Annotated in this window: 54 protein-coding genes (2 of these 54 cut by a window edge); 15 read left to right on the top strand and 39 right to left on the bottom strand. The window is 69.3% G+C overall.

Going from position 1 to position 55,624, the window contains the following annotated elements:
* The 3 genes from ACQ4L4_RS23885 to ACQ4L4_RS23875 form a co-directional block, all read right to left on the bottom strand.
* Positions 1-1,868, bottom strand: partial view of an alpha/beta fold hydrolase gene (locus ACQ4L4_RS23885; RefSeq protein WP_431101333.1) — the 5' end (the start) only. It extends 2,302 nt beyond the left edge of the window; the window shows 1,868 of its 4,170 coding nt (coding positions 1-1,868); the start codon lies at positions 1,866-1,868; the stop codon falls past the left edge of the window.
* Positions 1,828-3,630 (bottom strand): ATP-binding response regulator, encoded by a 1,803-nt coding sequence (locus ACQ4L4_RS23880; protein WP_431101332.1) that lies wholly within the window; start codon positions 3,628-3,630, stop codon positions 1,828-1,830. Before ACQ4L4_RS23880 ends, ACQ4L4_RS23885 begins: the two co-directional genes overlap by 41 nt.
* A 327-nt stretch (positions 3,631-3,957) precedes the next feature.
* On the bottom strand, positions 3,958-4,536 hold the full coding sequence (locus ACQ4L4_RS23875) for an HD domain-containing protein (RefSeq protein ID WP_431101331.1): 579 nt from the start codon (positions 4,534-4,536) through the stop codon (positions 3,958-3,960).
* Between the two features lie 336 nt (positions 4,537-4,872).
* On the opposite strand from ACQ4L4_RS23875, the gene ACQ4L4_RS23870 reads away from it, so the two are divergent.
* From ACQ4L4_RS23870 to ACQ4L4_RS23845, 6 genes are all read left to right on the top strand, one after another.
* Complete coding sequence (locus ACQ4L4_RS23870; RefSeq protein ID WP_431105007.1) at positions 4,873-5,436, top strand: cytochrome b; 564 nt, start codon at positions 4,873-4,875, stop codon at positions 5,434-5,436.
* A 169-nt stretch (positions 5,437-5,605) separates the two neighbouring features.
* Entirely contained in the window at positions 5,606-6,166 is a 561-nt protein-coding gene (locus tag ACQ4L4_RS23865; protein WP_431105006.1) for a YceI family protein, read from the top strand.
* A gap of 140 nt (positions 6,167-6,306) precedes the next feature.
* A complete protein-coding gene (locus ACQ4L4_RS23860; RefSeq protein WP_431105005.1) occupies positions 6,307-6,876 on the top strand; it encodes a YceI family protein in 570 nt (189 codons plus the stop codon).
* Between the two features lie 226 nt (positions 6,877-7,102).
* On the top strand, positions 7,103-8,635 hold the full coding sequence (locus tag ACQ4L4_RS23855) for a sensor histidine kinase (RefSeq protein ID WP_431101330.1): 1,533 nt from the start codon (positions 7,103-7,105) through the stop codon (positions 8,633-8,635).
* On the top strand, positions 8,632-9,087 hold the full coding sequence (locus tag ACQ4L4_RS23850; RefSeq protein WP_431101329.1) for a hypothetical protein: 456 nt from the start codon (positions 8,632-8,634) through the stop codon (positions 9,085-9,087). The genes ACQ4L4_RS23855 and ACQ4L4_RS23850 overlap by 4 nt, the downstream gene beginning before the upstream one ends.
* A 55-nt stretch (positions 9,088-9,142) precedes the next feature.
* Positions 9,143-9,979 (top strand): LytR/AlgR family response regulator transcription factor, encoded by an 837-nt coding sequence (locus ACQ4L4_RS23845; protein WP_377158257.1) that lies wholly within the window; start codon positions 9,143-9,145, stop codon positions 9,977-9,979.
* Positions 9,980-10,005: 26 nt separating this feature from the next.
* Here ACQ4L4_RS23845 and ACQ4L4_RS23840 read toward each other — a convergent pair whose 3' ends face one another.
* The 4 genes from ACQ4L4_RS23840 to ACQ4L4_RS23825 form a co-directional block, all read right to left on the bottom strand.
* On the bottom strand, positions 10,006-12,669 hold the full coding sequence (locus ACQ4L4_RS23840; protein WP_431101328.1) for a hypothetical protein: 2,664 nt from the start codon (positions 12,667-12,669) through the stop codon (positions 10,006-10,008).
* Positions 12,666-13,364, bottom strand: a complete 699-nt coding sequence (locus ACQ4L4_RS23835) for a lysoplasmalogenase (protein ID WP_431101327.1) — start codon at positions 13,362-13,364, stop codon at positions 12,666-12,668. The genes ACQ4L4_RS23840 and ACQ4L4_RS23835 overlap by 4 nt, the downstream gene beginning before the upstream one ends.
* Before the next feature lie 171 nt (positions 13,365-13,535).
* Entirely contained in the window at positions 13,536-14,099 is a 564-nt protein-coding gene (locus ACQ4L4_RS23830) for an ImmA/IrrE family metallo-endopeptidase (protein ID WP_431101326.1), read from the bottom strand.
* 270 nt (positions 14,100-14,369) lie between these two features.
* A complete protein-coding gene (locus ACQ4L4_RS23825; RefSeq protein WP_431101325.1) occupies positions 14,370-16,436 on the bottom strand; it encodes an ATP-dependent helicase in 2,067 nt (688 codons plus the stop codon).
* Between the two features lie 64 nt (positions 16,437-16,500).
* Here ACQ4L4_RS23825 and ACQ4L4_RS23820 point away from each other — a divergent pair, with 64 nt between their 5' ends.
* Positions 16,501-16,869 (top strand): DUF1304 domain-containing protein, encoded by a 369-nt coding sequence (locus tag ACQ4L4_RS23820; protein WP_431101324.1) that lies wholly within the window; start codon positions 16,501-16,503, stop codon positions 16,867-16,869.
* Positions 16,870-16,954: 85 nt separating this feature from the next.
* On the opposite strand, the gene ACQ4L4_RS23815 is transcribed toward ACQ4L4_RS23820, so the two are convergent.
* The 3 genes from ACQ4L4_RS23815 to ACQ4L4_RS23805 form a co-directional block, all read right to left on the bottom strand.
* The gene (locus ACQ4L4_RS23815) at positions 16,955-17,785 is read right to left on the bottom strand and encodes a substrate-binding periplasmic protein (RefSeq protein WP_431101323.1); all 831 of its coding nucleotides are present in this window, start codon (positions 17,783-17,785) and stop codon (positions 16,955-16,957) included.
* Positions 17,786-17,841: 56 nt separating this feature from the next.
* On the bottom strand, positions 17,842-18,321 hold the full coding sequence (locus tag ACQ4L4_RS23810; RefSeq protein ID WP_431101322.1) for a hypothetical protein: 480 nt from the start codon (positions 18,319-18,321) through the stop codon (positions 17,842-17,844).
* 253 nt (positions 18,322-18,574) lie between these two features.
* Positions 18,575-19,678: a hypothetical protein gene (locus ACQ4L4_RS23805; RefSeq protein ID WP_431101321.1), complete on the bottom strand. Its 1,104-nt coding sequence runs from the start codon at positions 19,676-19,678 to the stop codon at positions 18,575-18,577.
* A gap of 134 nt (positions 19,679-19,812) precedes the next feature.
* On the opposite strand from ACQ4L4_RS23805, the gene ACQ4L4_RS23800 reads away from it, so the two are divergent.
* Positions 19,813-22,224, top strand: a complete 2,412-nt coding sequence (locus ACQ4L4_RS23800; protein ID WP_431101320.1) for an alpha/beta hydrolase family protein — start codon at positions 19,813-19,815, stop codon at positions 22,222-22,224.
* A 166-nt stretch (positions 22,225-22,390) separates the two neighbouring features.
* On the opposite strand, the gene ypfJ is transcribed toward ACQ4L4_RS23800, so the two are convergent.
* The 3 genes from ypfJ to ACQ4L4_RS23785 form a co-directional block, all read right to left on the bottom strand.
* Complete coding sequence (gene ypfJ / locus ACQ4L4_RS23795) at positions 22,391-23,284, bottom strand: KPN_02809 family neutral zinc metallopeptidase (protein ID WP_431101319.1); 894 nt, start codon at positions 23,282-23,284, stop codon at positions 22,391-22,393.
* A 127-nt stretch (positions 23,285-23,411) separates the two neighbouring features.
* Complete coding sequence (locus tag ACQ4L4_RS23790) at positions 23,412-25,592, bottom strand: sensor histidine kinase (RefSeq protein WP_431101318.1); 2,181 nt, start codon at positions 25,590-25,592, stop codon at positions 23,412-23,414.
* A gap of 15 nt (positions 25,593-25,607) precedes the next feature.
* The gene (locus ACQ4L4_RS23785) at positions 25,608-26,465 is read right to left on the bottom strand and encodes a substrate-binding periplasmic protein (protein ID WP_431101317.1); all 858 of its coding nucleotides are present in this window, start codon (positions 26,463-26,465) and stop codon (positions 25,608-25,610) included.
* Positions 26,466-26,622: 157 nt separating this feature from the next.
* Between ACQ4L4_RS23785 and ACQ4L4_RS23780 the strand changes: the two genes are divergently transcribed.
* The gene (locus ACQ4L4_RS23780) at positions 26,623-27,270 is read left to right on the top strand and encodes a helix-turn-helix domain-containing protein (RefSeq protein ID WP_431101316.1); all 648 of its coding nucleotides are present in this window, start codon (positions 26,623-26,625) and stop codon (positions 27,268-27,270) included.
* 28 nt (positions 27,271-27,298) lie between these two features.
* Positions 27,299-28,018: a response regulator gene (locus tag ACQ4L4_RS23775; protein ID WP_377158286.1), complete on the top strand. Its 720-nt coding sequence runs from the start codon at positions 27,299-27,301 to the stop codon at positions 28,016-28,018.
* Positions 28,019-28,039: 21 nt separating this feature from the next.
* Here ACQ4L4_RS23775 and ACQ4L4_RS23770 read toward each other — a convergent pair whose 3' ends face one another.
* Both ACQ4L4_RS23770 and hemE read right to left on the bottom strand, forming a co-directional pair.
* On the bottom strand, positions 28,040-30,154 hold the full coding sequence (locus tag ACQ4L4_RS23770) for a primosomal protein N' (RefSeq protein ID WP_431101315.1): 2,115 nt from the start codon (positions 30,152-30,154) through the stop codon (positions 28,040-28,042).
* Between the two features lie 318 nt (positions 30,155-30,472).
* Positions 30,473-31,567 (bottom strand): uroporphyrinogen decarboxylase, encoded by a 1,095-nt coding sequence (gene hemE / locus ACQ4L4_RS23765; RefSeq protein ID WP_431101314.1) that lies wholly within the window; start codon positions 31,565-31,567, stop codon positions 30,473-30,475.
* Between the two features lie 85 nt (positions 31,568-31,652).
* Here hemE and ACQ4L4_RS23760 point away from each other — a divergent pair, with 85 nt between their 5' ends.
* The 3 genes from ACQ4L4_RS23760 (at position 31,653) to ACQ4L4_RS23750 (ending at position 33,950) form a co-directional block, all read left to right on the top strand.
* Positions 31,653-32,363, top strand: coding sequence for a LemA family protein (locus ACQ4L4_RS23760; protein WP_431101313.1), 711 nt, complete (start codon positions 31,653-31,655; stop codon positions 32,361-32,363).
* Positions 32,364-32,433: 70 nt separating this feature from the next.
* Complete coding sequence (locus tag ACQ4L4_RS23755; protein ID WP_431101312.1) at positions 32,434-33,402, top strand: TPM domain-containing protein; 969 nt, start codon at positions 32,434-32,436, stop codon at positions 33,400-33,402.
* On the top strand, positions 33,402-33,950 hold the full coding sequence (locus tag ACQ4L4_RS23750; RefSeq protein WP_431101311.1) for a TPM domain-containing protein: 549 nt from the start codon (positions 33,402-33,404) through the stop codon (positions 33,948-33,950). The genes ACQ4L4_RS23755 and ACQ4L4_RS23750 overlap by 1 nt, the downstream gene beginning before the upstream one ends.
* A gap of 194 nt (positions 33,951-34,144) precedes the next feature.
* Here the strand turns inward: ACQ4L4_RS23750 and ppk2 are convergent, their stop codons facing one another.
* The 21 genes from ppk2 to ACQ4L4_RS23645 all read right to left on the bottom strand — a co-directional run bounded on the left by ppk2 (position 34,145) and on the right by ACQ4L4_RS23645 (position 51,556).
* Positions 34,145-35,035, bottom strand: coding sequence for a polyphosphate kinase 2 (ppk2, locus tag ACQ4L4_RS23745; RefSeq protein ID WP_431101310.1), 891 nt, complete (start codon positions 35,033-35,035; stop codon positions 34,145-34,147).
* A 107-nt stretch (positions 35,036-35,142) separates the two neighbouring features.
* Positions 35,143-35,988, bottom strand: a complete 846-nt coding sequence (locus ACQ4L4_RS23740) for a D-hexose-6-phosphate mutarotase (RefSeq protein WP_431101309.1) — start codon at positions 35,986-35,988, stop codon at positions 35,143-35,145.
* Between the two features lie 93 nt (positions 35,989-36,081).
* The gene (locus ACQ4L4_RS23735) at positions 36,082-36,729 is read right to left on the bottom strand and encodes a DUF799 domain-containing protein (protein ID WP_431101308.1); all 648 of its coding nucleotides are present in this window, start codon (positions 36,727-36,729) and stop codon (positions 36,082-36,084) included.
* Between the two features lie 20 nt (positions 36,730-36,749).
* Entirely contained in the window at positions 36,750-37,166 is a 417-nt protein-coding gene (locus ACQ4L4_RS23730) for a DUF4810 domain-containing protein (RefSeq protein WP_431101307.1), read from the bottom strand.
* A gap of 14 nt (positions 37,167-37,180) precedes the next feature.
* The gene (locus ACQ4L4_RS23725; RefSeq protein WP_431101306.1) at positions 37,181-37,870 is read right to left on the bottom strand and encodes a CsgG/HfaB family protein; all 690 of its coding nucleotides are present in this window, start codon (positions 37,868-37,870) and stop codon (positions 37,181-37,183) included.
* 210 nt (positions 37,871-38,080) lie between these two features.
* Positions 38,081-38,497, bottom strand: coding sequence for a F0F1 ATP synthase subunit epsilon (locus ACQ4L4_RS23720; RefSeq protein WP_088405913.1), 417 nt, complete (start codon positions 38,495-38,497; stop codon positions 38,081-38,083).
* A gap of 81 nt (positions 38,498-38,578) precedes the next feature.
* Positions 38,579-39,991: a F0F1 ATP synthase subunit beta gene (gene atpD / locus ACQ4L4_RS23715; protein ID WP_377158329.1), complete on the bottom strand. Its 1,413-nt coding sequence runs from the start codon at positions 39,989-39,991 to the stop codon at positions 38,579-38,581.
* Between the two features lie 48 nt (positions 39,992-40,039).
* Positions 40,040-40,915 (bottom strand): F0F1 ATP synthase subunit gamma, encoded by an 876-nt coding sequence (gene atpG, locus ACQ4L4_RS23710; protein WP_297530792.1) that lies wholly within the window; start codon positions 40,913-40,915, stop codon positions 40,040-40,042.
* A gap of 59 nt (positions 40,916-40,974) precedes the next feature.
* Entirely contained in the window at positions 40,975-42,528 is a 1,554-nt protein-coding gene (atpA, locus tag ACQ4L4_RS23705) for a F0F1 ATP synthase subunit alpha (protein ID WP_431101305.1), read from the bottom strand.
* Between the two features lie 91 nt (positions 42,529-42,619).
* A complete protein-coding gene (locus ACQ4L4_RS23700; RefSeq protein ID WP_431101304.1) occupies positions 42,620-43,153 on the bottom strand; it encodes a F0F1 ATP synthase subunit delta in 534 nt (177 codons plus the stop codon).
* Between the two features lie 2 nt (positions 43,154-43,155).
* Positions 43,156-43,626: a F0F1 ATP synthase subunit B gene (locus ACQ4L4_RS23695; RefSeq protein WP_431101303.1), complete on the bottom strand. Its 471-nt coding sequence runs from the start codon at positions 43,624-43,626 to the stop codon at positions 43,156-43,158.
* 38 nt (positions 43,627-43,664) lie between these two features.
* The gene (gene atpE / locus ACQ4L4_RS23690) at positions 43,665-43,934 is read right to left on the bottom strand and encodes a F0F1 ATP synthase subunit C (RefSeq protein WP_067066400.1); all 270 of its coding nucleotides are present in this window, start codon (positions 43,932-43,934) and stop codon (positions 43,665-43,667) included.
* Positions 43,935-44,014: 80 nt separating this feature from the next.
* A complete protein-coding gene (atpB, locus tag ACQ4L4_RS23685; protein WP_431101302.1) occupies positions 44,015-44,893 on the bottom strand; it encodes a F0F1 ATP synthase subunit A in 879 nt (292 codons plus the stop codon).
* 16 nt (positions 44,894-44,909) lie between these two features.
* Positions 44,910-45,272, bottom strand: a complete 363-nt coding sequence (locus ACQ4L4_RS23680) for an ATP synthase subunit I (RefSeq protein ID WP_431101301.1) — start codon at positions 45,270-45,272, stop codon at positions 44,910-44,912.
* Positions 45,273-45,706: 434 nt separating this feature from the next.
* Positions 45,707-46,651 (bottom strand): SMP-30/gluconolactonase/LRE family protein, encoded by a 945-nt coding sequence (locus ACQ4L4_RS23675; protein WP_431101299.1) that lies wholly within the window; start codon positions 46,649-46,651, stop codon positions 45,707-45,709.
* A gap of 81 nt (positions 46,652-46,732) precedes the next feature.
* A complete protein-coding gene (locus ACQ4L4_RS23670) occupies positions 46,733-47,224 on the bottom strand; it encodes a GNAT family N-acetyltransferase (protein ID WP_431101298.1) in 492 nt (163 codons plus the stop codon).
* Between the two features lie 58 nt (positions 47,225-47,282).
* Positions 47,283-47,957 (bottom strand): glutathione S-transferase C-terminal domain-containing protein, encoded by a 675-nt coding sequence (locus tag ACQ4L4_RS23665; RefSeq protein WP_431101296.1) that lies wholly within the window; start codon positions 47,955-47,957, stop codon positions 47,283-47,285.
* Positions 47,954-48,706: an alanyl-tRNA editing protein gene (locus ACQ4L4_RS23660; RefSeq protein WP_431101295.1), complete on the bottom strand. Its 753-nt coding sequence runs from the start codon at positions 48,704-48,706 to the stop codon at positions 47,954-47,956. The genes ACQ4L4_RS23665 and ACQ4L4_RS23660 overlap by 4 nt, the downstream gene beginning before the upstream one ends.
* 40 nt (positions 48,707-48,746) lie before the next feature.
* Positions 48,747-49,382, bottom strand: coding sequence for a VOC family protein (locus ACQ4L4_RS23655; protein ID WP_431101294.1), 636 nt, complete (start codon positions 49,380-49,382; stop codon positions 48,747-48,749).
* Between the two features lie 4 nt (positions 49,383-49,386).
* Positions 49,387-50,226 carry a PhzF family phenazine biosynthesis protein gene (locus ACQ4L4_RS23650; RefSeq protein ID WP_431101292.1) on the bottom strand — a complete coding sequence of 280 codons (840 nt, stop codon included), beginning with the start codon at positions 50,224-50,226 and terminating at the stop codon, positions 49,387-49,389.
* Positions 50,227-50,341: 115 nt separating this feature from the next.
* Positions 50,342-51,556 (bottom strand): PLP-dependent aminotransferase family protein, encoded by a 1,215-nt coding sequence (locus ACQ4L4_RS23645; protein ID WP_431101290.1) that lies wholly within the window; start codon positions 51,554-51,556, stop codon positions 50,342-50,344.
* Between the two features lie 119 nt (positions 51,557-51,675).
* On the opposite strand from ACQ4L4_RS23645, the gene ACQ4L4_RS23640 reads away from it, so the two are divergent.
* Positions 51,676-53,118, top strand: a complete 1,443-nt coding sequence (locus ACQ4L4_RS23640) for a PLP-dependent aminotransferase family protein (protein WP_431105004.1) — start codon at positions 51,676-51,678, stop codon at positions 53,116-53,118.
* Positions 53,119-53,180: 62 nt separating this feature from the next.
* Here the strand turns inward: ACQ4L4_RS23640 and ACQ4L4_RS23635 are convergent, their stop codons facing one another.
* On the bottom strand, positions 53,181-53,645 hold the full coding sequence (locus ACQ4L4_RS23635) for an energy transducer TonB (protein WP_431101289.1): 465 nt from the start codon (positions 53,643-53,645) through the stop codon (positions 53,181-53,183).
* A 95-nt stretch (positions 53,646-53,740) separates the two neighbouring features.
* Here ACQ4L4_RS23635 and ACQ4L4_RS23630 point away from each other — a divergent pair, with 95 nt between their 5' ends.
* Complete coding sequence (locus ACQ4L4_RS23630; protein WP_431101287.1) at positions 53,741-54,526, top strand: fumarylacetoacetate hydrolase family protein; 786 nt, start codon at positions 53,741-53,743, stop codon at positions 54,524-54,526.
* A 153-nt stretch (positions 54,527-54,679) separates the two neighbouring features.
* Here ACQ4L4_RS23630 and ACQ4L4_RS23625 read toward each other — a convergent pair whose 3' ends face one another.
* Entirely contained in the window at positions 54,680-55,435 is a 756-nt protein-coding gene (locus ACQ4L4_RS23625; protein ID WP_431101285.1) for a hypothetical protein, read from the bottom strand.
* 72 nt (positions 55,436-55,507) lie between these two features.
* Positions 55,508-55,624 carry the final stretch of an ATP-binding cassette domain-containing protein gene (locus ACQ4L4_RS23620; RefSeq protein WP_431101284.1) on the bottom strand. It continues 1,761 nt past the right edge of the window, so 117 of the gene's 1,878 nt are visible here — the last part of the coding sequence; its start codon lies beyond the right edge, outside the window; the stop codon is at positions 55,508-55,510.

Genomic DNA, 55,624 nt, shown 5'->3' with positions numbered 1-55,624 from the left:
TCCAGCGCTCGCTGCGCGAGCGCGCTGATCGTCAGCGCCGGATTGATCGCGATCGAGCCCGGCACGATCGCGCCGTCCAGCACGACGAGACCGTCGTGCACCGCCTCGCCATCGCCGGAAAACACCCGCCCGATCGCGTCGACGACGCCGTCGCTGCCGAGGTCCCCCATCGCGCAGCCCCCCAGCGGATGCACGCTGACCATCGGCCCGCGGGCGTCGTTCGTCAGGAAGGCCATCTCCTGCGGCAGCAGCTGCCACAGCGGATTGCGCAGCAGCCGGGCGCCCTGGGTGTGGCAATGGCGCGCCAGCGCCTCGTGACGGCGCGCGATCGCGGGCTCATCGCGCAGCCCGGGCCAGTCGACCTGCAACCCGCCGGACTCCTCGAAGCCCTCCCGCCGGACCAGCCGGCCGGTGCCGCTGTCGCGACCGATGATCGCCAGGGGCAGTTGCCGCTCCGTCACGGAAGGGCGGACCGCGAAGGGATCATCGAAATCGGCCCGCTCCTCATGCGGGCCCGCGTTTGACCGGGCCAGTGCATCCAGCGTCGCCGACAGCGCGAAACCCTCCTCGAAGACCGGACGCAATGCGCCGGGAATCGCCAGGTCCTCGACGACATGATCCGGCCCGGCGTCCCACACGCCGGTGATGGTCGGCCCCACCTGGCGCGCCGCGGGCGGCTGGTCCTCGTCGGCGACCGCATGGACCGCCCGCGGCCAGCCGTGGCCGACCGCGATCACGTCGCCGTTGGCCGAGAACGCCTGCCCCAGCATCCGCGACAGCGTCAGCCCCCGGTCCCGCGAGCGCATCAGGATCTCCGTCGAGCCCAGGCTGCCGGCGGCCAGGATCACCCGACGGGCAAGCACCTCGAACGGCTCGCCCTGCCGTCGGCGCAGCAACTCGTCGGTGTGCTGCAACGTGACGCGCCAACCGGCGCCGGGTGCCGCCACCAGCGCCTCGACGCTCGCGCCGCAGACCAGCTCCGCGCCCTGCCGCCAGGCCTGCAGCAGCAGGCTCGTGTCGAGCGACTGCTTGGCCTCGTGGTTGCAGCCGGTCGCGCAGTCGCCGCAGGCGATGCAGGGCTGGTGCGACCAGGCGGCCGCACCGCGCGGGCGCGCGTCCATCGCGACCTGGATCTTCGCAGCGCGCGTGCGCGCGGGGTCGAGCGCCTTCAACGCCTCGAGCCGGCGCGTCTTGAAGCCGGCCTTCTCGCGCAGGCGTTCGATGGTGTTGTCGCCCTCATCGTCGCGGACGCCCAGCAGGCGCTCGGCGCGCTCGAACCAGGGCGTCATGTCCTCACGCAGGAAAGCCTGCGGCCAGCCGGGTTCGCGGAACACCGCCGGAGCGGGTCGCTCCATCACGCCCGCATTGATCAACGATCCGCCCCCCAGGCCGTTGGCCAGGGCGACGCAGACATCCGGTCCCAGCCGCAGATCGAAGAGCCCTTCGCGACGACCCGTCGGCGCATCCGCGCCGGGACGCGCCAGCCGCACGTGGCCGGGCAGATCGGCGAAGCGGCTGGGGAACGCACCGGGCAGGTACTCACGCCCGCGCTCGAGCACGACCACGCTCAGCCGCCGGCCGTCCTCGTCGCAACGTCCCGCGAGCGCATGCGCCGCCGCGGCGCCGCCATAGCCGCTGCCGACGATCAACACGTCCACGGCGGCCGGGCCCGGCTCCGGGACCGACAGCCGCCCGGCCATCCAGTCCTCGAGCGGCCGCGACAGCCAGCGCGTGCCCGAGGGTCTCGGCCGCTGCGCGTCGGTACCTCCGGACGTCGTGTCGGACGTCGTGCGGGACGGCGCGTCGGACGGGACGCCGGAGGGGACGTCAGAGGGGACTCTCGGCGCCTCCTCGAACGGTCGAGACATCGGCACCCTCCCTGCGATATTCGGCCAGCGCGGCCTGCATCGCGTTGATGAGCAGCTCCTCGGTGACCGGTTTGTGCAGCAGCGTCAGGCCCGCCTCGTGGGCCTCGCGCAACCGCTCGGGCGCAGTGTCGCCGCTCACGATCAGCGCGGGCAGTCCCGGGAACGCGCTTCGCAGCGAGCGCACCGCGCTGATGCCGTCCTCGCCGCCGCGCAGCCGGAAGTCGGTCAGCAGCAGGTCCGGCTGCTGGCCCATGCTCTTGAGCAGGCCCTCGCGGGTGCTGCCGGCCAGCAGCACCTGGCAGCCGTGCGCCGTCAGCAGCGCGTGCATCGCGACCCGCACCGGCTCCTCGTCGTCGATCACCAGCACGCGCATCGGCGGCAGCGCCGGGCCCTGCGTCGGCGTCGAGCCGGGCCGCACCAGCGCGATGTCGGCGGCCGTCACGTTCAGCATGAAGCTCGAGCCCTGCCCCGGCGCCGAACGCAGCGCCAGGTGCAGGTCCAGCAGGTCCACCAGCCGCGTCACGATCGACAGACCCAGCCCCAGGCCCTTGGCGCGGTCGCGCTCCGGGTTACCGACCTGGTAGAACTCGTCGAAGATCCGCTGCTGCTCGTGGTCCGGGATGCCCATGCCGCTGTCGCGCACCGTCAGCCGCCAGACTTCCTCGTCCTGGCCGCGGTGGACCTCGATCGCCACCTCGCCGCGCGCCGTGTACTTGAGCGCGTTGTCGATCAGGTTGCGCACCACGCGCTCCAGCAGCACGGGGTCGCTCTCGACGCAGGCCTCGGGCGGGCAGTCCAGGCGCAGCAGCAGGTGCTTGCGCAGCGCGGTGGGCTGGAACTCCCGCTGCAGCCGGCCCAGCCAGGGCTGCAAGGCGAAGACCTGGTTGTTCACCGGCACGACGTTGGCGTCGAGCTTCGAGATGTCCAGCAGCGCATCCATCTGCGAGGACAGCGAGTGCAAGGCCAGGTTCATCTGCGTGACGATGACGCGGCCTTCGTCGTCGAGCGGGCGCTTGTCCAGCGCCGCGCCGAACAGCGACAGCGTGTGCATCGGCTGGCGCAGGTCGTGGCTGGCGGAGGCCAGGAAGCGCGTCTTCGCCGCCATCGCCGATTCCGCCTGCGACAAGGCCTGGCGCAGTTGCTGGTTGCTCTTGTTCTGCTGCAGCCGGATCAGCACCGACTCGGCGAAGACGCGGTAGGTGTCGCGCGCCAGGCCGGTCAGGATCAGGCCGAAGAAGACGATCAGCGCCGACAGCACCCAGTCCAGCCAGCGGTGCTCCGCGCCGGGCTCGTGGAACAGGCCCCACGACAGCGCGGTGGCGAGCGTCACCGGCCAGAGGAAGACCTGGAACACGACGCGGTGCCCGGCGGTCGTCGCGACCGCGCCGGCGCACAGGCCCAGCAGCACGATGGTCTGCACCATCCGCTGGAAGTCGCTCAGGTGGGGGGCCGCGATCAGCGAGGCGCTGAAGACCAGCCCGTTGGCCAGGCTCAGCCACACGGCCCAGTCCATGCGCTGTTCCAGCGGGCGGTCCTGCATCTCCGGCAGGCGGCCCAGCACGGCCCAGCGCGTCGCCAGCACCGCGTACACGAGGGCCAGCCAACCGTAGGCCAGCCAGGGCGACATCACGCTGGCCGCCATCACCGCCATCATCAGCGCGGCGATGCTCACCGGGTACGGGACGCGGCGGCCCTGTTTGCCGATCAGGCGCAGCAGTTCGAGCTCGACGCTCGCCTGCTCGGCGCTGCGCTCACCCGCCATGACCGGAACAGACAGCGCCTGGCCACTGCCGCGAATGGAAATGCATGGGTTGTGAAAGGCTTGTTCTGGGCCGGCAATATATCGTGCCGTGCCGAAAACGTGCCGCGCAGATAAAACTATGCCGACCACCGCTACCCTTGCGGGCTTTGGTAGGTCGGCATAGCACTCCTCCCCTTGATCACGACGCTGAGGTCCAGGCAGCGCGCGATCGGTACCCAGTATGCAAAGCGACTCGGGGGTCCGATATCCCCCTCAAGAGGGAGACACGCTTTGACATCGATCCATTCCGCATGTGCTCATCCGGAAAACGCCTATGCCGCCCGCGCCTCAGGCGATGCGCACCCGTTCCGGGGCGCGCGTGTCGTGCAGCAACTCCTCGAGCAGCACCAGGTAGTAGCCGAGCGGCGGCGTGCGCATGCCCGGCCGCTTGGCCAGGTCGTCCCAACGGCGCAGCTGCAGCGAGGCGCTCGCGTGCGGGTGGGCCATGAAGAGCAGCCGTTCCTCCGCGTTCATCGGCCCGCCCTGCAACGCCAGGCTGTGGCGCGAGGCCTCCGACAGCCCCGGTCCGTACGCCGGGTCGGTGCTGACCAGGTAACGCTTGGCGGCGACGTGCAGGCGGATCGGCTCCACCACGGCCGGGCCCAGTCCGCCGGCGCGCAGCAGCGGCAGCGCGGTCAACTCATGTTCGTCGTCCCGCAGAGGGGCGCCAGAACCGCCGTCCATCAGCTGCCCGATGTCGTGCAGCAGCGCGGCGGCTACAAGGCTATGCTCCGCGTGGGCCCACTCGGCGAGCTGGGCACATTGGAGCGCGTGCTCCAGCGCGGTGACGGGCTCCCGGCGCTCGTCGCCGTATTGCAGGTGTCCGCGGCGGCGGAACACCGCCTCGATCTTGGCGATCAGGTCCATGGCAACTCCTAGCCATCGCTCCAAGGGCGGAGCGGGCGCCAGTCTCGACCCCGCCGATGACGGATCTGTGAAGCATGGCCGGGGCTCCCATTCAAATTGGATGAACAGTGGCCTCAGTTCCAGTGAACCGACGATGTACGGCGCACGCGGACACTTCATGCCATTCCGGACCTCCCGACGCCCCAGGTCTTCCCAAGGACGCGAGCCGACATGACTGCCATCGACAACCAGAACAACGACCCTGACCAGCAGCCCACGCTGCCCGCCGAGACGCTCGATGGCGCCGCGGCCCCCGCCGCCTCCATCGCCGCGCCGGCGGCGCCCGCGTCCACGGCGATGCCGCCGGTGACGGCTGCGCTGCCGCCCGCGGGCAAGACCCGGTACGACGGCCTGGCGATGCTCTTCCACTGGGTGCTGGCGATCGCGATCATCGGCACCTTCTCGGTGGGCTGGTACATGGCCGACCTGCCGTTCTCGCTGACGCGGCTGAAGCTCTTCAACTGGCACAAGTGGGCCGGCGTGACGATCCTGGCGCTGTCGGCGCTGCGGCTGCTGTGGCGCCTGACGCACCGCCCGCCGGTGGACCTGCCGATGCCGGGCTGGCAGAAGCTGGGCGCGCACGCGGTGCACTGGCTGCTGTACGCGGCCTTCTTCGCGGTGCCGCTGAGCGGCTGGGCCTACAGCTCGGCGGCGGGCTTCCCGATCGTGTGGTTCGGCGTGCTGCCGCTGCCGGACTTCGTCGGCAAGGACAAGGAACTGGCCGAATCGCTGAAGCAGGTCCACCAGTTCTTCGCCTACGGGCTGGGGCTGCTGGTGCTTGCCCACCTTGGCGCCGTGGTCAAGCATGTCGTCCTCGACAAGGACGGCCTGCTGCGGCGCATGCTCCCGGGCCGCGCCTGAGCGGCACGGCTACAGCCCCGGCCCGGCCCGCAAGACACGACACCTGACAACACCTGACCCCCAAGACCCACGACTGGCAGAGGACCTCATGACCGCACGCATGGCCACCCATCTCTCGATCACCGCGCTGTCGGTGCTGAGCGCCGCCCTTTTCCTGGCCGCGCCGGCGATGGCGCAGACCAAGCCGGCGGCCGCGCCCGCCACGGCAGCCGCCGCCACGACAGCGGCCGCGCCCAAGCTGGTGCCGGCGCAGAGCGACATCGCCTTCACCTTCCGCCAGATGGGCGTGCCGGTGGACGGTCACTTCAAGAAATTCGATGCGCAGCTGGCCTTCGATCCGAAGAACGCCGCGGCGGGCAAGGTGAGCCTGTCGATCGAGCTGGGCAGCGCCACGCTGGGCGACGCCGCGACCGACGCGGAGCTGGTCAAGCCCGAGTGGTTCAACGTCAAGAAGGTCCCGACGGCCACGTTCCAGAGCACCTCGCTGAAGGCGCTGGGCGGCGGCAAGTTCGAAGCCGCCGGCAAGCTCACCATCAAGGGTCAGGTCAAGGACGTGGTCGTCCCGGTGGCGCTGGCCCAGGCCGGCGGCACGACGACGGCGACCGGCGCGTTCGCGATCAAGCGGCTGGACTTCAACATCGGCGAAGGCGAATGGAAGGACACCTCCATCGTCGCCAACGACGTGCAGGTGAAGTTCAAGCTGGCCATCACCGGCATGGCGCCGCTGTAAGCCGATTCCGCGGCCGATCCGCAGCCTCCCCCGATTTCTCCAACCGGTCCGGGTCCTTCGCCCGGTTCCTTCTCCACCGCGGTACCCGCCGCGGTTCCATCACTGTTCCGACAACTGTTCGACAAGGACCCACCACCATGATGAAGAAAGCCCTGCTGCTCGCCTCCCTGCTCGCCGTCGCCGGCCTGGCCCAGGCCCAGAGCGCGACCTACGCGATCGACCCGACGCACACCTACGCCACGTTCGAGATCAAGCATTTCGGCACCTCGACCAACCGCGGCCGCTTCGACAAGAAGGAAGGCACCGTGCAGTTCGACAAGGCCGGCAAGTCGGGCAAGGTCGAGATCACCTTCGACATGAACGGCATCAGCACCGGTTCGACGCAGTTCGACACCCACCTGAAGAGCAAGGACTTCTTCGACGTGGCCAACAACCCGACGGCCAAGTTCGTCGGCGACAAGTTCACCTTCTCGGGTGACAAGGTCGCCTCGGTGGCCGGCCAGCTGACGCTGAAGGGCAAGACTGCGCCGGTGACGCTGACGGCCACCAACTTCAACTGCTACGACAACCCCATGCTCAAGCGCGAAGTCTGCGGCGGCGACTTCGAGACCACCTTCGACCGCACCGCCTTCGGCGTCGACTACGGGATCCAGTACGGCTTCTCGAAGGACATCAAGGTCATCGTCCAGGTCGAGGCCGTGAAGCAGTAATCCCCCCGGGAACACTTCACAACCATGCCGGAAGGCCCGCGGAAGCGGGCCTTTCGCGTTTGTGGCGCTTGTGGCGCCCGCCCCGATGGGGGGCGCATGGGCCATCCGGGCCTCCGGCCTGTCGCCGATCGGTGCAGTCCATCCCGCCGTCTTCACGGCGCGTCGCCCGCCGCCCCGGGGGCGCCGGGGTCTTGCGTAAAGTGCGAGCCATACGACAGGTCCTCCCATGAACGCGCCGACTCCCGCCTCCCCCACCCCGCGCCAGCGCTGGCAGAGCTTCATGAAAGCCGCCGAGCAGGGCTTCCACGCCTACGGCAACTGGCTGGTGTCCATCACCTGGAAGCGCTTCACGCTGCTGGCCGTGATGCTGATCATCGGCGCCAACATCCTCCAGACCCTCCCGCCTTTCTCCTTCAGCTGGCAGCTGCCGGTCGAGACGACCGAGACCATCCATCCGCCCAAGGACCTCCGCCGCGATCGCGACACTGACCGCGAACGCCGCGAGAAGCAGCGCGCCGCCGAAGCGGAGAAGAAGGTGGCCGAGGCGCAGAAGAAGATCGACAAGGCCACGAAACCCGCCGACTCCGCCGAAGCCGGCTCCGAGGCGGGTCACGGCGCATCCTCCGCGGTCGATGGCGACGGCCTGCGCTACGAAGTCCAGATCGACAGCCGCGGCGTGCGCATCGTGCCGCGCCATCCGGCCTCGCCGGCCAGCGCCGCGTCCGCCGCCGACGCCGAAGGGGCCGTCGACCCCAACCTGCCGTCCGTGGACATCCGTATCCCGAACGAGAAGCAGCGCGAGGCCATCCGCGACGCGGTGAAGTCCGCCGCCGCCGACGCCAAGCGCGCCCTCGAGGAGGCGGCGGAAGAAGCCCGGCAGGCCAAGGCCGATGCCGAGGAAGCGCGTGACGAGCTCGAACAGGTCCAGCGCGAGACCTCCCGCAAGACCCGGTACCGCACCGTGCACCTGGGCGACTTCCTCGACAAGCTGGCCATCCTGGTCGTGCTGGCCTCGGCACTGCTGAAGGCCACCTACAAGGGCCGCCTGCAGGCCGAGGTGAAGGCCGCCAAGGCCACCGAGACCGCCGAGGCCGAGTCGCTGCGCCGTCAGGTCGTCGAAGCCCGCATGGCCGCGATGCAGGCGCAGGTCGAGCCCCACTTCCTGTTCAACACGCTGGCGTCGATCGACCACCTGATCGAGACCGATCCGCCGCGCGCCTCGCAGATGCAGAAGAACCTGATCGCGCTGCTGCGGGCCTCGATGCCGACGATGCGCGAGGCCAACGCCAACGGCGGCGTGCGCGACCTGGGCCGCGAGATGGCCGTCATCCGGCCCTACCTCGAGATCCTGCAGGTCCGCATGGAAGAGCGCCTGGTGTCGCGCATCGAGGTGCCGGACGGCCTGCTGTCCGCCGAGTTCCCGCCGATGATGATCCAGAGCCTGGTCGAGAACGCCATCAAGCACGGCCTCGAACCCAAGGCCGAGGGCGGCAGCCTGCTGCTCAAGGCCGAGATCGTCCACGGCAAGCTGCAGGTCACCGTCGCCGACACCGGCCTGGGCTTCGGCCGCGCCGCGACCTCGGGCACCGGCGTCGGCCTGGCCAACATCCGCGAGCGGCTCTCGCTGCTCTACGGCAAGGCCGCCAGCGTCACCGTCGCCGAGAACCAGCCGTCCGGCACCGTCGTGATCATCACCGTCCCCTACCGGACCTCCGCCCACCACGCACCCGAACCAGGCACGCAAGGAGCACACGCATGAAAACGCTGTTCAAGACCCTTCTCGTCCTCGGATTCGTCCTCGTCGCCGGCGCGCTGCTGCTCGGCTGGGGCGTGATCCATCTGCTCGGCGACGTCCCGGGCGTGCACCTCACCGTCGACGGCGAGGAGGTCATCCTGAGCGGCATGGGCATCGCCGACGCCTTCGGCGCCGGGCTCGGCCTGATCATCGCCATCGTCGTGATGTGCCTGGTCGTGCCGCTGGTGCTGCTGCTCGGCCTGGGCCTGCCGCTGCTGATCCTGGGCGGGCTGGCGCTCGTGGCGCTGGCCGCGCTGGCGGGCGTCGGCGCGGTGGTGGGCTCGCCGCTGCTGCCCATCGGCCTCGTCGTCTGGCTGATCGTGCGCGACAAGCCGCGCAAGGCGCCGCGGGTGCCGCCCGCGCCGGCAGCGCCGGCCATGACGTCGACGCCGGCCGAACCGTCCCTCCACGCCTGAGGCCACGCGCGGTCCGCCGCCGGATCGCCGCTGACCTGCCCTAACATCGCCTCCCATGAGCGACACCAGCGACACCCACCACGCCCCCCGCGCCGTCCTCGCGGACGACGAACGCCTGATGCGCGAGCAGCTGCGCAGCCGCATCGCCGAGGTCTGGCCCGAGCTGCAGATCGTCGCCGAGGCCAAGAACGGCCTGGAGGCGGTCGAACTGGTCAAGGAGCACAAGCCCGACCTGGTGTTCCTCGACATCCGCATGCCGGGCCTGACCGGCGTCGAGGCCGCCAAGCAGATCGCGCAGCTGCCCGACGACGACGACTGGCCCCTGCCCGAGATCGTCTTCATCACCGCCTACGACCAGTACGCGGTCGAGGCCTTCGAGCAGGGCGTCTGCGACTACGTGCTCAAGCCCGCCGAGCGGGATCGCCTGCTGGTCACCGTCGAGCGCATCAAGAAGCGCCTGGCCCTGCGCAGCGGCGAGGTCGAGCCCGAAGGCCCGAGCACCGGCACGCTGCAGCAGCTGTTGCACTCGCTGTCGGCGCGGGTCAACAACACCAGCGGCTCGCCGCAGTACCTGCAGTGGATCCAGGCCTCGGTCGGCCAGACGATCCAGATGATCCCGGTCGAGGAAGTGCTGTTCTTCATCAGCGACGAGAAGTACACCCGCGTCCAGACGCCGACCGTCGAGGCGCTGATCCGCAAGCCGATCAAGGAACTCGTCGACGAGCTGGATCCCAAGCTGTTCTGGCAGATCCACCGCTCGACGCTGGTCAACGTCAAGGCCATCAACGGGATCAGCCGCGACTTCCGCGGACGCCAGTTGGTCGGGGTCCGCGGACTCGATGAAAAGCTCGAAGTCAGCCGCAGCTACACGCACCTGTTCAAAGGCATGTGACCCGGCCCAGAATCGGGCACACCGCGTCAGCGTGGCGGACCTTTCAGCTTGACGCCTGCCGCCGCCATCGCGCGGCGGACTTCGGGGGCGTCCTCGAAGGCGGACTCCAGCTCCGGCTGCAGGGTCTCCAGTTCCAGGCGGGAGTCGGGATCGCCCGGGCGATGCGACTTGCGTGACGACGCCCGCAGGCCCAGCCCCAGCGCCATCAGCGCGTAGAACAGGAAGGCGATCCGCGGCGCGTCGATGAGGCTGTCGAAGAGCCCCACGATCACGAAGCCCGCCAGCCCGCCCACCACCGCCGGCGCCAGCGGATGGTGGCGCCCCGCGCCGAAGCTCAGGCGCACCAGCACCGTCACCAGCAGGCTGGTCCACAGCGCCAGGCCGAACAGGCCCTGCTCGAACAGCACGTGCGCCGGCAGGCTCTTCATGTGGAAGGGCATGTGGTTGCGGTCGCTGGTGAAGAACCAGCGCGCCAGACCCTCGTTGAAATCACCGTTCCGCAGCAACGGACCGTGCACGCTGTCGACGATCGAGATCGACGCGATCTCCAGCACGCCGCCGCGCCAGTTCTGCGTCACCGAGGCCACCAGACGCTTCGGCGCCCAGGACCGGCCGCCGAAGTCGGCCGGCGCCTGGCCCAGCTTCAGTTGCACGGGCTGCCACGCGCCGCCCATCGGCTCCACATCGGTCTCGCGGTCCACGCAGCGCAGCGGGTAGAGCAGGAACTTCTCGCAGATCTCGACGCGCAGGCGCGTCTTGAACTGCGTGCGCAGCGTCACCGTCGCCGCCACCTCGCCGGCCACCGCCGGCACACGCTGGCTGAGCCGGAACATCTCGCCGTGCCCCATCTGGTGCAGGCCGCTGGTCAGCGTCACCGTCGGATGCGGGAACGGCTCCGCGCCGGGCAGGCCGGACGCGTGCAACTCGGAACGCGCCGGGTTCAGGTGGTAGTCACCCACGCGCTCGTCGAAGGGCCCGCCGTTGGCGAAGCTCGCCGGGAACCGGCCGCTGCCCTTGCCCAGCAGCCATTCGTCCATGGACTTGAGCAGACCCAGGCTGACGCGCCAATGCTCGAGACGAGCTTCGAAATCCTGCTGTCCGGTCGACATCCGCTGGCCGATGTAGGCGCCACCACCCAGCGCCGCGACCACCGCGCACGCCAGCAGACAGCCCGTCCACACGAGGCCGCGGATGCGCCAGCCGGCGGTGCGCAGATCGGCGCCGACGCGCGGCGACCATTGCGTCGCGATCCACGCGATCGCCAGCACCGACAGCACGGCGGCGATCGCCATCAGGTCCTGACCGCCACCCCAATGCACCGCGACGAGCCCCGTGCCGGCGAGCGTCGCCATCCACACGATCGCCAGCGCGAAGGCCTGCGACGGCTGCGTCAGTCCGCCGCGCCACAACCAGGCCAGCCCGAGGCCGAGCAGCACGACGATGCCGTCGATCAGGTAGGCGCCCTTGGGCACGAGATCGATCAGCAATCCGCCGAGCAAGGCCAGCAGCAGCGCCGGCAACGGCGACAGCGCCATCAGCGCCCGCTGCTGTCCGCGCGGCCACGCTGCGCGCGAGGCCGGCATCGCCAGCAGCACCGCGACGCTGCCCGCCAACGCGAGCAACGCGCGATAGCCGCCGGCGCCGAAGAGCACCCAGGCGGCGACCGCGGTGCCGATGATCACGCCGGCCGACCAGGCGAGCGGCACCGCCCCACGCGCACCGGGGAAGACATGGGACGACGGCGCCGCCTCCTGTCTCGATGTGTTCCTTTCATCGCGGCGCTGCACCGCCCACAGCAGCGCGCAGATCGCCATGCCGAACGGCACCGCCAGATAGACACCGCGCGAGAACGTCGTCAGCGACGCGTAGAACGCCAGCAGCATCACCGCCAGCGCCATCACGAAGCGCAGCGGGCGGCGCTCCCGCATCGCCCACAGCATCGCGAAGGGCAGGCTCAACGCCAGCGCGCCGTCCAGCGACGCGCCGCCGACGTTCATCTCCCAGAACAGCGAGGTCGTGCGGTAGTCCGACGAGAAGTCCAGCAGCCCCGTGTAGACCCAGCGCTCCCACAGCGCGCCGAGCGAGGTCGTGACCAGCACCAGCACCCAGGCCGCGCGCGACAGGCGCTGCACCGACGAGGGCCGCAGGTCCGACGCCTTCTGCCACAGCGGCAGCAGCAGCAGGACCAGGAAGAAGCTCTTGCCGGCGCGCAGGCTGTTCATCGGCTCCTGGAAGCCTTGCCAGAAGCCGAACTGCACGCCGCCGGCCTGGTCGAAGCCGCGCCAGACGGCGATGAAGGCGGACAACGCGAACACGGCCATCAACACCCGCACCGCGGCGCGCCAGCGCAGCGTCCGATTACGCCACGCCACCGGCTTGTGCGGCGGCTCGGTCACCGCGATCGCGGCGTAGCCGCCGGCGGCGACGGCCAGCACCAAGAGGTCGAGTTCCTCGAAGGTGATCCAGCCGGTCCACGGCGCGAACCCGATCACCGGCACCAGCGCGGGCACCAGCAGCGGCAACGAGCGCCATCCGAAGAAGCTGGCCACCGCGATCGCCACCCACAACGCGGTGGCGGCCACCGGTTCGACCGGGTAGTGCCGCATGAGCCAGAGCCCGACGGCGGCGCATGCCACGCCGGTCACCAGCGTGGCCAGCGATGAAGGGCGCCGAGGCAGGACGAATTTCATGCGCGGCGCCGCTCCAGGCTGCTGGCGATGCACCACTGTGCCGGCCAGTAGCTCGCGAGCACCCAGAAGCTGGCCATCTCCAGCGGACCTGCGAACTTGTTGATCGCCAGCATCGCGTCGGACAGCACGAACAGCGTGCCACCCCACGCGGCCCAGCGCGCGAGCGGCTCATCGGGCTGACCGACGCTGCCGCGCCACCAGGCCCAGGCCTGCGCCGCCATGGCCGACAGGCAGACGACGTAGACGACCACCGGTGCGCGCAGCTCGCCGGGGATGTGCGGCCAGAGCCGTCCCAGCACCGCCGCCGCGATGATGCCGAACATCAGGAAGGGCCAGCGCACGGCGCCCAGCTTCTTGCGGGTGCAGAAGCCGACGATGTAGCAGACATGGGCGGCCAGGAAGCTCACCAGACCGGGCAGGAAGCCCTGCGCCGGCCACAGCAGCGCGATGTCGCCCGCCAGCGAGCACAGCAGCCCGGCGCGCAGCCAGCGCGCCAGCCGCGGACGGTCGGCGCCACGACGCCAGGCGTAGAGCAGGATGAGGATCGTCGTCAGCGGCTTGAAGACGAAGGCCAGGGACGGCGGCAGTTGCGCGGGCTGTGACAACGCGAGGATGGCGGCAGCCGCGCTGAGGAGGGTCAGCAGCGGGAGCGCGGCGGCGAGCCTGGTGGCGGACTTGGCGGCGGAGGCTGTCATGCGCCGGCATTTTGCCGTTTGCCGACGACACCCACCCCCCGGTTCCGGGTGACATGGCAGACCTTACAGGGTCGACACGGCGCTTGACGCTGACCGCCGCGCCGTGTCGATCACCGCCCGTGGCGCGCGCGAAGCGCACGGAGCGCACGGAGCGCACGACGGGCGCGAGCATCACAGATGCGACCAGTGCCGATCCAGGGCCTGCAGGCGTTCGTGGACGGCGGACTCGGGGACGAAGAACTTCTCCGAGAGCCTGCGGGCACTGACGACTCCCTGGTTCATCAGCCGGTAGATCGCGAAGTCCGGCATCAGCAGGTCCAGCGCGAAGCGATGGGCGTCCTGCTCGATGCGGCGCGGGCTGTGAATGGAGAGGTTGGACGCCGTCTCCGGCGGTACCGCACCGTGCCCGAGCAGGTGATGGCCCAACGCATGTGCCAGCACGATGCGGCGCCGCATCGGGTCCTCGGCGAGGCTCAGCTCGATCACCGGGCGCTCATCCAGATAGAGGAGCCGGCCGCGATGGGGATACATCGGCTCCTGCGGTCCGCCGCGGTCGCGGATCTCGACGCCGGCGCCGTCGGCCAGTTCGTGGGCGTTCAGCGGCAGCGTGGCCTGATCCCAGAGCGCCTTGCGCAGTTCGTCGGCGAGGGCATCGATGGCGCGGTGACGCGTTGCGGCGTCGGCCGGCTCGGGGGAATCTCGGAAGGGGTGGCAGGAAAGCGGGGCAGCGTCCATGGTCGGTCTCCTCGGCGGGCGCAGAGGGACCGGATGCTAGAAACGCGCGCCTCGCCGCGAAATGACTCGAACCAGTAAGAATCGTTCGCCCACCACCGTCACTGACTGTTCGAGTGACAGGTCTTGCCAGCCCGCGGCCTTATCAACGCCAGGGCACCCTCTCCATCCACGAGCAGTCAGCGAGTCGCACTGGGGCCGGAATGGTGCTGGGGGTTCCCGGAGGGATGCCCCCTGCACCGTGGAGTGCCCGCGCTTGGCCAAGCGCAGGAATCAGCGATCGTCCTTCGCCGCCTGCGCCTGTTTCGCTGCCGTATCGGCGGCCTTCGCGGCGAGCTGCTCGCGCATGCGCTTGAGCTTTTCGCGGGGGTCTTCCTTGACCCCGCCCTCGCCGAGTTTCATCTCCGCGATGAAGCGGCTGGGCACGCCGACGACCGTCTCGCGGTTCTTCTTCCGCCGCCGCAGCGTCGACACCGCCAGCGTCCGCCGCGCCCGCGTGATGCCGACGTACATCAGGCGGCGCTCTTCCTCGACGCGCTGGGGCGTGAGTTCGTCGTTCTCGGCCTTGAACGGCAGCAGGCCTTCGTTGACGCCCGCCAGCATCACGTGCGGCCATTCCAGGCCCTTGGACGCGTGCAGCGTCGTCAGCACGACCTGGTCCTGTTCCTCCTGACGCTCGGCCAGCGAGAGGATCACGCTGATCGTCTGCGCCACTTCCAGCAACGTCTGGCGCGGGCTCTCGGTGGTGATGCCGCCGTCGGTCGAGATCTCACCGCCGCAGCGCTTGGCGACCCAGTCGACGAAGTCGAGCACGTTGCTCCAGCGGGCCTGCGCGACCTTCTCGTTGTCTTCCTGGTCGATCAGGTACTGCTCGTAGGCGATGTCCTTGAGCCATTCCATGATCAGCGCCTTGCCCTCCTCGCCGCCGACGGCATGGCGGGCGCGGTACTCGAGGTCGACGACATAGCGGCCGAACTCGTGCAGCCCGTGCAGCGCCTTGCTCGACAGCGTCGCCTTCAGCGACTCGGCGAACAGCGACTCGAACATGGACAGCTTCCACTTCGCCGAGAACTCGCTCAGGTGCCCCAGCGTCTGGTGGCCGATGCCGCGCTTGGGCGTGGTCACGGCGCGCAGGAAGGCCGGGTCGTCGTCCTGGTTGACCAGCAGCCGCAGCCAGGCGCAGAGGTCCTTGATCTCGGTGCGGTCGAAGAAGCTCTGCCCGCCGGAGACCTTGTAGGGGATCTCCGCGCGGCGCAGCGCCTGCTCGAAGATGCGCGCCTGGTGGTTGGCGCGGTACAGGATCGCGAAGTCCGAGAACTTCGTCGTCGGATGGTTGGCCCGGATCGACTGGATGCGGGCGACGGCGCGTTCGGCCTCGTGCTCCTCGCCGTCGGCCTCGATCAGCGTGATGGGATCGCCTTCGCCGAACTCGCTCCACAGCGTCTTCGGGAACAGCTTCGGATTGCCGCCGATCACGTTGTTGGCGGCGCGCAGGATCGCGCTGGTCGAGCGGTAGTTCTGCTCCAGCGGAATGATCTTCAGCTGCGGGAAATCGACCGGCAGCTTCTTGAGGTTCTCGATCGTCGCGCCGCGCCAGCCATAGATGGACTGGTCGTCGTCGCCGACGGCGGTGAACATCGCGCGATCGCCGACCAGACACTTCAGCAGCTCGTACTGGACCGCGTTGGTGTCCTGGTACTCGTCGACCAGCACGTAGCGCAGCGTCTCCTGCCACTTGCCGCGCGCCTCTTCATTGGTCTGCAGCAGCTTCAGCGGCATGCCGATCAGGTCGTCGAAGTCGACCGCCTGGTACGCGGTCAGCCGCTCCTGGTAACGCTGCATGACGACGGCGGCGGCGCGCTCCATGTCGTCCTTCGCGTAGGCCAGCGCCTGCTGCGGGCTCAGGTTCTGGTTCTTCCACAGGGAGATCGTCCACTGCCAGGACTTCGCCGTCGCCGCGTCGGTCGTGCCGCCGGCATCGCGCAGCACCGACAGCACGTCGTCCGAGTCGAGGATGGAGAACTGCTCCTTGAGCCCGAGGTGGCGGCCGTCCTGCCGCAGGATGCGCACCCCCAGCGAGTGGAAGGTCGACACCAGCAGCTCCGAGCCCGCCTTGTTGCCCACGAGGTGCTTGGCGCGCTCGCGCATTTCCTGCGAGGCCTTGTTCGTGAACGTGATCGCGGCGATGTTCTTGGGCCGGTAGCCCTCGGACATCAGCTTGGCGATCTTCTGCGTGATGACGCTCGTCTTGCCAGAGCCCGCGCCCGCGATCACCAGGCACGGCCCCGAGAGGTGATGCACCGCCGCCAGTTGGGCGGGGTTGAGCTGGGCTTTGGACATGGAACGTGGGGGACAGGAAAGCGCGGAGGGGCCGGGGATGATAGCGGGACGTACAGTGCGAACCATGAACACAACACTTGCCATTGCCGCGAATGTCGTCGTCGCCCTCGTGGCGCTGATCCACGTCTACATCCTGATCCTGGAGATGTTCCTCTGGACCACGCCCAAGGGCCGCAAGGCCTTCGGACTGACCCAGGAATTCGCCGAGGCGAGCAAGGTGCTGGCCGCCAATCAGGGGCTGTACAACGGCTTCCTCGCGGCCGGGCTGATCTGGGGCCTGGTGCTGGGCGCGGCCGGCGGACCGGTGAAGATCTTCTTCCTGGCCTGCGTGCTGGTGGCGGGCCTGTATGGCGCCGCGACGGCCAGCCGCAAGATCCTCTTCATCCAGGCCGTTCCGGCGGCGATCGGCCTCGCATTGCTGCTGTTGAGCTGAGGGAACGCGGTCCGGGCCCGTTGCTCGGGTTGCTCGGGTTGCCCGGGGTTGCCCGGGTTGACCGGTTTGTCCGCCGGGACGCCGTTCAGTCCGGCAGCGCGACGCCGTGCCGTGCCGCCATCAGCTGCAGTTCCCCGCTGGCGCGCAGGCGCTGCATGCCGGCATCGACCAGCGCCGCCCAGGGTTCGCCGGTCGCGTCGCGACTGAAGGCGAAGTGGCCGCGCAGCCGCGCGAACGGCGGCGCGCACAGCACGACCTGGTCGGTCAGTCCCAGCTCCTGGATCACCGGCTCCGAATTGCGCTGGTTGGCCGCGATCAGGTCCAGCCGCTTGAGCTGCAGCATGCGCAGCGCGGTGGCCAGGTCCCGCACGGCGGTCACGTTCAGGCCCGCGCGCGCCTGCTCGAAGCGCTCGCCGTAGACCCATCCCTGCACCGCGCCGATCCGCAGCGGCTGCAGCGCCCGGAAGTCGTCCCACCAGAGGCCTTCCTCGCGGCGGCGCGCGTAGAACACCAGCGCGTCCTCGTAGAAGGCCAGGCGGGAGAAGCGCATCGATCGCTCGCGCTCCGGCGTGCGGTACGGCCCGACGAGGATCTGCGCCGGACCGTGTTCGATCATGGACTGCGCGCGCAGCCAGGGATAGAGCTCGTAGCGCGGCCGGTGGCCGGCGGGGATCAGGATCGCGTCGAGCAGGTCGACGGCCAGACCGCGCGGCTTGCCGCCGTCGGTTCCGGGTTCGAAGAGCCGCGCGAAGGTCGTGCCCGCGACGTGCACCTGCGCCGACCGCGGCCGCCCCGCGCCAGACGCACCGGCCAACGATGGCAGCGCAGCCGCCGCGCCCGACATGCCGACGGCCATCGCGCCGAGCGCGGCATCACGGAGCAGGTGTCGACGGAAGGCGTCCATGGGAGTGCCCATGATAGGCCCGCGCTCCCTGCGCGGGCAGCCCCGCGACACGGGGTGGCGGACGTCCTTCAATGCCCGCGGGTCTCGGCGGCGAGGTCCTCGGGCACCAGCGCGCCGGGGATGAAGATGGGCGTGCGGATGGGATCGCGGCCGATGTCCTCGCCATGGGACCCGTGGACCGCAAAGGCCGCCGAGAGCACGGCATGGACCTGCCCCATCGTCTCGTAGGACGGCGACGAGCCGCCGGCGAAGAACACCTTGGCGTCCCCGATGCCCAGCCCGCACAGCCCGTAGAGCCGGTCGCCGACGCGGGCGCAGAACTGGTCGGCGATCTGGCGTCCGATCAGCGACGGCAGCCGGACCAGGTAGTCGCCCGTCCCCGCGTCCACGGCCCATCGCACGGACAGCCGCATCCAGTGCGCGTTCTTCCCGTCGATGCAGCTCTCGAGCACGCCGCGGAGCCAGGGCGAACAGTCGGGATCGGTGACCGAGTCCCGCCAGCAGTTGCGCCAGTCCGCGGCGGACATCGGTCGAATTTCGAAACTCACGCACATCCTCCTCGCGTCGCGACCCATGGCGACAGAAGGACGATCGTAGGCAGACGCACCCCGCTCGGACAATCCGCCTTCATCGACCGCTGAATGACTCTTCCAAGTCGCTGGCAAGCGAGAACTTGTTGATTCGCCTGGGCGTTTCCGATGGGTCCTGCCTCACCCCTGCGGGAACACTAGTGCATCGAGGTGGGTCGCCGACTCATCGGCGGGGGAAGAGGCGCGAAGGGCGCGAAGGGGCGCGGCGCGCTCAGGCGCCCCGCAGCAGCAGCCAGGCGACGATCGCCGCCAGGGCCAGGACGAAGGCGAGGCCCGCCAGCCGTTCCGCCCATGACGCGCCGGGGGAAGCCGGGCGATGGTCGTCGGCCTCGAGCGGCGGCGGCAAAGGCAGGAGCGGCATCGGCGCCGATGCCGAGCCTGCCGGGCCGGACGCTGGACCGGAGCCGGCACGCGGGGCGGCGGGCTCGACCTCGATCCAGTCGCGCACGGCCTGCGCCAGCAGTTGCCGGTCGGTGAACGAGCGCCCGTCCATCATGGCCCGGTCCAGCAGCTGGTCCAGGCTCTCGCGCTGCGCGGCCGTCAGCGACATCCACGACTGCAGCGACGCCACGGGCGTGGCGCCGGGTTCGGGCTCTTCCTCGAAGCCGTCCTCGGTCGCGTCGCGTCGCGGCAGTCGTCCGTTGACGAGCATGCCCAGCAGGCGGCCCAACGCGTGGGTCTCGCTGTTGGCGTCGGGGCGGCCGCCGGCGCGTTGACGCGCGTTGGCCAGCGGCTCGGCGGCGCGCACCAGCGCGGGAGGCGCCTGGCTGTCGCGCGGTGCCAGCCCCTGCCCCAGCCAGTGCAGCTGCTGCGCCGGGCTCAGCCACAACGTGCCGGGATCCAGTTCGTGAAGGACCAGGCCGTGCACGTGGGCGGCGTCGAGCACATCGATCAGGTCCAGCAGCAATTGCATGCGCCGCTTCAACGGCAGCGCCATCGCCACGCGCAGCAGCGGCGCGCCCTCCATCGCCGGCACCACCAGGTAGGGCAGGCCGGTCGGGCTGAGCCCGCTGTCCAGCGGCGCGCCGAATGCCGGATGCCGGAAGCGCGACAGCGATTCCGAGTCCTCCGCGAAGCGCATCAGCACCGCCTGCGCATCGGACTCGTGACGGTAGACCAGCGCCAGGCCGGTCTGCGCGGCGGCCTTGCCGTGCTCGACGCGGAACCACACGCCGGAGGCGCACTCGAAGAGCACGGCCGAGACGCGCCAGACGCCCAGCCGCTCGCCGACGGCCGGCACCGCGGCCGGGGCCCGGGGGGCCGGCTCGTGCGGTGCGCGGGGGTCCTGCGCGTGCGGGGCGGGGGGTTCGATCATGGGCGCGAATCCTAGCGCAGCGATACTTCGGCCCCATGTCCTCCCGCGTCCCCTCTGTCGGCCTGAGTCCTCCGCCCGTCGGTGCCCTCGATGCCCTTGATGCACCGACGGCGCCCCTCCCGTGGCTCCGGCGCATGACCGTCGCTCTGCTCGCCACGGCGCTTTCCGGGCTGGCCGCCGCGGCGCCCGCGCCGTACAAGCAGCCGTCCGCGGCGATCCGCGAGCTGCTGGACGCGCCGGCGTTGCCGCGGCTCATCCCGTCGCCGGACCGGGCCGCGCTGGCGCTGGTCGAGCAACGCCGCTACACACCGCTCGAGGAACTGGCGCGACCGGGACTGCGCCTGGCCGGCGCGCGATTCGATCCACGCAACGCCAGCCAGCAGAACCTGATCGCGGTGCAGCGCGTGCGCCTGCGCTCGCTGCTCGAGCCGGAGGCGGCGGAACGCGACGTCGAGCTGCCGGCCGGCGGCACCTGGCACAACTTCATCTGGGCGCCCGACGGGCAGCGTTTCCTGCTGTCCCGGCGCACCGACACGGCCGACGAGTTGTGGGCGGGCGCCACGTCCAACGGCCAGCTCTGGCGCATCTACAACGTGCGGCTGAACAACGCCGTCGATGCCGACGACATCGCCTGGTTGAACGCCCGCGAGGCCGTCGTGCTGACGGTGCCCGACGATCGCGGCGCCGCGCCCAGCCGTGCGCAGACCGGGCCGGCGATCCAGGAGACGCACGGCAAAGCCTCGCCGGAACGCACCTATCCGGACCTGCTGCGCAATCCGCGCGACGAGGACCTGTTCGAGCACTACGCCCGCTCGCAGCTGACGCTGATCGACGTCGCCAGCGGACAGAGCCGCGACATCGGCGCGCCGGGGCTGTTCACCAGCGTCTCCAGCATCGGCACCGGCCAGGCGCTGCTCACCGAACGGCTGGTGCGGCCGTTCAGCTACAACCTGACCTTCGACGACTTCCCGACCGTGGTCGAGGTGCGCCAGCGCGACGGCAAGGTCATCCGCGAACTGGCCAAGATGCCGCTCAAGCAGGGTGTCGCGATCGACGGCGCGCTGGCGGGACCCCGGGTGTTCTACCCGTCGCCGACGAAGGACGCGGCCATCTATTGGGTCGAGGCGCTGGACGGCGGCAACCCGGCCAACCGCGCGGCATTCCGTGATCGCGTGATGCGGCTGGATCCGCCCTACACCGGCGACCCTTTCGAGGTCCAGCGCATGCCCTACCGCTTCACGCGGCTGCGCTTCCTGGACGACGGCATCCACGGCCTGCTGACGGAAGAAGACCGCAGCCGGGGCTGGTCGCGGACCTACCTGCTGCCGCTCAACGGCAAGCAGAGCCGGCCCCTGTTCGAGCACTCCGTGCGCGAGCGCTACCGGCATCCGGGCTTTCCGTTCATGCGCACGCTGGCCAACGGCCACCAGGTGGCGCAGACGCTGGGCGGCGACCTGCTGCTGTCGGGCCAGGGCGCGGGCCCGAAGGGCGACCGGCCGTTCCTGGACAAGCTCTCGCTGAAGGATCTCAGCGTGCAGCGGCTGTTCCAGTCGGCGGAGGGGGTGTACGAGCAGCCCGTGGCGCTGCTCGAGGATCGCCGGCTGCTGACGCAGCGCGAGACCGAGCACGAGCCGCCCAACCTGGTGCTGCGCGAGAACGGCAAGGTCACGCCGCTGACGCGGATCAAGGATCCGACGCCGCAGTTGAAGGGCGTGCGGCGCGAGCTGGTGAGCTTCAAGCGCAACGACGGCGTGGAGCTCTCGTTCTGGATGTACCTGCCGCCGGACCAGCGCGAGGGTGAGAAGCGACCGGCGCTGGTGTGGGCCTACCCGCTGGAGTTCAACGACGCGGCGATCGCGGGGCAACTGAGCGGATCACCGGGCCGGTACATGAGCTTCTCGGGGATCAGTCCGCTGAACCTGCTGATGGATGGGTACGTGGTGCTGATGGACGCGACGATGCCGGTGGTGGGCGACTCGCGCAACATGAACGACAGCTTCATCGAGCAGATCACGGCGAATGCGCGGGCGATCGTCGACAAGGCCGAGGACCTCGGCACGGTGGACCCGAGGCGGGTGGCGATCGGCGGTCACAGCTACGGCGCCTTCATGGCGGTGAACCTGCTGGCGCACACGAAGCTGTTCCGCTGCGGCATTGCGCGCAGCGGCGCCTACAACCGGACGCTGACGCCTTTCGGATTCCAGAGCGAGCGTCGCTCACTCTGGGACGCGAAGGACGTCTACCTGAAGCTGTCGCCCTTCCTCTTCGCCAACCAGATCAAGGATCCGCTGCTGCTGATCCATGGCGAGGCGGACAACAACTCCGGCACCTTCCCGATGCAAAGCGAGCGCCTGTACCAGGCGCTGGCGGGCCTGGGCGGCACGGCCCGCTACGTCCTGCTTCCCTTCGAAGCGCACGGCTACACCGCGCGCGAGTCCGCGGGCCAGGTGCAATGGGAGATGAGCCAATGGCTGAAGGGTTGCGTGGGCGACCCGCGAGTCGAGCCCAAGCCTCGCCCCACGGCCGGATCCGGCGCCTCGCAGTAACCGGACGGTGTGGACTCGCTTGGCCGGGGCCGCCGGCGAAGCCGAAGCTTCCAGGACTGACCAGGCGCGTTCTGTCTGACCAAAGCGAGCCGAAGGTGAGCGGCGGGAGTTGAGCGCCCCAGCTTCGGCTTCGCCGGCGGCCCCGGCCAAGCGAGTCGCGCTCGACCTAAAGCTGCTTCGCCGAAAACGTATCGCAGTCCCGCAGATCTCCTTGAGCCATCCCCCGCTTGAACCAGCGCTGCCGCTGATCACTGGTGCCATGGGTGAAGCTCTCCGGCACCACCGCGCGCCCGGCGCTGCGTTGAAGCGTGTCATCGCCGATCTTCGCGGCGGCATTGAGCGCTTCGTCGATGTCACCGGCTTCCAGCCAGCCTTTGGACTGCTGCGAGTGATGGGCCCACACGCCGGCGAAGCAGTCGGCCTGGAGTTCCACGCGGACGCTGGTCGCGTTGGCCGCCTGCTCGGACTGACGACGGCGGGCGGCGTCGACCTTGTCGGTGATGCCGAGCAGATGCTGGACGTGGTGTCCGACCTCATGGGCGATGACATAGGCCTGGGCGAAGTCCCCGGGGGCGCCGAGCCGGTCGCGAAGGGTCTGATAGAAGCTGAGGTCGATGTAGACCTTGCTGTCGCCGGGACAGTAGAACGGTCCCATGGCGGCTTGCCCGAGCCCGCAGGCGGTGCGCGACTGGCCTTCGAAGAGGGTCAGCGTCGGCGCCTGGTAGGTCTTGCCGCCGGCCTTGAAGAGCGGCGTCCAGACGTCCTCGGTGTCGGCCAGCACGACGCTGACGAACTTGGCGGGCGTGTCCTGGGGGCGGCTGTGCTCGACGGGGCGCTGGGCCGGGCCGGGCGTGGTCTGGACCGCGCTGCCGTCGAGCGCGCTGAGCACCGTCAGCGGATTGATGCCGAACGCCCAGGACGCGAGCAGCGCCACCACGATGCCGCCGATGCCGATGCCGCGCCCGCCGATCATCGGTAGGCCGCCGCCGCCGCGGCTTCCACCGCCGCTGCCGCGCAGATCCTCGACGTTGTCGCTCTCGCGATTGCCTTCCCACTTCATGGTGTGCTCCTGATGCCGTTCCGCCGGCGCGAACCGCTTGCAAGGATCGCACAGCGCGTGTGACGCGACTGTCGGACGGGGCCCCGCGAGCGCCCTCCCCGTCCCCCTGGATCAGGGGACAAGGCGCTCAGTCGGCTGCCTGGGCCTCGCTGCCCGCCGCCAGCGAGTCCTCGGCGGGGAGGATCAGATGGAACTCGGCGCCCCCGCCCTCGCGATTGGCGGCGAAAAGCTGGCCGCCGTGCATCTCGACGATCCGCCGGCTGATCGGCAGGCCGAGGCCGGTGCCTCCGGAACCGTCCTTGGTCGCGCTGGACTGGACGAAGGGATCGAAGATGCGCTCCAGCTCGTCGACCGGGATGCCCGGCCCCCGGTCGGCGACGCAGAGGTGCAAGGCCCCCTCGGGCGTGCGACCGCCCCGCAGCTCGATGGTGCCGCCCTGCGGCGCGAACTTGATGGCGTTGGCCAGCACGTTGCGCACGGCCTGCTGGAAACGCAGCGGATCGACGCGCCCCGGCATCGGCGCCGGCAGATCGGCGGCCATCGTCAACTGGCGCTTCGCGGCGAGCGGCGCGAGCTCGCGCATCACCGCGTCGACCGGCTCGCGCAGGTCCTCCGCGCGCAATTCCAGCGCGCCGACGGCATCGAGCTTGGACGCGTCGAGCAGGTCGTTGACCAGCGCCAGCATCCGCTGCCCGGAGCCGTGGATGTCCGAGAACATCGCCTGCAGCCGCTCCTGCCCGCCGCTGCGCATGATGCCGAGCTCGGAGAACCCGAGGATCGACTGCAGCGGCGTGCGCAGCTCATGGCTGATGTTGGCCAGGAACTCGGTCTTCGTCCGCGAGGCCTCCTCCGCCGCGTCGCGCGCCTGGCGCGTCAGCCGTTCGGCGGCGGCGCGTTCGGTGATGTCGACCGCGCTGCCCGCGTAGCCGAGCAGGTCGCCGTCGCGACGCAGCGGCACCGTGGCGATCTGGTAGCGGCGCGGCGCGCCCTCGCCGTTGCGGATGGTGGCCTCGACGCTGCGCACCCCTTCGTCGCCGCCGAACAGGCTCGCCACGGCGTCGCGGTCGGCCGGCTCCGCGATGTCGGCCAGCCGGCGCCCCACCGCCTCGTCCGGACGTCCGCGGTGCAGCGTCGTCCAGCGCGCGTTCACGAAGGTCAGCGTGCCCGCCGGATTGGTCCGGAAGATCACCTCCTGCACGCTCTTGAGCAGCACGCGCATGTCGCGCTCGCGATCGGCGAGCTGCTCATGCGCGCCCTCGAGCGCTTCCACCGCCTCCGCCCGCGCCTGCAGGCTGCGCCGCACGGTGATCGTCGCCAGCGCGATCAGCGCCAGGGCCAGCGCGCCGATCAGCAGCAGCCAGCGCAGCCCCGCGCGCCAGCGGGCCAGCACCTCGTCGACCGACTGCTCGACGCCGACGATCAACGGACGCCGCGGCGCGGCGCGGTAGGCGACGATGACCTCGCCCGGCAGCGCGCCGGCACCGATGTAGGTGTCGTGCTCGCGCCCGCGGCGCAGCCCGTCGAAGGCCGGGTGCCCATCCAGCCGCTGACCGGGCAGCTGATGCAGTGTCTCCATCGCGGCGAGCAACTGGCCGTCGGTCGAGGCCAGCCACGCGGCGCGACGGCCGGTCGGCAGCGCGCGCTGCTGGACCTGCGTCAGCGCGTCCGGATTGATCAGCGCCAGCAGCCAGCGCGGGTCGCCCTCGCGCGTGCCCGGCGAAATGCCCACGGGCGCGGAAGCACCGCCGGCCGGCGCGTCGGGCGACGGCGCCAGCTGCAGCAGCAGCGGCAGCATGCCGACCGGCGAGCCTCGCGCCCCGCGTCCCTTCGCGAGGTCCGCCAGCCCCCGCCCCGGCCGCAGCGGCAGCAGCAGATCGCGGTCCGGCGCCGGCAGGCGGCCGAAGTCGTCGAGCGGAATCTCCAGGCCGATCTCGTCGGCATTGGTGCTGATCAGCACCCGCCCGCGCGTGTCCAGCAGCGACACGCTGCGGATGAAGGGCAGCCCCACCAGCACATGGCTGAAATGCTCCTCGAGGTGCTGCGCCTCGTGCGGGTCGGCGACCGTGCGCGTCAGCCCGTCGCCGATCGCATGCAGGGACAGCGAGGCGGTCTCGATCGTGCGGCTCGCGTCGCTCTCGAGCACCTGCGCCAGCAGCGCGCCGCGGGCGCGCGCCTCGTCGATCGCCTCCTGGTAGCCGATCCAGGCCGGTCCGATCAGCCCGGCCAGCGTGCCGGCCCCGACGGCCACGCCCGCCCACAGCGTCGCGCGACGCAGACGCAGGAGGGATCGGACAGCCGGACCGAGCATCGCCACGACTCCGCCTCAGGGCACGACGATCGCGCTCAGGCCGTGGCGTTCCGCGGCGGCGCGCAGGCGCCCGTCGCGCTTGATGCGCCCGACGAATTCGTCCAGCCGCGCCAGCCAGACGGCATCGCCCCGCTTGATCGCGTAGGCATACGGCAGGACGTGGAAGGGCTTGGGCGACGCGATCAGCTGCGCCCAGTCGGCGTTGTCCAGCAGCCGGCGGCTGTACGGATAGTCGGTCATGAAGACGTCGGCGCGGCCGGACTCCAGTTCGCGCTCGCGCGTCGCGGGCGGCTGCACCACCAGCAGCGTCGCGCGCTTGAGCGTGTCACGCATCACCTGCTCCGTGGACGTGCCGGTCTGCACCGCGACCACCACGCCCGGTTGATCGATGTCCTCCCAGCGCTTGACGACGCGGCTCGCGCGACTCGCGATGGCGTAGATGTCGCTCTGCAGATACGGCTGCGTGAAGGACAGGGCCACCGCCCGCTGCGGCAGCACGGCGACGGCGAACATCGCGACGTCGCAGCGCTCCGCCTCGAGGTCCGGGATCAGGCGCCGGAACGAGGACTCGACGTACCGCAGGCGCACGCCGAGTTCCTTGGCCAGTTCATTGGAAAGATCGATGTCGATGCCGCTGAGCGTCTCGTCGCGAGGATGCCGGTAGGTGATGCCGTAGTAGTCCGGCCAGATGCAGACGCGGAGCACGCCGTGCGCGAGCACGCGTTGCAGCGCCGGGCTGGCGGCGGCGTTGACGGGCGCAGGCGCGGACGCCGGGGCGCTCCACGCCCCCGGCGCCACCGCCACCAGCAGTCCCGCGGCCCAGGTCCGGGCCAGCCGGAGCGTCGCGGTCTGTCCGGTCCATCGCTTCGTCATCGCATCTCCTCGGCTCCGGATTGCACCAGAGTTCGCGCCACCCGACCGCGAGGGATGCCCCCACCCGCCACCGAAGTCACACCCGATATCAGTTTTATCGCTTATAAATGGGGATATTGCCCACCTACAAGTTTGGTTAATTCGGCAAAATCGACTCATGACTGCCATTGCCCGTACACCTGACGACATGCAAGAGGATTTCAGCACGCGCGAAGTGGCGCAGCGCCTCGGCATGGCCGTCCGATCGGTGCAGCTGATGGTCGACCGCGGTGAGCTCCAGGCCTGGCGCACGCCGGGCGGGCACCGCCGGATCCTGCGTGCGTCGCTGGACGCGTGGCTGACCGGCCGCGGCCTGGCGCCGACCAAGCCGGCCGACCTGTCGCCCGCCGACGGCGCCCCGCAGCGCCTGAAGGCGCTGCTGATCGAGGACTCGGTCCACTACCAGAACCTCGTCATGCTGCTGGCGCAGCAGGAGTTCCCCGACCTGGACCTGCACACGGCCAACGACGGCATCGGCGGTCTGGTCATGTACGGGCAGCTGCAGCCCGAGATCCTGCTGGTCGACATCCTGCTGCCCGGCATCGACGGCGCGGCGCTGGTGACCAGCCTGCGCTCGCAGCCGCAGTTCGCCAGCAGCGAACTGATCTTCGTCACCGCGCTCGACGAGCAGCAGCGCGCGCCCTACGCATTCGCGCTGGCCGGCCTGCCACTGGTGCACAAGCCCCGGCTCGTGACTGATCTGCCGCCGCTGCTCGGCGCCGCCATCCAGCGCATCCAGGCCCGTCAGCCGCAGTTCGCGGGTTGAAGCCGGTCGACCTCGGCGGGTTTTGATCATGGCGTCCCGCGTCCGGGTCCTCCTGGTGGAGGACGACACCACCCTGCAACGCTTCGTCTCCATGGCCCTGGAGGATGACGAGGTGCGCCTGCAGGCCTGCATCTCCGTCGACGAGGCGCTGCTCGCGCTCGCGACCCAGAGCTTCGACCTGGTCATCAGCGACCTGATGCTGCCGGGACGGCACGGCCTGGACCTGCTGCAGACGCTCAAGCAACGGCCCGAGCTGCGCGGCACGGCGCGGCTGGCCGTGTTCAGCGCCGGACTCAACCCGGCCGTGCGCGAACAGCTGGAGGCGCTCGGCGTGACGCGTTTCCTGTCCAAGCCCTGCTCGCTGGGGGATCTGCAATCCTGCCTGGACGGCCTGCGCGACGTGCCGCCGCCCGCGGCGATGCCATCGATCCACCAGGCCGCCATCGAACAGTACTTCGGCGGCAACGCCGCGCTGTACCAGGCCTTCCTCGCGCGCTGCCGGATGCAGTTCCCGCTCGACATCGCCAACGGGCGCCTCGCCTGCGAACGCGGCGAACACGTCAAGCTGCGCCATCTCGCGCACAGCCTCAAGAGCGTGCTGCTGACGCTGGGGCATGCCGAGGCGGCCGAGGTCGCGAGGCAGCTGGAGCTCGATGCCGAAGAGGCCGCGACGGGCTCCGAGGACGCCCTGGCGGCCGCGCGCGCCGCCTGGCCGGTGCTGGAAGAAGCGCTCTCGCGCCTGCTCTGAATCCGCGGCGATCGGGCTTTCCTAGATCGCCAACGGATCCACATCCACCGCCCACCGCGTCAGGCCCTTCTGACGCCGCTTGAGCGCGTGCAGCTCGGGCAGCCAGGCGCGCAGGAAACGCTGGAGCTGCGCGCGGTTGCCGGCTTCGATCAGCATCTGGAAGCGCTCGCTGTCGGCCACGCGCGCGATGGCCATCGGCACCGGCGGATAAAGCAGCAGGCCCAGCGACAAGGGCAGCGCCTGCGCCGCCTCCTGCGCGGCGGTGAGGAAATCGCGCGCGGCCTCGACGCTGCGGCCTTCCGCCCGCACCAGCGCCAGATGCGCGAACGGCGGCAGGTTCGCCGTCATCCGCTCATGCAGCTGGCTGCCGGCGAAGGCCTCGTAATCGTGCTTCTGCAGCGACTGGTAGAGCGCGTGCTCGGGATACCAGGTCTGGATCCACATCTCGCTCGCGGCCGCCTGCGCGGCGTCGCGCCCCGCGCGACCGCCCGCCTGCATCAGCAGCGAGAAGAGCCGCTCCGGCGCGCGGAAGTCGCTGCTGAACAGCGCGCCGTCCGGGTTCACCGCGGCCACCAGCGTGATGCGGCGGAAGTCGTGGCCCTTGGCGACCATCTGCGTGCCGACGAGGATGTCGACCTCGCCGTCATGCACCGCGGCCAGCTGCGTTTCCAGGCTGCCCTTGAGCCGGGTCGTGTCCGCGTCGATGCGCGCCACCCGCGCGCCGGGCAGCGCCAGCGCGAGCTGCTCCTCCAGCCGCTCCGTGCCGCGCCCCAGCGGCGCGATGTCCGGATTGCCGCAGGACGGGCAGGCGCGCGGCACCCGCGTCGTCACGCCGCAGTGGTGGCAGCGCAGCGTCCTGTCCTCCTTGTGGAAGACCTGGTGCGCGCTGCAATGCGGGCAGTCGCTCTTCCAGTTGCACTGGTCGCAGTGCAGCACCGGCGCGTAGCCGCGGCGGTTCAGGAACACGAGGCTCTGCTCGCCCCGCTCCAGCCGCTTGCGCATCGCGTCCAGCAGCGGCACCGACAGCGCCGTCGTCACGCCCTTCTTGCGTTCGAGCCGGTTCATGTCGAAGAGCCGGACGCGCGGCAGCGCGCCGCCGCCGATGCGCTCGGTGAGATCGATGCGCCGATAACGGCCGCCCAGCGCGTGCTGCCAGCTTTCCAGCGACGGCGTCGCCGAGCCGAGCACCACGGGCACCTTCTCCAGATGGCCGCGATAGACCGCCAGGTCGCGCGCCGAGTAGCGCGCACCGTCCTGCTGCTTGTAGGAGGGATCGTGCTCCTCGTCGACAACGATCAAGCCCAGCCGCGGCATGGACGCGAACACCGCCAGCCGCGTGCCCAGCACCAGCTGCGCGCGCCCGAGGTGCGCCGCGAGCCAGTTGCGCAGGCGCTGCGCCGGCGTCAGCGCGCTGTGCAGCGACACGATCGAACGGCCCGCGAAGCGCTCGGCGAAACGTGCCTCGAGCTGCGGCGTCAGGTTGATCTCGGGCACCAGCACGAGCACCTGCTGCCCGCGTTCCAGCGCGGCTTCGGCGGCGCGCAGGTAGATCTCGGTCTTGCCGCTGCCGGTCAGTCCCCACAGCAGCGCGGGCGGTGGGGCTTCGCGGCCGGCCAGCTCCGCCAGCGCGTCCAGGGCCGCCTGCTGCTGCGCGGTCAGCGCCGGGCGCTCCGGCGGGACCGGCGTCCCGTCCGCGACCTCGGCCGCGGCTTTCGCCGCTGCCGCATCGGCCTTGTCGAGCTTCTTCAGCCGCGCCTGCAGCTGCTTCGCGTCGAGGTCCCGCAGCTGCGGCGGGAGCACCGCCAGCGCCAGCTCGCCGACGCTGCGCTGGTAGTACTGCGCGGCGAAGTCGAGCAGCCGGCGCCAACGATCGGACAAGGGCGGCAGCGCATCGAGGGCCTCGCCCACCGGACGCAACTCCGACTCGGGCAGTTGCTCTTCCTCGGGCAAGTCCTGGCCCTCGGGCAGGTCGTCCCACACCAGCCCCATCACGTCGCGGCGGCCCAGCGTCACGTGGACCAGGGTGCCGGGGGTCAAGTCTTGCGGGCCGAGGTAATCCAGCGGCCCGGTCAGCCCGCTGTGCTGCGGCGCCTCCACGGCCACCCGCACGCGGCGCAGGGGCGGACTCTCGCTCATCGGCCCGGCCCCCGGCGCCGGACATCACCGCTCGCGCCGTCCCCTCCGGCCTCCACCGGCCATGAGGAAAACGCGCCAAGTGCCTGATTTCCAAAGGTGTTCACAACGGGGTCGAAAGCCTGTGGATAACTTTGTGGGAAACGCGCTGGCTTTTCTGGGGCCGCCCGGATTGGCGCCGCGGCGCCTCTCGGGCGTCAAATTCCGGGGAAACGCGGACACCCCTTTGAAATCAACGACTTACGCGCCCATCGGGGAAAGCCCTAGCTCCGATGCCACGCATGTGCTGCGTTTCGGTGACATGCACGGATTTGGGGATAACTACGCCGTGCCCTTGCGCAGTTTGCGCGAATGCATATGCACTTCGTCGACCAGTTCGGCGACGCTTTCCGGCGGCGTGAACTGGCTGATGCCGTGGCCCAGGTTGAACACGTGGCCGCCCCAGCCACCGTCCGCGCGCTGCGGCGCGCCGAAGCTGTCGAGCACCGCGCGCGCCTGCTCGCGCACCGCCGCCGGCGGCGCGAACAGCACGTTCGGATCGAGGTTGCCTTGCAGCGCGACGCGGTCCTGCACCTGCGCCCGCGCGCGGCCGAGGTTGACCGTCCAGTCCAGGCCGACGACGTCGGCGCCGGCCGTGGCGATCTCGTCCAGCCACAGCCCGCCGCCCTTGGTGAACAGCAGCTTGGGGATGCGGCGGCCGTCGTGTTCGCCCTTGAGTTGCGACAGCACGCGGCGCGAATACGCCAGGCTGAACTGCTGGAACTGGCCGTCGGCCAGTACGCCGCCCCAGGAATCGAACACCATCACCGCCTGGGCGCCGGCCTCGATCTGCGCGTTCAGGTAGGCGGCGACCGCATCGGCGTTGATCGACAGGATGCGGTGCATCAGGTCGGGACGCGCGTACATCAGGCTCTTGACGTGGCGGTAGTCGTCGGAGCCGCCGCCCTCGACCATGTAGCAGGCCAGCGTCCACGGGCTGCCGGAGAACCCGATCAGCGGCACGCGGCCGTTCAGCGCGGTCCGGATCGAGGTCACCGCGTCGAAGACGTAGCGCAGCTTGTCCATGTCCGGCACGGCCAGCGCGTTCACGGCGGCCTCGTCGCGGACGACCTTCTCGAACTTCGGACCCTCGCCCTGCGCGAACGACAGGCCCAGGCCCATCGCGTCCGGCACGGTCAGGATGTCGCTGAACAGGATCGCCGCGTCCAGCGGATAGCGCTCCAGCGGCTGGAGGGTGACCTCCGTCGCATAGTCCCTGTTGGTGGCCAGCCCCATGAAGCTGCCCGCCTTGGCACGCGTGTCGCGGTACTCGGGCAGGTAGCGGCCCGCCTGACGCATCAGCCAGACGGGGGTGTACTCGGTGGGTTCGCGCAGGCAGGCGCGCAGGAAGACGTCGTTCTGAAGGGGGGCGCTCATGGGGAGGGGATTATGCTCGGGCGCCCGCTCTTGAATTCCGGGACCCGGCACACGATATGCCGCTGCGCACTAGGAGGATCCGCTGATGACTTCGACCCTGTCCCGTCCGTTCGCCACCGTCCGCAGCACGCTTCGCGCCACCGCGGCCGCCGCGTTGATCGTGGGCGCGCCGATGGCGCTCACCGGCTGCGGCTACAACGAGTTCCAGAGCCTGGACGAGCAGGTCAACGCCAGCTGGTCCGAGGTGCTCAGCCAGTACCAGCGCCGCAGCGACCTGATCCCCAACATCGTCAACACGGTCAAGGGCGAGGCCAGCTTCGAGCAGGACACGCTGACCAAGGTCGTCGAGGCGCGCGCCAAGGCCACCAGCATCCAGGTCACGCCCGAACTGGCGCGCGACCCCGCCGCGCTGCAGAAGTTCCAGGCCGCGCAGGGCGAGCTCTCCGGCGCGCTGAGCCGGCTGATGGTCGTCAGCGAACGCTACCCGCAGCTGCAGGCCAACCAGGGCTTCCGCGACCTGCGCGTGCAGCTCGAAGGCACGGAGAACCGCATCACCGTTGCACGCAACCGTTACATCAAGTCGGTGCAGGAATACAACGTGCTGACCCGCCGCTTCCCGACCAACCTGACGGCGAAGGTCTTCGGCTACGACACCAAGCCCAACTTCACCGTGCAGAACGAGGCCGCGATCTCCGCGCCGCCGACGGTGAGCTTCGACAAGCCGGCCACGCCCGCCACGACGCCGGCGACGACAACGCCGGCACCGGCCCCGGCGGCCTCGCCCGCGTCGAACTGAGGCCCCGCGCATGCGGGCGGCCTCGCTCCCGTTGCCGCACCGGCAGCCGTCGCGTCACTTGTCGCGTCACTTGTCGCGACACGTGTGGCGGTTGCTGGCGCTGGTCTTCTTCGGCCTGCTGATGAGCGTCGGCATGCTGCCGCGCGCACGGGCGCAGGACGTCCAGCCGATACCGCCGCTCAGCGGCCGCGTCATCGACCAGACCGGGACGCTGAGCGCCGCGCAGCGCGAGGCGCTCGACGCCAAGCTGGCCGCCTTCGAGCGCGAGGCCGGCCCGCAGATCGTGGTGCTGATGGTGCGCACCACCGCGCCGGAGGACATCGCCGCGTTCGCGCAGCGCCTCGGCGACCAGTGGAAGATCGGCCGCCGCGACGTCGGCGACGGGCTGCTGGTCATCGTCGCGAAGGACGACCGGCGCATCAACATCCAGACGGCCAAGGCGCTGGAGGGCGCGGTGCCCGACCTCGCCGCGCGGCAGATCATCGAGCGCGACATCACGCCCGCGTTCAAGGCCGGCGACTACGCCGGCGGTCTGAACCGCGCGATCGACTCGCTGCAGGCGCGCATCCGCGGCGAGCACCTGCCGGCGCCGACGCAGCGTGCCTCGAAGTCCGGCGGCGGCCACAACATCGACATCGGCGAGATCGCGATGATCGCCTTCCTCGCCGTGCCGCTGGTGGGCGCGGTGCTGACCTCGATCTTCGGCCGCAAGATCGGCAGCCTGTTCACCGGCGTCGGCGCGGGCGCCGTCGGCTGGGGCCTGAGCAACAGCCTGCTGCTGGGTGCCGGCGCGGCGGTCGCGTCGCTGATCCTGGTCGGCGTGCTCGGCATCGGCGCGGCGCGACGGCGCAGCGCGAGCCCTTCCTACAGTGGTTACCGGCGCAGCGCCCATGGGTCCGGGGGCATCTCGCCGCCGATCATCTGGGGCGGCGGTGGTGGCGACGGCGGCGGCAGTTGGGGTGGCGGCAGCGACGGCGGTGGCTTCTCGTCCGGCGGAGGCGGCGACTTCGGCGGCGGCGGCGCTTCGGGAGACTGGTGATGGAACGACCCACCGATCACGACGTCCGCCACGCCGGCGACACGAGCCGGCTGGGGCGCTTCTTCCGCCACCGCTTCTGGGACGAGGCCGACGTCCGGCGCGTGCTGCCGGCCGCGGCGCTGGCGCGCCTGTCCGCTCGCGTCACCGAGAGCGAGCTGAGTCACGCCGGCGAGATCCGCCTCTGCGTGGAGGCCAGCCTGCCCATCAGCTATCTGTGGCGGGGCCTGACGGCGCGGCAACGCGCGCTGGCGCTGTTCGGCAAGCTGCGCGTCTGGGACACCGAGCACAACAACGGCGTGCTCATCTATCTGCTGCTCGCGGAGCATGCGATCGAGATCGTCGCGGACCGCGGATTGAACCGGCGCGTCAGCGCGGCGCAATGGCAGCCCATCGTCGACGGGCTGCGGCAATCGCTGCGCGGCGGGCAGTTCGAGCAGGGGCTGCTGGAAGCGATCCGTGCCGTCGAGGCGCTGCTGGCGCAGCACTTCCCGCCCGAAGCCGGCGCGGTGCCGCGCAACGAGCTGCCGGACGCCGTCGTCGTGCTGTAGCGCTCTTTGACTGCCTAGGCCGCTGGCCCTCACCCCCGCCCTCTCCCGCAAGCGGGAGAGGGAGAGGGAGAGGGAGAGGGAATGCATCGAGCTGACCTTCTGACGGTGCCATCCTTCTTACCCCCTCTCCCGCTTGCGGGAGAGGGTGGGGGTGAGGGCCAGCGGCGGGGGAGGTGCTGAAGCGCCTTGCGACGTCAGAAGCTCTTGATCGGCTTGAGCTTCCAGCCGAAGCGCTCTTCCTTCAGGCCGCCCTTCACCGGCGGGAACTTCAGTTCCTTCGCCGGCACGGTGACGTCCGGCAGATGGTCCAGCAAATGGCGGATCACCGTCAGGCGGCCGCGGCGTTGATCGTTGAAGTCGACCAGCGTCCAGGGCGCCTGCTTCGTGTGCGTGTGTTCGAGCATGCGGTCGCGGGCGCGGCCGTAGTCCTCGTAATGCTGTCGCGCCTCGAGGTCGATCGGCGAGAGCTTCCACTGCTTCAGCGGATCCTCGGCGCGCTCGGCGAAGCGTTCTTCCTGCTGCTGCTGATCGACCGTCAGCCAGTACTTGAACAGCAGCATGCCGTCGTCGACGAGCAGCCGCTCCAGCACCGGCGCCTGCTTCAGGAAGTCTTCCGTCTGCTGCGACGTGCAGAAGCCCATCACCGCCTCGACGCCGGCGCGGTTGTACCAGCTGCGGTCGAAGAGCACGATCTCGCCCGCCGACGGCAGGTGCGCCAGGTAGCGCTGGAAGTACCACTCGCCCTGCTCGCGCTCGCTGGGTTTGCCCAGCGCGACGGTGCGGCACTGGCGCGGACTCAGCGTCTCGGAGATCGCGCTGATGACGCCGCCCTTCCCGGCGGTGTCGCGGCCCTCGACGATGATCAGCAGCCGCTTGCGCGTGTGCTGCAGCCAGCGCGCGAGGTTGTTGAGCTCGACCTGCATCGGCTGCAGGCGGTCCAGGTAGTCCGACTTCGACAGCTTGCCGTTCTTGCCGCTGCCCTTGTCGCTGCTGCCCCTGTCGCTGCTGCCTTTGTCGTTGCCGCTCTTGGCGCTGCTCCTGTCGTCGCTGCGCTTGCCAGCGCTCTTGGACTTCTTGTCGGCCATGCTGTCTCCGTGCCGTGAAGGACGGGCCAGCTTACCGCGCATCACCGCCGACGCGGAGGTGGCGCCGCGGCTGCCGCGCTGCTACGGCGATGCGCCGATACGGCGGATCAGAGCAGTTCGAGCGTCTGCATCCCCGCCCAGGTCTCGCCGGGCGGCAGCTCGATCGGCTTGAGCACCTGCGCGGCCTCGACGCACAGCATCTGCTTCCAGCCGCCCTCGGGCATGTCGGCGAGCGCGTCGCCCTTCTCCTGGCCGGGATTCCAGATCACGGCGTCGGTGAAGCCCTGCTGGCGGATCGCCACGCGGCGGTCGCCGTCGCGCAGGGTCAGGTCGTGCCGGGCGTCCTGGTAGATGCGATCCATCTCGCCGTCCAGGCGCAGCAGGTCTTCGTGCTGCGTGCCGGCGCGCTCGGCGGCGGAGTCCCAATACGCCAGACCCGACAGCCCTTGCACCGAGGCCGACATGATCTGCGTCAGCCGCAGATAGGTGTGCAGCGCGGCCGTGAAGGACAGCGGGGCGTCGCCCTTGTTCTCGCAGGCGAGCTCGATCTGCAGCGCGCGGCCGGCGATGCGGATGCTGATCTCGGCCTCGAAGGCATGCGGCCAGACCATGCGGGTGGCGTTGTCGTCGCTCAGGCGCAGGACGGCGAGAGCGTCCTCCTTGCCCGACTCGGCGCTGACCAGCTGCCAGGGCTTGCCGCGCGCGAAGCCGTGGCGCTGCAACGGGCCGCGGGTCGCGAACTGCGGAAAGATCACCGGCACGCCGCCGCGGATCGCCTGGCCGGTGGCGAAGGCGCTCTTCGGCGACAGGAAGAGCTGCTCATCGGCGCCGGCGGGCACCCACGACACCAGATGGGCGCCATGCAGCAGCAGCGTCGCGCGGGCGCCGCCGGGGGCGCGGAGTTCAAGGGCTTCGAGGCCCTGGTGACGGGTGATGGCGATCGGGGTGGTCATGCTCAGAAAGAAAAAACCCACCGGCGCGAACCGGTGGGTGGTCGACCAGCCAGCCATGGAGGCCGACCGGTATCGCGGTTCGGGACGAAGCCCTTAGTTTTTCACAACCTGACGCGCCCGGGGACCCGGCAGCAGGCCATTCGGAGCGTAGACCAGACGGTTGCCCGCCAGACCCGCGATGTCGTAGCTGCGATCCGTCAGGTTGCTGACGATTTGGTTGATCAGCGCACCGATCAGGCCCTGGTTGTTGTTCTGCTGCTCGGCGCTCGACGCGCGGGCCTGGCCTTCCCACAGCAGCGCGCCGGTGCGGAGGTCGACCAGCTTGGCCTGCACCTCGACGATGGTTTCGCTCGTCAGCACCTTGTAGACCGAACCGTACTGCTTCACGCCGACATACAGCGCCGCGTCGGCGCCGAAGATCTGGCGCAGCTTGGCGGTATCGATGTTGTGCGCGTCGGACGGTGTCGTGACGCCGTTGGTGCGCAGGGTCTCGTCGACCAGCGCCACCGGCAGCACGTAGTAGCCGGCTTCGGCCAGCGGCATCGACAGGTTGGATAGCACGCCGTAAGTGGCGTTCACGTCCGGGGTGTCGTTCATCGGCGGCAGCACCAGCAGGGACGCCGGCTTGGCGGCCTTGTACGCGGTGTAGTCGTAGGGCTTGGGCGGCGCTGCGCAGGCGGTCAGCGCGGCCAGCACGGCCACCGCGCCCAGGCGCTTGATCAGGGACATCAGGTTCGTCATGGTGTCGTTCTCCTGCACGCTCAGACGCCGCTCGCGGCCTTGGCGGGCGCGGCAGCCGCTGCGGCGGCGGTCTTCTCGGCGGGCTTCTTCAGCAGGAAGTCCACGTAGGCGGCGGACTCCGGGAACAGCGCGCGTTCGGCTTCCAGGTGCGCACGGGCGGCGTCGTCGTTGCCGACCTTCGCGTAAAGCAGCGCCAGGTGGCCGTGCAGGCCGGGTGGCGTCGCTTCGTTGGCGGCCTTGTTCTTGATCAGTTGCGCTTCGAGCTGCGTGATCTGGTCGCCGGGCGTCGCGCCGTTGGTCTTGAAGTACTGGTAGACGCTGGTCTGGTAGCCGCTCCACTGGTACAGCGGTTTCTGCGGCGTGCCGCAGGCGGTCAGCAAGGCGGCAACGGCCGCGAAGGCGCTCACGCGGAGCGCGCGGGTCATACGGATGGTCATGATCGGTTTCCGGTTCAGCGGGCGGCTTGCGGCTTCCAGGCGCCACTGTCGATGCCGGCGACCATCGTGTTGACGGCCTCCTTGATGGCCAGGTCCAGGACCTTGCCGTTCAGCGTCGCGTCATAGCTCGCGGTGCTGCCGAAGCCGATGATCTCGCGGGTCGACAGCTCGTACTCGCCGGCACCCTGCGCGGAGTACACGACTTCCGAGGTCTGGCTGTTGACGATGTTCAGCGTCACCTTCGCGTAGGCGATCTGCTTCTTGCCGCGGCCCAGCACGCCGAAGAGCGCCTGGTCGCCAACTTCCTTGCGGCCGAATTCGGTCACCGAGCCGGTCACCAGGAAATCCGCGCCCTTGATGGCCAGGTTGCTGTTCTTGAACTTGGCCTCCTGCTGCGCTTCTTCGAGGTTGTCGCGGTCCAGCACGCTGAAGCGGTTGGTCTGCTGCAGATGAGCGACCAGAATCGACTTCGACTGATTGCCCAGGCGGTCGATGGCATCGGCGAACATGCCGCGCATAAAGCTCGAGCGGTTCTCGAACTTGCCCACGGCGATCGGCGCGCGCTGACCCTGGTACTGAGCCGGTGCCGGCGTCGCGGCGCGGGGGACTTCGATGCTGCGGGACTGTTCAGTGGCGGCGCAACCGACCAAGGCGGTCACGGCGAGCGCAATCGAGGCGCGACGCGCCAGGACGTTGAATGACATGGGGACTCCCTCAAAGAAATGCCGGCTCTATGCCGGTGACGTCTCCGGTTGGAACCGGATGTGCGAAGTGTGCGTCATCGCACAAAGGCAAATCGCCCCCTCTGAAAAGAACATCGGCAGGAGTGCGAGTTTTTCGCAGTCCTGCCGATGCAGTGTGGCGTCCTGGCCGCACCAGGCGGCCAATGCGAGGTCCGGGCTGGTGGGGTCGGTTCAGCGCTTGGCGCGGAACTTCCGCAGCGCCGCGATCTGCGCGGCCATCGCCGCGAATTCGCTTTGCGCCTTGGCGAAGTCGATGTCGCTCTTGGCGTTCTTCATCGCGTCTTCGGCGGCCTTCTTCGCGGCCTCGGCACGGGCCTCGTCGAGGTCCTTGCCGCGGATCGCGGTGTCGGCCAGCACGGTCACGACGTCGGGTTGCACTTCCAGCAGGCCGCCGGCGACGAAGACGAACTCTTCATCGCCATTGGGACGCTGGATGCGCACGGCGCCCGGCTTGATGCGGGTGATCAGCGGGGTGTGCTTGGGCAGGATGCCCAGCTCGCCGCCTTCGCCCGGCAGCGCCACGAATTTCGCCTCGCCCGAGAAGATCTGCTCTTCCGCCGAGACCACGTTCACGTGGAGGGTTGCCATTGCGTTTCCTTGATCGAAAGGTGGGAAGTCCGTTCAGCTCATCGACGACGGGTCCGTCAGGACCGCGTCGTCGAACGGGCTTTACTGGATCTTCTTGGCCTTCTCGAAAGCTTCGTCGATCGTGCCGACCATGTAGAACGCTTGCTCCGGCAGGTGGTCGCATTCGCCGTTCACGATCATCTTGAAACCACGGATGGTTTCCTTCAGCGGAACGTACTTGCCCGGCGCGCCGGTGAACACTTCCGCGACGTGGAACGGCTGCGACAGGAAACGCTGGATCTTGCGAGCGCGGGCCACGGCCTGCTTGTCTTCCGGCGACAGCTCGTCCATGCCCAGGATCGCGATGATGTCGCGCAGTTCCTTGTAGCGCTGCAGCACCGACTGCACCGAACGCGTCACGTTGTAGTGCTCTTCGCCGATGACGTTCGGGTCGATCTGACGCGAGGTCGAGTCCAGCGGGTCCACGGCCGGGTAGATGCCCAGCGACGCGATGTCACGCGACAGCACGACGGTGGCGTCCAAGTGGGCGAAGGTCGTGGCGGGCGACGGGTCGGTCAGGTCGTCCGCGGGGACGTACACGGCCTGGATCGAGGTGATCGAGCCGACCTTGGTCGACGTGATCCGCTCCTGCAGGCGGCCCATTTCCTCGGCCAGCGTCGGCTGGTAGCCCACCGCGGACGGCATGCGACCCAGCAGCGCGGACACTTCGGTACCGGCCAGCGTGTAGCGGTAGATGTTGTCCACGAAGAACAGCACGTCACGGCCTTCGTCGCGGAACGACTCGGCCATGGTCAGGCCGGTCAGCGCCACGCGCAGACGGTTGCCCGGGGGCTCGTTCATCTGGCCGTAGACCATCGCGACCTTCGACTTGCTCAGGTCCTCCTGGTTCACGACGCCCGCGTCGGACATCTCGTGATAGAAGTCGTTGCCCTCACGGGTACGCTCGCCGACACCCGCGAACACCGACAGACCCGAGTGAGCCTTGGCGATGTTGTTGATCAGCTCCATCATGTTGACGGTCTTGCCGACGCCGGCGCCGCCGAACAGGCCGACCTTGCCGCCCTTGGCGAACGGGCAGATCAGGTCGATGACCTTGATGCCGGTTTCCAGCAGCTCCTGCGACGGGCTCAGCTCGTCGTAGGCCGGGGCCTTGCGGTGGATGGACGCGGTCTGCGCGCGCGAGACTTCGCCGCGCTCGTCGATCGGGTTGCCCAGCACGTCCATGATGCGGCCCAGCGTGGGCTGGCCGACCGGAACCTGGATCATGTCGCCGGTGTTGTAGACCTCGCTGCCGCGGCGCAGGCCGTCGGACGAGCCCAGCGCGATGGTGCGCACCACGCCGTCGCCCAGCTGCTGCTGGACTTCCAGCGTCAGGGTCGAGCCTTCCATCTTCAGGGCGTCGAACACCTTCGGCATCTGGTCACGCGGGAATTCCACGTCCACCACGGCGCCGATGCACTGAACGATCTTGCCCACCGATTGAGTGTTAGCCATTTCTTCGTTCCTTCAATTCAAATCTGTTGCCTGCGATCGATCGCGAGATCAACCGCTGATGGCGGCCGCGCCGCTGACGATTTCCGACAGTTCCTTCGTGATCGCGGCCTGGCGGGTCTTGTTGTAGACCAGCTTCAGCTCACCGATCAGCGTTCCGGCGTTGTCGGTCGCGGCCTTCATGGCCACCATCCGCGCGGATTGCTCAGACGCCATGTTCTCGGCCACGGCCTGATAGACCAGGGCTTCGGTGTAGCGCACCAGCAGCTCGTTGATCACGGTCGGGGCGTCGGGTTCGTACAGGTAGTCCCATGCGTGACCCGCGGCATCCGTCTCCAGCGACTCGGCCGTCAGCGGCAGCAGCTGCTGCACCACCGGCTCCTGCTTCATCGTGTTGACGAAGCGCGTGTAGCAGAGGTAGACCGCCGACAGCTTGCCGTCCGCATACGCGTCCAGCAGCGTCTTGACCGGGCCGACCAGCTTCTCGAGCTGGGGGCTGTCGCCGAGCTGCGTCGCATGCGCGACGACCTTGGCGCCGATCCGGTTCATGAAACCCAGACCCTTGTTGCCGATCGCCACCACTTCGGACTTCTGACCCGCGGACTCAACTTCCTTGAGCTTGCCGGTCGCCGCGCGAAGCAGGTTGGTGTTCAGACCGCCGCACAGACCCTTGTCCGTCGTGACCACCACGAAGCCCACCGACTTGGCGTCCGGGTTCGCCACCATGAACGGGTGACGGTATTCCGGATTGGCCTTCGACAGATTGGCGGCGATGTTGCCGACCTTCTCCGCGTACGGACGGGCCGCGCGCATCCGATCCTGCGCCTTGCGCATCTTCGAAGCGGCGACCATCTCCATGGCCTTGGTGATCTTCTTGGTGTTCTCGACCGACTTGATCTTGCCGCGAATTTCCTTGCCTGCTGCCATGATTTCTCCTGTGAGGGCCGGGTCTTGCCTGACTTCAACGAGACCCGGTCATGGGTTGCTTAGGCGAAGGACTTCTTGAACGACGTGATCGCGGCGTTCAGTTCGGCTTCGGCATCCTTGTCCATGGCCTTGTCGCTTTCCAGCTTCGTCAGCAGGGCGGCGTGCGAGGACTTCAGGAACTGGTGCAGACCGTGCTCGAACGGCAGGACCTTCTTGACGTCGATGTCGTCCATGAAGCCCTTGTTCGCGGCGTACAGCGACGCGCCCATCAGGCTGATGGACAGCGGGCTGTACTGGGCCTGCTTCAGCAGTTCCGTCACGCGGGCACCGCGGTCCAGCTGCCTGCGGGTCGCGGCGTCCAGGTCCGAGGCGAACTGCGCGAACGCGGCCAGCTCACGGTACTGGGCCAGGTCGGTACGGATACCGCCGGACAGCGACTTGATCAGCTTGGTCTGCGCAGCGCCACCGACGCGCGACACCGAGATGCCGGCGTTGATCGCGGGACGGATGCCGGCGTTGAACAGGTTGGTTTCCAGGAAGATCTGGCCGTCGGTGATCGAGATGACGTTCGTCGGGACGAAGGCGGACACGTCGCCGGCTTGCGTCTCGATGATCGGCAGCGCGGTCAGCGAGCCGGTCTTGCCCTTGACTTCACCCTTGGTGAAGGCTTCGACGTACTCGGCGTTGACGCGGGCGGCGCGCTCCAGCAGACGGCTGTGGAGATAGAACACGTCGCCGGGGAAGGCTTCGCGGCCCGGAGGACGGCGCAGCAGCAGCGAGACCTGGCGGTAGGCGACGGCCTGCTTGGACAGGTCGTCGTACACGATCAGCGCGTCTTGACCGCGATCGCGGAAGTACTCGCCCATCGTGCAGCCGGAGTAGGCCGACACGTACTGCATCGCGGCGGATTCCGACGCGGACGCGGCGACGACGATGGTGTAGTCCATCGCACCGGCGGCTTCCAGGGCGCGCACGACGTTCTTGATCGACGAGGCTTTCTGGCCGATCGCGACGTACACGCAGGTCATGTTCTGACCCTTCTGGTTGATGATCGCGTCGATCGCCACGGCGGTCTTGCCGGTCTGGCGGTCGCCGATGATCAGCTCGCGCTGGCCACGGCCGACGGGCACCATCGAGTCGATCGACTTCAGGCCGGTCTGCACCGGCTGGTCGACGGACTTGCGGGCGATCACGCCCGGGGCGACCTTCTCGATGACGTCGGTCATCTTGGCGTTGATCGGGCCCTTGCCGTCGATCGGCTGACCCAGCGCGTTCACGACGCGGCCGATCAGCTCGGGGCCGACCGGCACTTCCAGGATGCGGCCCGTGCACTTGACGGTGTCGCCTTCGGAAATGTGCTCGTAAGCGCCCAGGATCACGGCGCCGACGGAGTCGCGCTCCAGGTTCAGCGCCAGACCGAAGGTCTGCGTGCCGTCCGGGGCGACCGGGAATTCCAGCATTTCGCCTTGCATCACGTCGGACAGGCCGTGCACGCGCACGATGCCGTCGGACACGGACACGACGGTGCCCTGGTTGCGCACGTCGGTGGACGCGCCAAGGCCTTCGATGCGGCTCTTGATCAGTTCGGAAATTTCAGCAGGATTCAGTTGCATTGCTTGCTCCCAGCGGCATCCCGCCGAAGCGGGACACCAGGGTGAATCGGGGGGATCTCAGGCAGTCGGGCCGAAGCCTGAAGCCGAGGCTTCAGGCAGTCAGCGCCACTTTCATGCGTTCCAGACGGGCCTTCACCGAGGTGTCCAGCACCTCGTCGCCGACCACCACACGGATACCGCCGATCAGGCCAGGCTCCAGCTCAACCTGCGCTTGCAGCTTGCGACCGAAGCGCTTCTCCAGCGACACGACCACGTCGGCCAACTGGGCCGGCTCGATCGGGAACGCGCTGTAGATGTGCGCATCGGACACGCCGGAAGCGGCGTTGGCCAGTTCGTGGAACTGCTGGACCATCGCCGGCAGCGCCGACAGGCGGCCGTTGGCGATCACCTCGCGCAGGAAGTTCTGAACGCCGGGCACCAGCGACTGGCCGCTCGCCGCGGACACCACCTGGAACACCTGTTCGGTGGTCACCTTGGGGTCTTCGGCGAACTGGCGCAGTTGGCTGTCGCCGGCGACGAGCGCCAGCGCGGCGAGCTGCTCGTTCCAGGTCTTGAGGTCCTGGGAGGACGCGACCTGGAACAGCGCTTCGGCGTAGGGACGGGCAATGGTTGCGAGTTCAGCCATGATTACAGCTCCGTCTTGAGACGGTTCAGCAATTCGGCGTGCACGCTGGCATTGACCTCGCGCTGCAGGATCTGCTCGGCGCCCTTGACGGCCAGCGCGGCGACCTGCTCGCGCAGGGCCTCGCGGGCGCGCACCGACTGCTGCTCGGCTTCAGCCTTGGCAGCGGCGATGATCTTGGCGCCTTCGTCTTCCGCACGCTTCTTCGCTTCGTCCACGATCGCGGCGCCGCGCTTTTCAGCGTCGGACAGCAGCTTGGTGGTTTCGTTGCGGGTCTGCGCCAGTTGCTCGTCGACCTTCTTGTTGGCATTGGCCAGTTCGGCCTTGGCCTGGTCAGCGGCGGTCAGGCCGGCACGGATCTTTTCCGCGCGCTCGTCCAGTGCCTTCACGATCGGCGGCCAGATGAACTTCATCGTGACAACCATCAGGATGAAGAACGGGATCCACTGAATGAAGAGGCTAGCGTTGATATTCACGGCACGATCCTTTCAGTCGTGAAAGGGTTCGGGCTCAATCAGCGAGCGACGGTGGCCAGCAGCGTAGCGGCGAACGGGTTAGCGAACGCGAACAGCAGGGCGATGGCGACGCCGATCAGGAAGGCGGCGTCGATCAGACCGGCCAGGATGAACATCTTGGTTTGCAGTTCGTTCATCAGCTCGGGTTGACGGGCCGACGATTCCAGGAACTTGCCGCCCATCAGCGCGATGCCGATGGAAGCGCCGATCGCGCCCAGACCAACGATGATGCCGCAAGCCAGAGCGACCAGACCGAGGATGTTTTCCATGTTTTGCTCCTGAGAGAGTTAGATAAAAGGGAAAGGGAAAAGGAATCGAGAAATCGCGGGGATCGAGCTGTCCGGCCGGATCAGTGCGCGTCGTGCGCCTGGCCCAGGTAGATCAGCGTCAGCATCATGAAGATGAAGGCCTGCAGCGTGATCACAAGGATGTGGAACAGCGTCCAGACCGTGCCGGCCAGGACGTGGCCGATGGCCAGGCCGATGCCGGTTCCGGTCAGGGCCCAGCCGCCGCCCATCAGGGCGATCAGCATGAACACGAGTTCGCCGGCGAACATGTTGCCGAACAGTCGCATGCCATGGGACACCGTCTTGGCGATGAACTCGATGACCTGCATGAGGAAGTTGAACGGCCACAGCGCCCAGTGGTCGCCGAACGGCGCGGCGATCAGCTCGTGACCCCAGCCGCCCAGACCCTTGATCTTGACGCTGTAGAAGAACACCAGCGCCAGGACGAAGGTCGACAGGCTCAGCGTGGTCGACAGGTCGGCGGTCGGGACGACGCGCTGGTAGGCGTGGTGCGGGTCGTGGCCCGTGGCGCCGACGTACCAGGCCCAGGCCGACGGCAGCGCGTCGACCGGGATCATGTCCATGGCGTTCATGAAGAAGATCCACACGAACACGGTCAGCGCGAGCGGCCCGATGACCTTGCGGCTCTTCTCGTTGTGGATGACCGACTTGGCCTGGTTGTCCACCAGTTCGACCAGGATCTCGACGGCGGCCTGGAAGCGGCCCGGCACGCCGGCATGCGCCTTGCGTGCGACACGCCAGAGGATGAACACGGCGAACAGGCCGAGGACCGTCGAATAGATCAGCGAATCGAAGTTGAAGACGCTGAAGTCGACGATGCTCGTCTGCTTGACGTCCTCGAAGGCGAAATTCTTCTGCCAATGCTGCAAATGGTGGGTGATGTATTCACCCGAAGTCGGCGCGTGCCCTTCTGCTGCCATGGTTGTATTTCCGTCTCTATTTTCTGATTCGACCCCGCCGAAGCAGGGCCAGCCAATTTGCCTTCAGGGTCACGACGAGGGTCGAGAGCAATGCTGCCCAACTCAACGACGGGAAACCCGCGGCGATCGCCACCAGGATGGCGACCGCCAGAATGATCTTCACCAGCTCCCAGACCACGAACGACAGCATCGGAGTGCCGGCATCCACGGTCTTGCGCCGCGTCATGCCCCACGCCATCAGGGCGTTCGGCACGACGACCGAGACGGCACCGAACAGCGCCGACCAGGTTTTGTCGGCTTGCAGGGACAGCAGCCCCCACAGCGCGACCATGGTGGCCCCCGCCGCCGCCTGCCAGGTCAACAACGACCAGACGGACATCACCGGGAGCCGGGCCCGCAAGTCCTGCGCTTCTTCTCGCGTCAGAGGCTTGAAAGCCGGTTCGCCACCCGCATCTCCTTCTGTTCCATCGTCCCAAGCATCCTGGCTGGCGGTGCCACGGTCGTTCGTCTGAACGGGCCGCTGCGGCTCTGCGGGCGGCGCAACGGGTGCGCGCGCTGGATGGGGATTCACGGCGTCAGGGGGCGAGCTGCAAAACCACGGGATTATAGGGGTTCTGGCCTTACGAACCCTTAACAGGCCGTGGCGCCGGCCCATCCGCGTCGACTTGACAGGCTGCGCCAACCGCGCCTAGGGCTCTCCCGAGCCCTGTTCATCGGCTTTCGGAACACTCACCCTACCGGAGCGGCGCGCTGTGCGCACGCAACACCTGTCCCCTGACCAGGCGCCCTGGCGCAGTTGAAGTTGCAGTCGGCTCAGTCTTCCCAATGCGCGAACTGCACCGGCAGCCCCGCCACCGGCACCCGCATCTTCAACACGCAGCCGGCCCAGGGCTGGGCGGCGAGCTCGGCCTCGCTGCGCTTTTCCCGTGCGGTGGTGACGAAAAGGGTGCGCATGTCCGCACCACCGAAGGTCGGCATCGTGGCGCAGCGCACCGGCAGCTCGACCCGCGTGAGCACCTCGCCCGTCGGCGACAGCCGCAGCAACTGCTGCCCTTCCATCATGGCGATCCAGTAGGCGCCCTCGACGTCGACCGCCGCGCCATCCGGCCGGCCGCCGTAGGTCTCGAGCGGCTGCTCCGGCGCGCGCTTCTCGAAGCTGACGAAGGTCTCGCGCGCGCCGACGGTGCCGGTGTCGGCATCGAAGCTCAACCGGTAGATCTCATGGGCCTTGGTGTCGGCCCAATACATCGTGCGGCCGTCGGGGCTCCAGGCCAGGCCGTTGGACACGGTGATGCCGTCCAGGACCTGTTCGAACGCCCCGTCGCGCAGGCAGTAGAGCGCCGACTCCGGCTGGCGCGCGTCGTCGATCGTGCCCACCCACAGGCGCCCCTTCGCATCGGCCTTGCCGTCGTTGAAACGGCGTTTGGACGCGTCATAGGGCGGATCGAGCAGCTTCTCGTACGCGCCAGTCGCCGGATCGAAGCGCCACAGCCCGTTGCGTTGCGGGATCAGCAGCTTGCCGTCGGTCAGCGGGACCACGCAGCCCGGCTCGTCGTTCAGCGCCCAGCGGGTCGGCGTGTCCGCGCGGTTGTCGAGCCGGAACAACGCCTTGCCCGGAATGTCGACGTAATAGAGGCATTGCTCCAATGGATGCCAGAACGGCGACTCGCCAAGCAGCGCCGGCGTCAGCGACGCGGGCTCGAGGCGGAAGAGGTCGTCCGAGGACGTGGTCGAAGCGGCATGGGGCTGTGAGCTCATGCCCCGATGCTATGCCCGTAACCCGACGAAACCGATCCCCCTGCCGGCGAACGGGCAGGTCGGGGCCACGGCATCGTCGGATCAGTCCAGATCGACCTTCAGGTAATGCGCGCCGGCGATCGGATTGAAGTAGTACGGCGGGATTTCCTCGAAGCCGAGGCTCTCGTACAGATCGCGCGCCGCTTCCATGTCGTCGAGCGTGTCGAGCAGCATGGTGGAGTAGCCCGCCGTGGTGGCCCGATCGATCAGCGCCTGCGCCATCGTGCGGCCCAGGCCGAAGCGACGGAACGCGGGGCGGATGAACAGGCGCTTCATCTCGCAGGCATTGGCGTAATCGGAATCGGTCATCGGCCGGAAGCCGCCGCAGCCCGCGATCTGGCCGTCGACGAGTGCCAGCAGCAGCGCGCCTTGCGGCGCGTCGTACTCGCCGGGCAGCGAGGCCAGTTCCTCGTCGAAGTTCTGGAAGTCCAGGTCGACGGCCAGACTCTGCGCGTATTCGCGCATGATCACGCGCGCTTCATCCCACAACGTGGGCGAATCGGGGCTGATCAGTCGTATCTCAGGGGTGTCCACAGCGGGCGAGTGTAGCGAGGCCGTCCCGGCGATCAAGTGCCGCGTCTAGAGGCGTCCATCAAGGACCGGCGGCGGGGCCGTGCGTGGCGAAGCCGGGACGCGTCAGCAGTCGCTGGTACCAGGTCTCGACAGCGGGGAGCTCCGCATGCGCGATCGGCGCGGCCCGCCAACGATGGGCGGACAGGCCGAGCACCACATCCGCGAGCGTGAACGTCCCGCCGAGCACGAAAGGCCCGCCGGAGCGCGCGAGTTGCCCGTCGAGCATCGCCATGTGCCGGTTCCAGTTCGCGATGCCCGCCTCGATCTGCGCGGCGTCCTGATGCTGCGCGCTCTTGCGCACCGTCGCCATGAACGCATAGCGCCAGCTGTTGTTCAGCTCGCCGCCTTGCCAGTCCATCCACATCTCGACCATCGCGCGCTGGCGGGGCTCGTCGGGCAGCAGGTCGACCCGCCCCTCGCGCCGTGCGAGGTAGCGGCAGATGCTGTTGCTCTCCCACATCGAGAACGGCTGCTCATCCCCAGCGCCCTGCCCCGACTCCAACGCCGATGCGGGCGTCGCGGCGGCGTCGTCGATCAGCACCGGCATCATCGCGTTGGGATTGAGCCGGCGGAACGTGTCCGCCTTCACGTCGACGTCCTCACGCGTCAGGTCCAGGCCCAGTTCGACACCGGTCCACAACACCTTGCGGACATTGATGGACGCCGCGCGCCCGAGCACGCGAAGTCCGCTCATGACGACGTCACGGGTGAAGCCTGCTCAGCAGCCTCAGCGGGCGCGAAGCCCAGCACGACGCGGCGCGTCCTGGCCGACTTCTTCTCGATCTTCGTGACGACCACCGCGCCGATCTCCGAGGTGTTGGCGACATGCGTCCCACCGCAGGGCTGGAGGTCGACGCCATCGATCGCCAGCAGCCGCACCCGGCCGGTGCCGCGCGGCGGCTGCACGCTCATGCTGCGCACGAGCGTCGGATTCGCGTCGAGCTCCTCGTCGCCGATCCAGCGGTGGCCCACCGGATGTGCCTCGGCGACGAGCCGGGCGATGCCGGCCGTCAGCGCGTCCTTGTCGAGCGCGTCGGTCATGTGGAAGTCCAGCCGCGCGTAGCCCGAGGTGATGGAGCAACCGTCGACCGGATGCGGCACCAGCGCGCACAGCAGATGCGTCGCCGTGTGGAAGCGCATGTGAGCATGGCGGCGCGCCCAGTCGATGCGCGCGGTGACCGCCGTGCCGGCGTCGAGTCCGCTCAGGTCCTGGTCCGGCGCTGGCAGGTGCAGGATCTCGCCGCCTTCGCCCTTGCGGGTGTCGACGATCCGCAGCTCCCGCCCGCCCGGCAAGGTCAGCACGCCGGCATCGCCCGCCTGGCCGCCGCCTTGCGGATAGAACACCGTGCGATCCAGCAGCAGACCGCGCTCGTCGACGCGCAGCAGCGTCGCCTCGCATTCGCGCAGTTGCGCGTCCTCGCGAAAAAGATCCAGCGTGCTCATCGGATGCTTGTCAGCGCCCCGGCGGGACCTCGGCGACACGTCATTCGAGGTCTCCATGGCCCGTCGGCGCATCGGACAAGGTGCCCTCGATCGCCTCCAGTTCGACCGTGCCCTTGGGCGTCGAGAGCTGCGCACGCAGGCCGTCGCGGGCCTCGAAGCTCAGCAGCTGCACGCCGCTCTCGGGCAACTTGTCGGTCGGATGGGCGTCGCCCTTCCATTCGATCGGTACGGGCAGGCCTTCCTTGCGCAGGCGGCGACCGTCTTCGCGCAAGGCGATGCGCCAGCTCAGGTCGCCCCGCGCGGCCTCGACCGCCTCGCCGGCGTCGATGCCCTCACCCGACCAGGTCGCCAAGGTGGCGTCCAGGCTCTGCACGCGCGCGACCCAATGCAGCAGCGACGGACCGTCCTGCTTCAGGCGTTCGCGCACGGCCGGCTGGTCCAGGTCGAACCAGCGCGGCCGGCCCGGATCAGGAGCCTCCGGGTCGATGGCGATGATTTCCAGGTAGCAGCGCGGATAGGTCGGCGGCCCGCTGATGTTGAGCAGCAGGTTGTGCGTGCCCATCAGCGCATGGCGCCCACCGGGCTGAGGGGACACACCGAGGACGCGTTCGCACCAGGCGCGGCCCTCCTCGAGGGTGTTCGCGGCGACAACGAGATGATCGACTTCCATGCTCATGGCTTTACAACCTCACCTGACCGTGGATCAACGGCGTGACATCGCCGCCAATCCAGCAATGTCCGCCCTCTTTCGCCACATGCACCCGGCCGGCACGCCCGAGGGCGGCGCCCTGGGCGGCCACATAGCGATCGGGCGCCAGACCGGCGCCTTGCAGCCATAGTGCCAGACCCGCGTTCAGGCTGCCCGTTACCGGGTCTTCGGCAGGACCGAGGCCGGGCACGAAGGCCCTCACCTCGAACTGCAGCGGCGAGCCCGCAGGATAAGCGCCAACAACGCCCAGCTTGAGTCGCCCCATGGACACGTAGTCCGGTTCGAGGGCGAGGACCGCCTCGGCCGAGGCCAGCCGTGCCGCCATCCAGTCGGGGCCGTTGTTCACCCAGACGACGTCCAGCAGGTCCGCGTCGGCGACGCGCAGCGCGCGCGCCACCTGTTCGCGCAGCGCCGGATCGACCGGTCCCTCGCGCCGCAGCGGCGGCGCGGCGAAGGCCAGCCGCGTGCCGTCGCGGCGGATGCGCACCAGGCCGATGGCGCATTCCTGCACCACCTCGCCGGGCCGCTTGGGATCTCCGCCGCTGGACAGCCACGCGTGACAGGAGCCCAGCGTCGGATGCCCCGCGAAGGGCAGCTCGCCGCCCGGCGTGAAGATGCGGACGCGGTAGTCCGCGTCGGGATGCGTGGGCGGCAGCAGGAAGGTGGTTTCGGACAGGTTGGTCCACTCGGCGAACTTCGCCATCGTGGCCTCGTCCAGGCCCGCGCCGTCGATGACGACGGCCAGCGGGTTGCCCTTCAGCGGCTCGGCGGTGAAGACATCGACCTGGACGAAACGGCGGAGTTCAGACATGGCGACCTCGGGAAGACAGGACGAGTCGATCCGCACCGCCTGACGGGGCGGTGACGGGTGACGGGAACAGGGGACAAGCCCCGACCCCCGGGCGGGGTCGGTGACGGCTCGTCGATCAGGGCGCCGTTTCGGCGGTCGTCAGCGCGAGCGCCTCGTGCAGCACACGGCCGAGCTTGTCGACGCCTTCGGCGATCAGGTCCGGCGTCAGCGTCACGAACGACAGGCGCAGCGTGCGCGTGTCCGGCTGGTGCGCGTAGAACGCGGCGCCCGGCACGTAGGCGATGCCGGCGTCGACCGCGCGCGGCAGCAGCGCCATCGCGTCCAGGCCCTCGGGCAGGCGGATCCAGAAGAACATGCCGCCTTCCGGGGTCTGCCATTCGCAGCCCGGCGGCAGCGACTCCGCCAGCGCCTTGGCCATCGCGTCGCGATTGGCCTTGTAGCGGGCGCGGATCTTGGGCACGTGCTCGTCCAGGAAGCCGCCCTTGATGACCTCGTGCACGACGCGCTGGTTGAAGCCCGGGGTGTGCAGGTCGGCGGCCTGCTTGGCCTGCAGCAGCTTCGGGTAGAGCTCGGTCGGGGCGACGATGTAGCCCAGGCGGAAGCCCGGCGTCAGCACCTTGGAGAACGAGCCCAGGTAGATGCTGCCCTCGGGCCACAGCGAACTCAGCGAGGCCGGCGGCGCCTGGTCGAACCACAGGTCGCCGTAGGGGTTGTCCTCGACGATGGGCACGCCGGCCTTGCGGGCGGCGGCGACCACGGCCTGGCGGCGCTCCAGGCTCATCACGCGCCCGGTCGGGTTCTGGTAGTTCGGCAGCAGGTACGCGAAGCGCGTGCCCGGCGCGTCGTGCGGCAGGGCCTCGATGGCCGACGGCAACGGACCTTCGTCATCGCTGGCGAGGCTGGCGAAGATCGGCTCGTACGGCGTGAAGGCCTGCAGCGCGCCGAGGTAGGTGGGCGTCTCGACCGCGACCGGCGCGCCCGCGTCGCACAGCAGCTTGCCGACCAGGTCCAGGCCCTGCTGCGAGCCGCTGGTGATCAGCACCTGGTCCGGAGAGGCCTGGATCCCCAGCGTCGCGACCTTGGCCGCCACCCATTCGCGCAGCGGCGCGAAGCCCTCGCTGGCGGCGTACTGCAGCGCTTCCTTCGCGTTGTGCGTCAGCACGCGGTCGCAGGCGGTCTTGATGGCCTCCACCGGGAACGTGTCCGCGCTGGGCAGGCCGCCGGCCATGGACAGGATGCCCGGCTTCTCGGTGACCTTCAGGATCTCTCGGATGATGGACGGGTTCATGCGCGCCGCGCGGCGGGCCTGCGTCCAGGGACTGCGGTTCATGGGGGTTGTCTCCGGTTGAGCGGACCAGTCTAAGGGGTCGACCAGCACAGGACCAATACACTGCGCCATACCACCGCATGATCTGTATCGGCATGGACACCAGCACAGCCAACGCCGGCATGAGCGCGCCCAACAGCGCGAATGTCGCTCCGGTCACCCTCTCCCGCAACGCCAGCCAGCCGCTCGCGCAGCAGCTGGCGCAGCGCTTCGCGGCGCGGATCCAGCAGCGCCTGCTGCTGCCGGGGGCACGGCTGCCGTCGGTGCGGGATTGCGCACGGCATCACGGGGTCAGTCCGTACACGGTCGTGGCGGCCTATGACCAGTTGCTCGCGCAGGGCCTGCTGGAGGCGCGCAAGAAGCGTGGGTTTTTCGTTCGCGAAACCCGGACGCCGCCGCCGCGGGCGACGGCCGCCCACGACGTCGCCCCCGCGCCACTGCCGCCGCCGGTGGACGCCAGCGCGCTGATCCGCGGCATGTTCCAGGCGGACGCGCGGCGCTCGCCGGGCCTGGGCACCTTGCCGGCGGAATGGCTGGACCTGGGGCTACTGCAGTCGACGCTGCGCCGGCTCGCGGCGAACGCGGACGACGCGCTGCTGTCCGGCTACGGCGAGCCGCTCGGCGACGAGCGCCTGCGGCGCGCGCTGTCGCGGCGGCTGCTGGACATCGCCGTCCAGGCGGCACCGGACCAGATCATGAGCACCGTCGGCGCGACGCACGGACTGGACCTGATCACGCGCGCCTTCCTGGAGCCGGGCGACGCCGTGCTGGTGGACGACCCGGGCTGGGCGATCGAATACGCGCGTCTGTCCCAGGCCGGCATGCGGCTGCTGCCGGTGCCGCGCGGCGCGCACGGGCCGGAAATGGCGGTGATGCGGCGGCTGATCGAGGAACACCGGCCGCGCATGTACGTGACGGTGTCGGTGCTGCACAACCCGACCGGCGCGACGCTGGACCTGGCGCATGCGCACCAGGTGCTGCAGCTGGCGCACGCGCACGACCTGCTGATCGTCGAGGACGACACCTACGCGCTGTTCGCGCCCAACCACGCGCCGCGGCTGGCCGCGCTCGACCAGCTGCGGCGCACGATCTACGTCTCGGGCTTCTCGAAGATGCTGTCGCCGGCGTGGCGCGTCGGCTTCGTGGCGGCGAGCCCGGAACGCATGGCGCGCCTGACCGACCTGAAGCTGCTGGCCTCGCTGACGACCAGCCCGCTGATGGACCGCGCGGTCGCGCTGTGCCTGGAGCAGGGCCTGCTGCGCAAGCACGCGGAGCGCATCGCGGCGCGACTGGTGTCCGCGCGTCAACGCTGCGTGCGGCTGGCCGAGGATGCCGGCTGCCGCTTCGCCGCGACGCCGGCCGGCCTGTTCGGCTGGGTCGACGTGGGAGCCGATACCGAGCGCCTGGCGCCCGCGCTGATGGATCAGGGCTGGCTGATCGCACCGGGCATCCTGTTCAGCCCGACGCGCACGCCGGGCACGCTGATGCGCATCAACTTCGCGACCTCGCAGGACCCGAAGTTCTGGCAGGCGCTGGAGCGGGCGCGGGAGGCGCTCAAGCGTTGAGGCGCCGGGCCGGCACGCGGGCTTCCGCGGTCCCGGCCACCCACCGCTCACTGCTCACCGGACTAGCGTCGACCGTCCTCGTCGCGCACCGGCGCCCAGGGACCGATCAGCCGGTAGCCCTGCCGCCGCGTGCAGATCACGGCGACCGGCTCGCCGCGCAGCGTGGCGGGTCGGACGCGCCAGTCCTTCATCGCCACGTGAACGTGGGTGATGAAGGTTCGGTTCGGCCCCTCGGCCAGGGTCAAGGGCTCCACGCGGCCCAGCGCGTCGACCTTGAACATCACGACGACATTCGCGTCGTTGCCGTTCATCAGGTGGGTCGCCGGGTACATCGTGTCGCTGCCGAACTTGAGGTAGGGCGCGACATCGTGCGGCCCCTTGCAGCCACCGATCGCGCCGGGCTTCAGCACGTTGTCGGTGTCGTAGGGACGGCCGAACGGGTTGAGCGGCTGCGGGGCGCAGGCACCGAGCAGCGCGGCCCATGCAAGCACCGCGGCGCCAGCCGCGTGCAATGAGCGGATCGTCATCGGGGAACCTCCCTCGGCGCGTCCCGCATCGCGCGGACGGCGTGTGTACGTTGTTGTCGCGCCCATCCTAGCGACGGCGCCTAAGATCCGCGCTCATGACGATCCCTAGCTCCTCCTCCCCCGCCGACCTCGGTGCCGCGCTCGCCGAGGCCTGGACCGCCGACACCCTGCTCGACGACACCGCGTGGTCGGTGCCCGACGAGGCCGCGGCCTACGCGGCGCAGGCCGAGCTCGCCAAGCGGCTCGACTGGCTGTCGCCGGGCCGGGTGCAGTTCTGGAAGTGCGGCGGCTCGTCGCGCGAAGGCGCGCTGGGCAGTTCGCCGCTGCCGCCGATGCGCGCGCGCGAAGTGCGCGGCCTCCGCAACGGCGGTGACTTCGGCGACCTGACGCTGATCGGCGCGGAAGCGGAGATCGCGCTGCGCCTCGGTCAAGACGTGACCCCGGAGATGGCCGCGGCGCTGGTGCCCGGTCAGGCCGAGCACCTGATCGACGCGATGTGCGTCGCGGTGGAATGGCTGGGCTCGCGCTGGCAGCGCGGCCTGGCGGCGGACAACACCTTGCGTCTGGCCGACGCGCAGACGCACGGCGCGCTGGCGCTGGGTCCATGGCAGGCGTGGAAGCCGGGCCACGACTGGGCGAACCAGCCCTGCGAGCTGATCGTCGAAGGCCAGCCCCCGATGGGCGGCGTCGGCGGTCACGGCCTCAACGACCCGGCCTGGGTCGTCGCCGGTTGGCTCCAGACCGCGACGCGCGGCGGGCTGACGGTGCCGGCGGGCAGCGTCGTCACGACGGGTTCGTGGCGCGTTGCGACGAAGCTCGCGAAAGGCGCGACGGTCACCGCGCGCTATGAGGGCCTGGGCGAACTCGTCGTCCGCTGCTGAGCATCCGCGCCGCCGACGTGGCGGCATGACTGAGGCGCATCCGCCTCGCGATCTCTAAGGATCCGAAGTTCTGGCAGACGATGCGCCCCAGAGCCGCACGCCAGCGCTGCATCGGCGCGAGCAGTTGCTCGTGGATCCCGGCGCTGCGGTGGCTCACTTCGGTGGTTCGGGAGGCAAGCCCATCGGGCGTCTGCCAAAACTCCAAGCCGACATGATCGGGCAGCTTCCGTCATCCTCACTCTGGAGCGAGTCCGAGCGCGAGACGTTCACGTTCGTCCCACCCACCACCTCCCGGATCGAAGCGTTGCGCCCCAACAGGATCCGCGTCCCCGGGATGGGACATTCGACACGCCCGACCGACGCTCCCGGCAACAGATAGAGATTGGGTGGGAAGTCCGGATAACTGGCCGCAGGGCCCAGTTCCATCGCATCGACATGACATCCGGACCCTACAAGGGTCGACACGGCGGCGACGCGGACTCGTCCTTCGATGTGCACATTCTTCTCCGGGCAGAACTGCGTCGTGTGAATGTCGCCCTTCACCGAGGCGTCGCGGGCCGAGAAGCCAAGTCTCCCGCCGCAGACGATGTCGCCGACCACGGTGACCGAATCGAGAAGAACCCCGCCGCGTCCAGATGCCAGTACCGGTCCTGGATGCCCTGGCACGTTCAGCGTCGATCGTTCCAGCTTGACGCCGAAGTCGTCGGCAACGATCGGTGCCGACAAGTACGCGTCCTTGACGAACAGCGCGCCGCCTTGGTGCTCCACGCGTTGGTTGCAGCGGCCACCGGCGATCTGCCGGCCGCCGTGCACGTCCCTGCTGTCACTGGCGAGCGGCCCGTCCTCGGCCGCACAGGGCTGCGGGTGAATGGCTTGCGCGGCATCCGCCGCAGCCACGGTCTTGAACATCGCGATCCCCTTGGCAAAGCGGGGATCAGTGCGACATCGCCCCAAACGGTTCAGACGTTCGGCGAACGTCCTTCACTTGGCATCAAGCTCTTCCCAACGCGTCATCAGCGTCAGCAGTTCGTCGTCGATCTCCGCGGCACGGTTGGTCACCTCGGTGATCCGGCCGGCGCCCTGCTGATACAGCTCGGT

The sequence above is a fragment of the Roseateles noduli genome, from assembly GCF_050626985.1.
In the GTDB taxonomy this organism is placed as follows: Bacteria; Pseudomonadota; Gammaproteobacteria; order Burkholderiales; family Burkholderiaceae_C; genus Roseateles; species Roseateles noduli_A.
This window is presented reverse-complemented; position numbering and strand designations above follow the sequence as displayed.

Coding starts and splice junctions, on each gene's coding strand:
- ACQ4L4_RS23880 (WP_431101332.1), bottom strand. CDS start 3,630: ATGGCGGGTGAGCGCAGCGCCGAGCAGGCGAGCGTCGAGCTCGAACTG.
- ACQ4L4_RS23875 (WP_431101331.1), bottom strand. CDS start 4,536: ATGGACCTGATCGCCAAGATCGAGGCGGTGTTCCGCCGCCGCGGACAC.
- ACQ4L4_RS23870 (WP_431105007.1), top strand. CDS start 4,873: ATGCCGCCGGTGACGGCTGCGCTGCCGCCCGCGGGCAAGACCCGGTAC.
- ACQ4L4_RS23865 (WP_431105006.1), top strand. CDS start 5,606: ATGGCGCAGACCAAGCCGGCGGCCGCGCCCGCCACGGCAGCCGCCGCC.
- ACQ4L4_RS23860 (WP_431105005.1), top strand. CDS start 6,307: ATGAAGAAAGCCCTGCTGCTCGCCTCCCTGCTCGCCGTCGCCGGCCTG.
- ACQ4L4_RS23855 (WP_431101330.1), top strand. CDS start 7,103: ATGAACGCGCCGACTCCCGCCTCCCCCACCCCGCGCCAGCGCTGGCAG.
- ACQ4L4_RS23850 (WP_431101329.1), top strand. CDS start 8,632: ATGAAAACGCTGTTCAAGACCCTTCTCGTCCTCGGATTCGTCCTCGTC.
- ACQ4L4_RS23845 (WP_377158257.1), top strand. CDS start 9,143: ATGAGCGACACCAGCGACACCCACCACGCCCCCCGCGCCGTCCTCGCG.
- ACQ4L4_RS23840 (WP_431101328.1), bottom strand. CDS start 12,669: ATGAAATTCGTCCTGCCTCGGCGCCCTTCATCGCTGGCCACGCTGGTG.
- ACQ4L4_RS23835 (WP_431101327.1), bottom strand. CDS start 13,364: ATGACAGCCTCCGCCGCCAAGTCCGCCACCAGGCTCGCCGCCGCGCTC.
- ACQ4L4_RS23830 (WP_431101326.1), bottom strand. CDS start 14,099: ATGGACGCTGCCCCGCTTTCCTGCCACCCCTTCCGAGATTCCCCCGAG.
- ACQ4L4_RS23825 (WP_431101325.1), bottom strand. CDS start 16,436: ATGTCCAAAGCCCAGCTCAACCCCGCCCAACTGGCGGCGGTGCATCAC.
- ACQ4L4_RS23820 (WP_431101324.1), top strand. CDS start 16,501: ATGAACACAACACTTGCCATTGCCGCGAATGTCGTCGTCGCCCTCGTG.
- ACQ4L4_RS23815 (WP_431101323.1), bottom strand. CDS start 17,785: ATGGGCACTCCCATGGACGCCTTCCGTCGACACCTGCTCCGTGATGCC.
- ACQ4L4_RS23805 (WP_431101321.1), bottom strand. CDS start 19,678: ATGATCGAACCCCCCGCCCCGCACGCGCAGGACCCCCGCGCACCGCAC.
- ACQ4L4_RS23800 (WP_431101320.1), top strand. CDS start 19,813: ATGACCGTCGCTCTGCTCGCCACGGCGCTTTCCGGGCTGGCCGCCGCG.
- ypfJ (WP_431101319.1), bottom strand. CDS start 23,284: ATGAAGTGGGAAGGCAATCGCGAGAGCGACAACGTCGAGGATCTGCGC.
- ACQ4L4_RS23790 (WP_431101318.1), bottom strand. CDS start 25,592: ATGCTCGGTCCGGCTGTCCGATCCCTCCTGCGTCTGCGTCGCGCGACG.
- ACQ4L4_RS23785 (WP_431101317.1), bottom strand. CDS start 26,465: ATGACGAAGCGATGGACCGGACAGACCGCGACGCTCCGGCTGGCCCGG.
- ACQ4L4_RS23780 (WP_431101316.1), top strand. CDS start 26,623: ATGACTGCCATTGCCCGTACACCTGACGACATGCAAGAGGATTTCAGC.
- ACQ4L4_RS23775 (WP_377158286.1), top strand. CDS start 27,299: ATGGCGTCCCGCGTCCGGGTCCTCCTGGTGGAGGACGACACCACCCTG.
- ACQ4L4_RS23770 (WP_431101315.1), bottom strand. CDS start 30,154: ATGAGCGAGAGTCCGCCCCTGCGCCGCGTGCGGGTGGCCGTGGAGGCG.
- hemE (WP_431101314.1), bottom strand. CDS start 31,567: ATGAGCGCCCCCCTTCAGAACGACGTCTTCCTGCGCGCCTGCCTGCGC.
- ACQ4L4_RS23760 (WP_431101313.1), top strand. CDS start 31,653: ATGACTTCGACCCTGTCCCGTCCGTTCGCCACCGTCCGCAGCACGCTT.
- ACQ4L4_RS23750 (WP_431101311.1), top strand. CDS start 33,402: ATGGAACGACCCACCGATCACGACGTCCGCCACGCCGGCGACACGAGC.
- ppk2 (WP_431101310.1), bottom strand. CDS start 35,035: ATGGCCGACAAGAAGTCCAAGAGCGCTGGCAAGCGCAGCGACGACAGG.
- ACQ4L4_RS23740 (WP_431101309.1), bottom strand. CDS start 35,988: ATGACCACCCCGATCGCCATCACCCGTCACCAGGGCCTCGAAGCCCTT.
- ACQ4L4_RS23735 (WP_431101308.1), bottom strand. CDS start 36,729: ATGACGAACCTGATGTCCCTGATCAAGCGCCTGGGCGCGGTGGCCGTG.
- ACQ4L4_RS23730 (WP_431101307.1), bottom strand. CDS start 37,166: ATGACCATCCGTATGACCCGCGCGCTCCGCGTGAGCGCCTTCGCGGCC.
- ACQ4L4_RS23725 (WP_431101306.1), bottom strand. CDS start 37,870: ATGTCATTCAACGTCCTGGCGCGTCGCGCCTCGATTGCGCTCGCCGTG.
- ACQ4L4_RS23720 (WP_088405913.1), bottom strand. CDS start 38,497: ATGGCAACCCTCCACGTGAACGTGGTCTCGGCGGAAGAGCAGATCTTC.
- atpD (WP_377158329.1), bottom strand. CDS start 39,991: ATGGCTAACACTCAATCGGTGGGCAAGATCGTTCAGTGCATCGGCGCC.
- atpG (WP_297530792.1), bottom strand. CDS start 40,915: ATGGCAGCAGGCAAGGAAATTCGCGGCAAGATCAAGTCGGTCGAGAAC.
- atpA (WP_431101305.1), bottom strand. CDS start 42,528: ATGCAACTGAATCCTGCTGAAATTTCCGAACTGATCAAGAGCCGCATC.
- ACQ4L4_RS23700 (WP_431101304.1), bottom strand. CDS start 43,153: ATGGCTGAACTCGCAACCATTGCCCGTCCCTACGCCGAAGCGCTGTTC.
- atpE (WP_067066400.1), bottom strand. CDS start 43,934: ATGGAAAACATCCTCGGTCTGGTCGCTCTGGCTTGCGGCATCATCGTT.
- atpB (WP_431101302.1), bottom strand. CDS start 44,893: ATGGCAGCAGAAGGGCACGCGCCGACTTCGGGTGAATACATCACCCAC.
- ACQ4L4_RS23680 (WP_431101301.1), bottom strand. CDS start 45,272: ATGTCCGTCTGGTCGTTGTTGACCTGGCAGGCGGCGGCGGGGGCCACC.
- ACQ4L4_RS23675 (WP_431101299.1), bottom strand. CDS start 46,651: ATGAGCTCACAGCCCCATGCCGCTTCGACCACGTCCTCGGACGACCTC.
- ACQ4L4_RS23665 (WP_431101296.1), bottom strand. CDS start 47,957: ATGAGCGGACTTCGCGTGCTCGGGCGCGCGGCGTCCATCAATGTCCGC.
- ACQ4L4_RS23660 (WP_431101295.1), bottom strand. CDS start 48,706: ATGAGCACGCTGGATCTTTTTCGCGAGGACGCGCAACTGCGCGAATGC.
- ACQ4L4_RS23655 (WP_431101294.1), bottom strand. CDS start 49,382: ATGAGCATGGAAGTCGATCATCTCGTTGTCGCCGCGAACACCCTCGAG.
- ACQ4L4_RS23650 (WP_431101292.1), bottom strand. CDS start 50,226: ATGTCTGAACTCCGCCGTTTCGTCCAGGTCGATGTCTTCACCGCCGAG.
- ACQ4L4_RS23645 (WP_431101290.1), bottom strand. CDS start 51,556: ATGAACCGCAGTCCCTGGACGCAGGCCCGCCGCGCGGCGCGCATGAAC.
- ACQ4L4_RS23640 (WP_431105004.1), top strand. CDS start 51,676: ATGAGCGCGCCCAACAGCGCGAATGTCGCTCCGGTCACCCTCTCCCGC.
- ACQ4L4_RS23635 (WP_431101289.1), bottom strand. CDS start 53,645: ATGACGATCCGCTCATTGCACGCGGCTGGCGCCGCGGTGCTTGCATGG.
- ACQ4L4_RS23630 (WP_431101287.1), top strand. CDS start 53,741: ATGACGATCCCTAGCTCCTCCTCCCCCGCCGACCTCGGTGCCGCGCTC.
- ACQ4L4_RS23625 (WP_431101285.1), bottom strand. CDS start 55,435: ATGTTCAAGACCGTGGCTGCGGCGGATGCCGCGCAAGCCATTCACCCG.